The sequence below is a fragment of the Pandoraea soli genome (genome assembly GCF_902459595.1).
GTDB lineage: Bacteria > Pseudomonadota > Gammaproteobacteria > Burkholderiales > Burkholderiaceae > Pandoraea > Pandoraea cepalis.
The window spans coordinates 227,782-284,750 of sequence record NZ_CABPSG010000005.1; the positions used below are offsets into that span (position 1 = coordinate 227,782).

Consider the following 56,969-nt stretch of genomic DNA (forward strand, 5'->3'; position numbering starts at 1 on the left):
CCCCATTCCCCTGTGGAGATTGAAGGTGTCGTTGCCCCCATTGCTGGTCCTGATCCCGATGCACCCCGAGCAGTTGTCCGAACTGCAAACCCATTTCGATGTGGCTTACCACCCGAGCTATCACCCCGCGCCGCAAGGCTGGGGGCCCGACGGCGAGCGGGCGCGCTTCGTGCTGACCCACGGCGCGCGAGGTCTGAGCGCCGCCGAGCTGTCGCATCTGCCGAACGTGGCGTTGGTCAGCGCGCTGGGCGCCGGCTACGAGAATCTGGACGTCGCCGCCATGCGTTCGCGCAATATCGTGGCCGTGAACGGTGCCGGTGCGAATGCGCCGACGGTAGCGGATCAGGGCTTTGCCCTGCTGCTTGCTGCCGTGCGCCGCATTCCGGCGTACGACGCCGCCTGTCGCAAGGGCGTGTGGCGCGACGCGCTGCCGATGCAACCGGGCGTGTCGGGCAAGAAGCTGGGGATCGTGGGGCTGGGGGCGGTCGGCCGTCAGTTCGCCAAACGCGGTGAGGGCTTCGATATGCAGATCGGCTACCGGAACCGCAACCGTCGCGACGACGCGCCCGCGCACTATCAATACTTCGACAGCGTGCTGGCGCTGGCCGAATGGGCGGACTATCTCGTCGTAACCGCTCCGGGTGGCGCGCAGTCCCATCACCTCGTGAATGCCGAGGTGTTGCGCGCGCTGGGCGAGCACGGCTTCCTGGTCAATCTTGGACGTGGCAGCGTCGTCGACACGGCCGCCCTGGCGGACGCATTGCGCGACGGCACCATCGCGGGTGCCGGGCTGGATGTCTACGAGGGCGAGCCGTCGCCGCCTGCGGCACTGATCGACTTGGAGAATGTGGTGCTCAGTCCGCACGTCGCTGGCCGCTCGCCCGAAGCGGAAGCCGCCACGCTCGCCCTGTTTCTCGAAAATACGCGCCGCTTCCAGGCCGGGGAGCCGGTGTTGACGCCGCTGTGAGTGGCGAATGGCGTCAGTGATTGTCGAGCCCGTCGATACTTCGCACGGGCGACGGCGAGAGCGTGACGCCGTCGTTGACCGGCTCGAACTCGATGCTGCTGACAGCGCTGCCCGTGGTGAAGGCGGTCTCGCACGTGGGGCACCTCACTTCGGCCTCCGAGTGGAGATAGTCATAAAGCGCCTGGACGGTGGGCTCGCTCGCCGCGACGGGGAAGCGGGCTTTACAAGTGGGACAAACGACGAAACCGGTGTGGATCGACAGCATGACGGGCCTCCTGCGGACAAGTCGGCAACGTCACCGATTTTACAACCAGCCGGGTCATCGTGCGACGCGGGTCGCGGGGATTGGCGACGACATCGATCCCGAACTGAAGGAACGCGCCACTGCCGTACTCGACAAGTTGGGGTTGACCGTTTCCGATGTAGTTCGGATTTTACTCACGCGCATTGCCAACGAAGGTGCGCTACCTTTTGGTTTCGTCACGGATCCCGACGCTCACGATGCATGGTTCAAGCGAAAGGTGTTGGAAGCGCTGGAAGACACACGTCCAGCCATTCCCGACGAAGACGTCGAATCCCATTTCGCCGCACGCCGTGCCGCCGCACGCAAACGCAGTTCCCAAAAAGGTTAGCTTCGTGGCGCGCCCGCCTCCCCCTCCTGCAACCAGCGACGTTTGTCGCGCAGCGGCGCTTCGCCAAACACGCGCGCATATTCACGGCTGAACTGCGATGCGCTTTCATACCCCACCGTCTGCGCTGCCGCCGCCACGGTGACGTCCGCCGCAAAGATCAATCGCCGCGCCTCCTGCAAGCGCAACTGCTTCTGGTACTGCACCGGACTCATGGCCGTCACCAGCTTGAAGTGGTGATGCAGCGACGACACGCTCATGTGCACCTCCTGCGCCAACGCCTCCACGCGCAACGGTTGTGCGTAATGCTCGCGCAACCATCGCACGGCGCGCGCAATGCGATTCATCTGGCTGTCCTGCAACGCCATCTGCCGCAGCAACACCCCCTGACCGTTCATCAGCAATCGATAGACGATCTCTCGCTTGATCATCGGCGCCAGGATCGGAATGTCGCGCGGTGTGTCCAGCAAGCGCAACAATCGCAACACCGCGTCGAGCAACGCCGCGTCCAGCCGATTGACGTACATGCCACGCCCACTCGCTGAAGGCGCCGGCGGCGGCAAATGTTCGTCGCCGATGAGCGACGTCACATCCTCGGCCACCAGGTCGAGGCGCATGCCCAGATACGGCGATTGCTCGCTCGCCCCCGACACCTGCGCCACCACCGGCAAATGCACCGACGACACCAGGTAGTGCATCGGGTCATACGCGTAATCCTCGTCGCCGATCCGCAAGCGCTTCTCGCCCTGGGCGATGACGGCGAACGCCGGTTGCTGAAGCGCCGGCTTCGGGCCGCCCGGATGCAGGATCCGATGGACGAACAGGCCCTCCACCGCCGTCGGCGTCGTGCCCTCCAAGCCGTGCGCCGCACGCTCCAGCAGGTGCACCAGTTCGGTACGCGCGGCGCGCGACGGATCCCCCTCGAGCCCGCGCGGCAAGGCCTCGCGCGGCTCAGTCTTGACCAAATGCATGACCATGCCCTCACTCCAGAGGCGGCCGATCCCCACCTCACGGCCGCAATGCTGCACAGCATACCCTCGTCACATTCGCTTGCCCGATCCTCCGACCCGGGATTCACACGATCAGGCAGGAAATGTGCAGGAACAGGTACTGCTCGCTAGATGCGCCTCGACGCATAATTTCTCCCATCCCGTGCAAACCGTCGCCCCTCCCTGACGGTCCCCTGCGACGGGCAGCCATTTCAACGGAGCAATGCAATGCGACAAAGAAAACTCGGCAATACCGGCCTCTTCGTCTCGGAATTGTGCCTCGGCACGATGACCTTCGGCGGACAGGGCGAACTGTGGAGCAAGATCGGCCATTTGCAGCAACACGACGTCGACACACTCGTGGGTCGCGCGCTCGATGCCGGCATCAACTTCGTCGACACCGCCGATGTTTATTCGGAAGGTCAGTCGGAAATCCTCACCGGCCAAGCCCTGCGCAATCTCAAAGTGCCGCGCGATAACGTCGTGGTCGCGACCAAGGTTTTCGGCGCCACGGGCGCACAAGGGACCAATTCGCGCGGCCTGTCGCGCTATCACATCATGGACGGCATCAAGGCCAGTCTCAAACGCCTGCAACTCGATCACATCGACCTGTACCAGGTGCACGGCTTCGATCCGGCCACGCCTATCGAAGAGACCCTCGGCGCGCTCGACACACTGGTGCGTCAAGGGCACGTCCGCTATATCGGCGTCTCGAACTGGGCGGCCTGGCAGATCACCAAGGCGCTGGGCATTTCGGCGCGGCTGAACCTCGCGAGTTTCGCGTCGCTGCAGGCGTACTACACGGTCGCCGGACGCGATCTCGAACGTGAGATCGTGCCGATGCTGCGCAGCGAAAACGTCGGCCTGATGGTGTGGAGCCCGCTTGCCGGTGGCCTGCTCTCGGGCAAGTACACGCGCGACGGCCAGACCGAAGCGGGCAGCCGCCGCCAAACCTTCGACTTCCCGCCGGTCAACGTGGAGCGTGCCTACGACGTCATCGACGTCATGCGTGGCATCGCCGCCGAGAAGGGCGTGTCGGTCGCGCAGATCGCGCTCGCCTGGCTGCTTGCCCAGCCGGTCGTCTCGACGGTCATCATCGGCGCCAAGCGGGCCGATCAGCTCGACGACAACATTGCGGCAACGCGTGTCACGCTGAGCGCGCGCGAATTGTCGGCCATCGATGGGGCCAGCGCGCTGCCGAGCGAGTATCCCGGCTGGATGCTCTCGCGCCAAGGCGACCCGCGCCGCGCCCAGCTCGCCGAAGCCGGGCTGCTGTGAACGTCGGGAATCCGTCAATGCGCGCAGAAGCGCAGTGAGCGAGACACAGTGCACCGCGCGAGCGGTGCACTGTGCTCACGGCACGACGAAAAATTCTCGCGACCGGGTGGCGGCAAGGTGTGAACATGGATCGCGCCTTATTGGCGATTTTTGCGGTAGCTTATTACCGCGTGCGTTGGGCAATCCAGACCATCGTCCGCACATCCCTTTAACAGGAGTCCATCTTGTCAGCCGCTGCCCCCGCCTCGCTCACGCTCTATGTCGACGCTCGATTCACAAGCCCCTATGCACTGTCGGTCTTCGTCACGCTACGTGAGAAAGGTCTGTCGTTTGATCTGCAAACCGTGGATCTCGTGCAGGGCGCGCATTATGAGACCCGCTTTGCGAACCTATCGCTCACGCGTCGCGTACCCACGCTCGTGCACGGCGATTTCACGCTGTCCGAATCGTCGGCCATCACTGAATACATCGAGACGATTTTCCCCGAGGTGCCCGTGTATCCGTCAGATGCCCGCGAGCGGGCTCGCGCGCGTCAGGTGCAGGCGTGGCTGCGCAGCGATCTGGGCGCCTTGCGAGAAGCGCGTTCGACCGAAGTGATCTTCTACCGTCCAGTGGACGAACCCCTCTCCGACGCAGGTCGCGCGGCCGCGAGCAAGCTGATCGCCATTGCCCAGGACCTGCTGGCCGACGGCCGCATGTCGCTGTTCGACAAGGCGTGCATCGCAGACGTCGATCTCGCATTGATGATCAACCGTCTCGTGTACAACGACGACGTGGTGCCTGCGGCACTGGTCGAGTATGCCCGCCGCCAATTCGCGCGACCGGCCGTGCAGGAATGGCTGGCGATGACGCGCCCGCCGCGTCCGGGCGACAGCATCGACGGCAGGGCCGCGGCCTGAGGGGGCCGTCGCCCTGGACGAATAACCCAGTCGCTCCCTCCTGATAAACGAAAACGCCGTTTGACACGTTGCTGTCCTTCGTGGAGACGAACGGCGGCAACCGTCATTTCGCGGGAATATCGACAAATCTCGCACTTTCCTTCTAAAAATCGGCCAATTTCCGATTTTTATCGGCGCCATTGCCCTCTGAATGATGTTGTGACGGCGCGGGTGGTGAATTCAGTCGACAGGCAGGGGGCTAAAGGAGGAAAATAGGGCCACCTTGCCGTTTACGTTAACGGCACTGACGACTGAAGCCCCCTCTGCCGAGACATTCAAGAAACATGAGCGCCGATAATCAATTGCGTTTTGTCGTGGAGCCGCACGCCAACCCCACCCCTGCCGACCAGATCGCCGCCAAGCTGGCGAACCCGGTGTTTGGCCGCGTATTCACGGATCATATGGTCACGATCCGCTGGACCGAGGGCACGGGCTGGCACGACGCGAAGGTAGAGGCCCGCCGTCCGTTCGAGATCGATCCGGCATGCGCCGTGCTGCATTACGCGCAGGAAATCTTCGAAGGGATGAAGGCCTATCGCAGCGAAGACGGCAAGATCTCGCTGTTCCGCCCGCAAGCCAATGCCAAGCGTTTCCGTGAATCGGCCCAGCGCATGTCGATGGCCAAGTTGCCGGAAGCCGTGTTCCTCGAAGCCGTGGAAAAGCTGGTCGACATCGATCGCGCATGGATCCCGGGCACGGAAGGCAGCAGCCTCTATATCCGTCCGTTCATGTTCGCGTCGGAGAGCTTCCTCGGCGTGCGCGCCGCGCATGAGTACATCTTCTGCGTGATCGCCTGCCCGGTTGGCCCCTACTTCAAGCCCGGCAAGTCGGCCGTGACCGTGTGGGTATCCGACCAGTACACGCGCGCCGCCCCAGGCGGCACGGGCGCCGCCAAGTGCGGCGGCAACTACGCGGCGAGCCTGATCGCGCAGACCGAAGCCAGCGGCAAGGGCTGCGATCAGGTCGTGTTCCTCGACGCTGCGCAACATCGCTGGATCGAAGAGCTCGGCGGCATGAACGTCTTCTTCGTCATGGACGACGGCTCGCTCCAGACCCCGCCGCTCGCCGGCACGATTCTGCCGGGCATCACGCGCGCGTCGATCATCGAAATGGCCAAGCGCGACGGCCTGACGGTCAACGAAACGCCGTACGAGTTTGCCCAGTGGCAAGCCGACGCGGCCAGCGGCCGTGTGAAGGAAACGTTCGCGTGCGGCACGGCGGCGGTCGTCACGGCCATCGGCCAGGTGCGTCACGCCAAGGGCGAGTTCAACATCGGCGACGGCGGCGAAGGCCCGGTCACCAAGCGTATTCGCGATCAGCTCACGGGCATTCAACGCGGCAAGGTCGCCGATCCGTTCGGCTGGGTGCACCACGTCGCCTGATCGACGGACGTTGTCCACATAACAAGTTGTGAAGTTGCGCATCGCCCGAGACAGCGATGCGGGAAATCATCGGCGGCGCGCCACGACACCAGGAGAGTCGGGCGCGCCGTCTTGTTGTATTTGACTTGCAGATCATGGAACAGAATCCAGGCGCCATGGCGGGCAGCCCCCGCAGCGCCCTCGCGGCAGCCGACACAATCGGCGTTCCGCACTCCGTGCTCGAAGACATCTATGCGATGGTCATCGGCATGGCATTCGTGGTGGTCGGGCTGGTGCTGCTCAAGGCAGCCGGGTTGGTCACCGGCGGCGTGGCCGGCATTGCACTGCTCGCGTCCTACGTCTTTCCCCTCCCGGTGGGCACCATCTTCACGCTGGTGAACATTCCGTTTTTCCTGTTCGCGTACGTCACGATGGGCCCGCGCTTCGCGCTCAAGTCCACCGTCGCGAGCGTCGGCATCACCTTTGCCCTCGCGGCCATGCCGCAAACGTTCAACGTCGCCTTCGTCAATCCACTGTTCGCCGCGTTCGTCGGCGGCACGCTGTGTGGCATGGGGATTCTGGCGCTCGCGCGTCACGGGGCCGGCGTGGGCGGCACAGGCATCGTCACGCTGTGGCTGCAACGCGAGCGCGGCATCAACGCGGGCATTACCCAGTCGTGCATCGACACGACGATTCTGCTCGCCTCGCTCACCACGATCCCCGCGGGACGCGTTGCCTGGTCGGCACTGTCGGCGCTCGCCATGAGCGCCATGGTGGTCGCCTGGCACCGGCCGGGCCGTTACACCGGACGCTGAGCCGCGTCAGCCGGTCGCGTCCGGGCGATAGGCGCTGGCCTGTGTCAACAGCCACTCGCGGAACACGCTGAGTGGCTGCCCGTGCGTGAGTTCCGTCGGATAGACGAGGTAGTAGGCCGACTCGGCCACGCTCTTCACGTCGACCGGAATCGTCAGGCCAAAGTTGGCCAATTGTCCTTCGACGAAGAATTTCGGCACCAGCGCGATGCCGAGTCCAGCGGCCGCGCCCGCGATGAGCATTGTGTGAAGCTCGTAGCGCACCCCTTGCAGCGCCCGATGGTCCTCGATGCGTTGCTCCGCAAACCATTGGGTCCAGGCACTGGGGCGTGTCGTCGAGTGCAGCAGCGGATACTCGAGCAGATCGGCGGCCGTGCGAACCGGCCCTTTGAGCAACGACGGTCGGCACACCGGCACCACCTCCTCACCGAACAGATAATCCGACGACGTGCCCGGCCAGGTTGGTTGCCCGAAATGGATGGCCGCTTCGAAGTGCGTCTCGTCGAACGTGAACAGGTCGGTGTGCACCCCCATGTTCACCCGAACCTCGGGGTGGCGCTCGTCGAAATCCTTCATTCTCGGAATCAACCACTCGGACGCGAACGTCGGCAGCACCGCCAACTCCAAATATCCGCCGCCGCTGCCGTGCGCCATGATCGAGAGCGTGTCTCGATCAAGCTGCTCCAACGTGCGGCGCACTTGCATGCCGTACAGGCGTCCGGCGCGGGTGAGCACCACGCGCTGCTTGGCGCGAACGAACAGGCGCACCCCCAGTTGCGCCTCCAGCGTAGCGATCTGACGTGACACGGCACTCTCCGTCAGGAACAGCTCGCGCGCCGCGTGCGTAAAGCTTTCGTGCCGGGCCGCAGCCTCGAACGCCAGCAGCGCCGCCGTGCCGGGGGTCTTGAATTTGCGCATATTGATTCCAAAAACGCATCAAGTGGCAATTTTATCTCGCTTTACGAGCGAGGCATCCATTCCAATAATGCTGTCAATGCAAGATGGCATGGGGTAAGGCGTTCCCTGCCATGCCCTGACACCCTGCGATGCCGCCTAAGACGGCGTTCCCCCCTTGAGATAATCCGATGCGCAATGCCAATGTGCAGTCCCTGCTGGTTTCCCTGATCGGGCAAGCGCGTACCGACGCGCTCTTCGCGACACTCAATTCGCCGTCGATCCTGGCGGATGCCGAGCCGGGGTGCGTGACACGTGCCGAACTCGCGCAGGCCATGAACATGGCCCTGTTCGAAGGGCTGCTGGCGCGTTCGGCCAACGGCCGCACCTACACCGAAGAAGCGATTGCGGGCGGTGGCAGCGTCTACTTCGATCACGGCGCGCTGCGCACCGTGCGCTGGGCCGGTAACGGCGCCCTGCCGCCGGGCGAAGCGGCCTTCACGCGCATTTTGCGCCCGCTGGGCTTCCGTCTGAACGGTCGCTATCCGCTCGACCGTCTCGGCATGACGGGTCGAGCCTATGCGCACGAAGACGCCCCTGAAGAGATTTCGCAGTTCTTCGTGAGCGAGCTGCATCCTGAGCGTTTCTCCGAGACGTTCCAGCAAGCCGTGTCGCGTGTGGTCGGCACGTCGAAGGATCCGCTCACGCCTGCGGCCGCCGGTCAGCTTTGGGAACTGGAGCGCGACGGCACGCTGCCGCTCGAAAGCGCTCAAGCGCTGCTGCCGGTGATCGTTGGCGCGTTTGCCCGTCAGCACGACGTTCCGAGCGAAGCCGATTACGAACTGCTGTTGGCGGAATCCGCCGAAATGGCCTGGATCGCGACCGAAGGCAATGCGTTCAATCATGCGACCGACCGTGTCGACGACGTGTTCGCGCTGTCCGACGCCGAGAAGGCCAAGGGCCGCCCGATGAAGCCCGACGTCGAGCGTTCGCGCTCGGGTCGCGTGTTCCAGACGGCCTATCGTGCCGACGCCGTGCGTCGCGAGTTCCGCGGCAAGGATGGCGAAATCGTGACGCGCGAAGTGCCGGGGTCGTTCTACGAATTCATCACACGGCATCGCGAGTACGACACCGCGAAGCGTTGCTGGAAGATCGATCTGCGCTTCGACGCGGGCAATGCGCAAGGTATTTTCAAGATGACGGCCAACGCCAAGTAATCGAGGACGCGTGGCGTCCGGCGCACAATATGTCCGTGCGTCGGTGCTGCACCTCACTCTGCCGACACCGGTGAACACCACCGGCGGCCAACACTGAATTCCATAGGGGTATCCACGTGAACGCGACTTCCATCCTCAACGAACTGGGCATTGCCAAACTGGCCGAAGCGGGCGACATCGCCGTGCATTCACCCATCGACGGCGCATTGATCGGCCGCGTGGCCAGCGCCTCGGTCGCCGACGCCCAAGCCACCCTCGCCCGCGCGCAGACCGCGTTCACCGCATGGCGCAACGTGCCCGCACCGCGTCGCGGCGAACTGGTGCGTCTGCTCGGCGAAAAGCTGCGCGAGCGCAAGCAGGCGCTGGGCGCGCTCGTCACGCTCGAAGCCGGCAAGATCCTGCAAGAGGGCTTGGGCGAAGTGCAGGAAATGATCGACATCTGCGACTTCGCCGTCGGCCTGTCGCGTCAGTTGTATGGCCTGACCATCGCGTCGGAGCGCCCGGGCCACCGCATGGCCGAGACGTGGCACCCGATGGGCGTGTGCACCGTCATCTCCGCCTTCAACTTCCCGGTGGCCGTGTGGGCCTGGAACGCTGCGCTCGCGCTCGTGTGCGGTAACGCCGTGGTGTGGAAGCCCTCGGAGAAGACACCGCTGACCGCGCTGGCCGTGAATCGTTTGATGGAAGAGGTCATCGCCGAATTCGGCGACGCGCCGGAAGGCCTGACCGCGCTGATCGTCGGCGGTCGCGACGTGGGCGAGGCGCTGGTCGCCGATCCGCGCTCGGCCATCGTGAGCGCGACGGGCAGCACCGAAATGGGCCGCAAGGTCGGCGTGGAAGTCGCGCGCCGCTTTGGCCGCTCGATCCTGGAACTGGGCGGCAACAACGCGGGCATCGTGACCGGCAGCGCCGACATGGAACTCGCCCCGCGCGGCATCCTGTTCTCGGCGGTGGGTACGGCCGGTCAGCGTTGCACCACGCTGCGCCGCCTGTTCGTGCACGAGAGCGTGTACGACAAGACCGTCGAGCGTCTGAAGACGCTGTACGGCAAGGTCGCCATCGGCAACCCGCTGGAGCGCGGCACGCTCATGGGCCCGCTGATCGACGAAGGCGCCTTCAAGCGCATGCAAGACGCCCTGGCCAAGGCACGTGCGCAAGGCGGCACGGTCACCGGCGGCGAGCGTTACGCGGTCGCGGGCGCGGAGAACGCGTTCTATGTGAAGCCGGCCATCGTCGAGATGCCGTCGCAGACGGAAATCGTGCTCACCGAAACGTTCGCGCCGATTCTGTACGTGCTCAAGTACAGCGATTTCTCGCAAGCCATCGACGCCAACAATGCCGCCTCGCACGGCCTGTCGTCGTGCGTGTTCACAACCGATCTGCGCGAAGCCGAGCGCTTCACGTCGTCGGCCGGTAGCGACTGCGGCATTGCCAACGTCAACATCGGTCCGAGCGGCGCGGAAATCGGCGGCGCCTTCGGCGGTGAGAAAGAAACGGGCGGCGGACGCGAGTCGGGCTCGGACGCGTGGAAGGGCTATATGCGCCGTGCCACCAACACCGTCAACTACTCGTCCGCCCTGCCGCTCGCGCAAGGCATCGACTTCTCGATCGAGTGAAGTTGCGATAGGCCGCCCCCATGTACGCCTTCACTTCCGTGTTCGCCAACCCGGCCGGTTCGCCGATTCGCGAATTGTTCAAATACTTGTCCGAGCCGGGCATGATTTCGTTCGCGGGCGGCTATCCCGCAAGCGACCTGTTCGACGTCGACGGTCTCGCCGCAGCGCAGGCTCGCGCCTTCGCGCAGCCGACGCGCTGCCTGCAATACGGGCCGACCGACGGCCTGGCCGAACTCAAGACGCAGCTTGTCGCGCTGATGGCCTCGCGCGGCGCGCCCTGCGCGGCCGATGAGCTGCTGGTGACGACCGGCTCGCAACAAGGGCTGGACCTGCTGCTGCGCGTGATGATCGCGCCGGGCGATGTCGTGGTGACCGAACAGCCCGCGTATCCGGCGACGCTGCAAGCGTTGCGACTGCAGCAAGCGACGATCGTGACGGTGCCTGTCGACGCGCACGGTCTGGACGTCGCACACCTGAGCACGCTGCTGCACGAGGGCAAGATCGCCGCGCCGAAGCTGCTGTACACCGTGCCGACGTTCGCCAATCCGACCGGCGCAACGCTCTCGCGCGAGCGTCGTATCGCACTGCTGAAGCTGGCGGTCGAGTACCGGTTCATCATCGTCGAGGACGATCCGTATGGCGACTTGCGATTCGCGGGCGACGCGGTGCCGACGCTACTCGGCCTGACGGCGGAGGTGCCGGGATCGCGCGACTGGGTGGTGCACTTTTCGAGCCTGTCGAAGATCGTCGCCCCGGGGTTGCGCGTGGGCTGGACGGTCGCGCCGCCGGAGATTGCGCGCCGATGCGTCGTCGCGAAACAGACGGTCGATCTATGCAGCGTGCCGTGGACGCAAGCGGTCGCGGCGGAATATCTGGCAGACGGCGCATTGACACGCCATCTGCCGACGATCACGGAAGCCTATCGCCGCAAATGCGACGCGATGTGCGATGCGTTGCGCGCGACGCTGGGCGACGCCATCGCGTTCCACGCGCCGCAGGGCGGCATGTTTGTGTGGGCACGTCTCGCCGCAGTGAAGACGAGCGATCTGCTGCCGCACGCGATTGCCGAGAAGGTGTTGTTCGTGCCGGGAACGGCGTTCTTTGCCGAGCATGCCGACGAGGCATCGCTGCGCTTGTCGTTCGCGGCGCCCGGCGTGTCGGCGATCGAGGAAGGTGTGGCGCGACTGGCGCGTGCGATGCACGCGACCCGTGCCACGCTGTGATCAACGCGGCAGGCTGTCGCGCACGATCTGCGCGAAGTAGCGCGCGCCGAGCGGCAGAATCGCGTCGTTGAAGTCGTAACAAGCGTTGTGCAGCGGGATCGCGCCGGGCGCATCGCCGCTGCCGTTGCCGATGAACGCGAAGTTGCCCGGTACATGTTGCAGGAACACCCCGAAGTCCTCCGAAGCCATCATCGGCGCGACGTCCGCGTCGACGCGCGCTTCGCCCACCACCGCCTGTGCCGCGCGAACGGCGAGCGCCGTGTTGTCCGCCCAGTTCATCGTCGACGCGAACTCGTGCGTGTACTCGAATTCGCCATGCGCGCCATGCATCGCACAAACGCCCAGGCAGATCTCGCGCATGCGTGTCTCGAGCAGTTGCTGCACGTCCGGCGAATAGCTGCGCGTGTCGCCCTTGATGACGACGTTCGTCGGAATGGCGTTGCGAATGCCGTCCGTAACGAACTCCGTGCATGACACCACCGCCGACAGCCCCGGATCGACACTGCGCGACACCACGGTCTGAAGCGCCACGACAATCTGCGCGCCGATCACGAGCGGATCGATGCCCATGTGCGGGCGCGCCGCGTGCGTTCCCTTGCCGCGAATGCGGATGACGAAGTTGTCTTCGCTCGCCATGATGCCGCCGACGCGCGTGGCGAAGTGACCTGCCGCGATGCCCGGCATGTTGTGCACCCCGTAGATCGCATCGATCGGGAAGCGTTCGAGCAATCCATCCGCAATCATCGCCTTCGCGCCGCGGCCATGCTCCTCGGCAGGCTGGAAGATGAAGCGCACCGTGCCGTTGAAATCGCGCGACGCCGCCAGCAGCTTCGCCGCGCCGAGCACCATCGACATATGACCGTCGTGCCCGCAAGCGTGCATCTTGCCCGGCACTTGCGACGCGTAGTCGCGCCCCGGCGCCTGCTCGGCGATCTGTAGCGCGTCCATGTCGGCCCGAATGCCGATCGCGCCGCGCCCGTCGCCCACCCGCAGGTTCGCGACAATCCCCGTGCCGCCGATGCCGCGGTGCACCTCAAGCCCGAGGCTCTCCAGAATGGCCGCGACCGTCTGCGACGTGCCGACTTCCTCGAAACCGGTTTCCGGTTGACGGTGGAACGCGTGTCGCCACCCCGTCAGCGCCTTGGCGAAATAGAGGTCCTGCGTCATGACTGACTCCTATGAAGGCTGTTCATCCGCGATGGCATCCGCGTGCCAGCCACGCGTGCTGGCGCTGCGTCACCGACGCCGCCGGCTCGCCCACGAGGTTCGCATACACGCCCGGCGCTGTCGCCCCTTCCGTGTTGATCAGCAGGACCCGTGAGTCCGTGTTCAAACCGATGGCCGATGCCAGCACAGGCGTTGCGGCCGCCTGCATCAAGCCCGCCAGCCCCGCTACCCCCGACTCTCCCGCGACGAAGGGCACGTCGTTGTCGCTGCCGCGCGCCAGACGCCGCATGGCTTCGACGGCCTCGGCATCGGTGACCGTCATGAACGCGTCGACCGACGGTTGCAGGAATCGCCACGCGAGCGGCGACGTCTCGCCGCAGGCCAGCCCGGCCATCACGGAATCGACCGAGCCCGACGCCGAGGCCGCCTTGCCCGCAATGGCGCTCTGGTAAAGACAATCGGCCTGCACCGGCTCCACGACAATGAACGTCGGTCGCCACACGCCCCAGCGCTCCCAAAGATAGCTCACGATACCCGCCGCCAATCCACCCACACCCCCTTGCAGGAAGACGTGCGTGACCGGACAGGCGGCGTGCGTGCGAGCGTCTGCGTTGCGGAGCGCTTCATCGACTTCGGCGGCCACCGTCCCGTAACCCTGCATGACGTCGCGCGGAATGGCCTCGTAACCCTCGTACGACGTGTCCGAAACCACATGCCAGCCGTGACGCGAGGCAAGCGTCGCCGCCGCGTCCACCGACGCATCGTAATTGCCCTCGACGCGCACGATCTCGGCACCGTACGCGGCAATCGCTTGTTCGCGCTCCTCGCTCACCTGCGCGTGCAGCACGATGACGCAGCGGCAGCCAATGCTCTGCGCCGCGGCGGCGAGCGCGCGACCGTGGTTGCCGTCCGTCGCGCTGATGACCGTGACCGTGGCGAGCGCGTCGCGATGCTCACCTCGCAGAAGTGTCCGCGCAGTGAAGCCGAATGTTTCGAACTCGCGCAACAGAAGGCGGACGAGCGCGATCGGCGCGCCCAGCGCCTTGAAACTGCCCAACGCCGAGCGCAGCGCTTCGTCTTTCACGAGCACGCTGCGAACGCCCAGCGATGCGGCCAGATCGGGCAGCGCGCGCAGCGGTGTGCTCCCTCGCGTCAGCCCTTCCCAATGGGCCAGCCACTCGCGGCTCTCTTGCGCGCGAGCAATGTTCATGATGTCCTTGAGGTCGGCCGGGTACGGCGCGCGGGCGGCGTGGGGATTGACGTACAGCATTGGGGGGCTCCAGTATTGCGGTATTGCGGTATTGCGGTATTTCGGGATGTCGGGATGTCGGGATGTCCGAACGGTTCTATCGACGTACGCCGAGGCGCCTTGCAACCACATCGAGCAACACTTTCGCGCCGTTCACCAGCTGCTCGTCGTCGGTGTGCTCGCGCGGGTTGTGGCTGATGCCGCCCCGGCTCGGCACGAAGATCATCGCCGCCGGGGCGATGCGCGCGATCATCTGTGCGTCGTGGCCCGCGCCCGACGTCATGCGCTTGGACGACAGCCCCAGCCCGCTGGCGCTCGCCTCAATGACGTCGGCCAACTCGGCATCGAAGACGACCGGCGAGAAGCGCGCCAGGCGCTCGGCCGAAATGCGCACGGCTTCGTCTTGTGCGAGCTTCGTCAGGAATGCCGAAAAGTGCGCTTCGCTCGCTGCCAGACGTTGTTCGTCCGGGTCGCGCATATCGACCGTGAATACCGCCTTGCGGGGAATCACGTTGATGACGCCCGGCTCGACCCGCAGCGTACCAACGGTCGCGAGCGTCGTGCCGGCGTCGACGGCGATGCGCCGCAGCTCGGCGACTGCGGCGGCCGCGACATAGCCGGCATCGTGGCGCAGACGCGTCGGCGTGGTGCCCGCGTGATTGGCGTTGCCCTGCACGGTGATCTGCTGCCACGAAATGCCCTGTAGATTCTCGACGACGCCGATCTGCAGCCCTTCCGCTTCGAGAATCGGACCTTGTTCGATGTGCAGTTCGAGATACTCGTGGGGCACGAGGGTGCCCGGCATCATCTCGCCCGCGTATCCGATACGCACGAGTTCATCGCCCAGACGCGCGCCATCGGTACCAACGGCATCGAGCGCCTCGGCCAGCGGCAAACCACCCGCGTGAACCAGCGAGCCCATCATGTCCGGATGAAAACGCGCGCCTTCCTCGTTGGTGAATGCCGCGACCGTGATCGGCCGCGACGGCACCACGCCCGCTTCGCGAAATGCCCTCACGATGGCCAGGCCACCGAGCACGCCATAACATCCGTCGAGCGCGCCTGCGTTGACGACGGTGTCGATGTGCGACCCCATCATGAGCGGGCGTAGCACCTCACCCGCCTCTCCCGCCGCGTCCTTCGTGGCCGACGCCAGCGTGCCGAAGATATTGCCGATGCGATCGATCCGCACGTCGAGATCGAGTTCGCGCATCCACGCGACGACCTGATCTCGCCCGGCTTTCTCGGCGTCGGTGAGCGCGACGCGAGTGCGGCCGCCCGCAACGGGATCGGCACCGATCTCGCCCAGCTCATGCAACTGTTGCAACAGCACGGCGCCGTTCAGGCGAAGGACGGTGGAGACATTCGTTTCGGGCATAGAGGCATCCGGTCGTTTCGGCGGAGATGTCGATGGGACAGCCGCTCGCGCAAGCGCTTTCAGCGACGGGTTTTGCGCGTCACCGCTGGCGGAGTATCATCGATCTGCCTGAATAATATTCCGGGGCGCGTGTACGATTAACCCGTTTTTAGCCGACAAATCGAATTTTTATTGCGCCACATGACCCTGGACAGTTACGACGTCGCCCTGCTCGCCGCGATCCAGCAAGACGCGACGACGCCTCAGCATGCGCTTGGCGCGCAAATCAATCTGTCATCGGCCGCGGTGAATCGGCGGCTCAGAAAGCTGGCCGACGAGGGCGTGACACGCAAGACCGTCTCGCTGGTGGATCCGGCCAGCGTGGGCTACGCGCTGACGATCATTACCGAGGTCGAAGTCGAGAACGAGCGGCTCGACCTGCTCGATGCGATGAGGCGCAGCTTTCTCGCCTGCCCGCAAGTGCAGCAATGCTATTACGTGGCGGGCGAATGCGACTTCGTGGTGATCATGGTCGTGCAGAACATGGCGCAGTACACCGAACTCACCCGCGCCCTGTTCTTCGAGAGCAACAATGTCAAACGCTTCAAAACGCTCGTGTCGATGAGCAACGTCAAGGTCGGGTTGGAAGTGCCGCTGGACGCGCTCGGCAGTTGAACGCAACGACACCCGGTCATTCTCCCGGGCACCACGCCCTGACGAACGACCGGGGAAACATCACAGGGCATCAGGACATCAGGGCATCAGCACTTTGTCCACCACGTGAATCACCCCATTCGATTGCATGACGTTGCTGATGGCGATGTTAGCCACGCCGCCCTTGTCATCCGTCACCATCAGGTGTCCGCCCATCTGCGTCACGGTCAGTGAATCGCCTTCGACCGTTTTCAACATCGCCTTGCCGCCGGCGTCTTTGACGGCCTTCATCAGATCCTGCGCGGAGAGTCGGCCCGGCACCACGTGATACGTGAGCACCTTGTCGAGGGTTGCCTTGTTCTCGGGCTTGAGCAGCGTATCGACAGTCCCCGCCGGCAGTGCCGCGAACGCTTCGTTGGTCGGCGCGAAGACCGTGAAGGGCCCGGGGCCGGAGAGTGTGTCGACCAATCCGCCGGCCTTCACCGCGGCGACGAGTGTCGTATGGTCTTTTGAGTTCACCGCGTTTTCGATGATGTTCTTCGAGGGGTACATCGCCGCCCCGCCGACCATGACCGTCTTCTCACCGCTGTCCATCGGCGCAGCGCAAGCGCTGAGCGCCGATCCGAAAACACAGCAGGTTGCCACAAGCACCGGCAGAAATCCGGTCGAGTAACGAGTCTTCATTTTCTCACCCCATTGATGGCGCTTCGCAAATCGGAAGCCCTCTTACTTACGAACAAGCCGGGTGAGCGGATGCACGCTCTGGAAATGAATTCACGAAGGTGGCAATGTCGTCCAGCACCGGCGCATATCCTCGCAGCGGTGCGCTAAGCGTTCCCAGAAGCATCGCGTGACCTAGGTCGTAGTGCCGCACTTGCACCGCATCGTTCATCCCGTGCAAGCGCTGGGCAAACCGCGTCGTATTGCCCGGATCGACGACCGTGTCCGCGTCGCCCACGGCCAACCACATGGGCGGTTCCCTGCCCGTCACGAAATGAATCGGCTGGCTGGCGAGTCGCACCGGCTCGGGAAATATCCGGCGAAGCACATCGCTCTTGAGCGGCAGGAAATCGTAGGGGCCGGCCAGACCGATGACGCCCGCGATATCGCACTCGCGCATGCCATTGGCGTGCAGGTAGCGGGCATCGGTCGCGAGTAGCGCCACCATTTGCGCGCCCGCCGAATGGCCCATGAGAAACAGGCGTTCGGGGTCGCCGCCAAACGCTCGCGCACGCTCGCTCGCCCAGCGCACCGCGATGGCGGCGTCGTCCACGAATGCCGGGAATGTCACCTCGGGATAGGTTCGATAGTCGGGTACGACCACCAGGAAGCCGCGGGAGGCGAGCGCCTCGCCCACAAAGCGGTAATCTTCACGTTGGCCGTTCTGCCAACTCCCGCCGTAGAAGAACACGACCACCGGCATGCCGTTCGCGCCCGCGTCGGGGTGTGTTGGCACATAGACATCGAGTCGCTGTCGCTCCGACGTGCCATAAGCGACGTTCGTGACGTCACGATACGTGGTCCGCGGCGTGAGCGCGTTCACTAGCGTGACGGGACTGCACGCACACAGTGCGACGCTGGTGAGCACCACGGCCAGCAGGCCGCCGAGCGAGACATTCGTCATGTTCCCTTCCTGTCGAATAGAGGCCGGGGAAGGCCAATGCCCCCCGGGCTTGCCTTCGTCAGTACGGGAATGGCGATCGCCCGGATGCACGTCCGAGCGGAAATCGGCGGATTTTTTTGTTTCCGCTGCATCCGAGGGATCGCGGCGTCCGTATACCCGTGACACGCGTCTTGAACCCGCTACGGAGCTTGCATCATGCCTGCCGCCGCCATTGCATTCGTCGGACTGAATCTCGCGCTGTATGCCGCGTGGCTTTCTCGATGGCACAGCCAAGAAGGCGTCAAACGAACGCGCCACGTTGCGCTTGGCGTGTTCGCCGGTGCGAGCGTGCTGCTGGCGGGTTGTACGGGCGCGCCGCCCAACCCCAACCCTCGCGCGGACGCCCCACTTCACACGGTGCCGGTCGACCTGCCGCGATACATGGGCAAGTGGTATGTGATCGCCAACATCCCCTATTTCGCCGAACGCGACTTCGTGGGCAGCCGCGCCGAGTGGAAGTTGCGCGACGACGGTAAGATCGACGATCACTTCTATGGCCGCAAGGATGGGTTCGACCAACCCGAGCGTCATTACCAGTTCCTCGATAGTGTGGTCCCGGGCAGCGGCGGCGGGGAGTGGCGTGTTCGCCTGTTCTGGCCCATCTATGTCTCGCAGCTCACCGTGTACGTCGATCCGGCGTATCGGGTCACATTGCTCGCTTATCCCGACAAGTCATTAGGCTGGATCTTTTCCCGCGAGCCGACGATGGACGACGCGACCTACCGTGCACTGCTGTCGCGCTTCGACGCCATGGGCTATGACACCACGCGCTTCCGGCGCGTCCCCCAGGTGCCCGAGCAACTCGGTCAGCCGGGCTTCGCCACCCCGGGGACAAGCGAATGAAAGCGAGTCGTCTGGCGAGCGTGATCGTGTGTCTGGCCGGCGCGCTGACACCAGCGGCGGCGTGGTCAGGATGCCGCGATGCATTGACAACGGCCCATCGCATTGGCGCGGGCGAATTCTGCGTGTTGGGCTTCTGTCTCTATAAGGCTGAGCTTTGGTCGCCGCACACGCCCGTCTCGGCCGACACGCCATTCGCGCTTGTCCTCAAGTACGAACGAAGCGTCAGCGGGGAGCGCATGGTCTCGACCGGCATCGCCGAGATGCAGCGACTGGCCCCGCGTCCGATCGCGAACGACACGCTCAATGCGTGGCGCGAGGACATGCAGCGGGCATTCGGCGACGTGTCACGCGGCGACGAGCTCTGTGGCGTCTATCTGCCTGGGCGCGGCGCACGGTTCTATACGAACGGGGCATTGACGGCCGACGTTCCCGACATGGCGTTCGCGCGGGCATTCTTCGGCATCTGGCTCGACCCGAACACGCGGGCGCCTTCGCTTCGCCGACATCTGTTGGGCGAAAGCCCATGACCGGCCGTGGTGTCGCTACGGAGTAACCCACCGCGCTCGGGACGTTGCCTGGGCCTGGTCTACGTTGTACTCGGCCAGGTGGGGTGGTTCACGTGCGTGCTCAGCGCCGCCAAGGGAGACGGATGGATAGGCGTCGCGCTCGTGGCCGCCATGGCAGTGGGTCATCTGTGCCTGGACCGGCGACCGCTGCGCGAAGCGGCATTCCTCATCGTCGTCACGGTGCTGGGCTTCGGATGGGAGTCCTGCGTTTATCGCACCGGCTGGATCGCCTACCCGAATGGCGTGCTTGTCCCCGGATTCGCGCCGTATTGGATGGCCGGGCTATGGGCCCTCTTCGCGTTGCAGATCAATCCCGTCTTCGCGTCGCTTCGCCGTCGCCGGCTTCTGTGCGCCATGCTGGGCGCGGTGGGCGGTCCACTGTCGTTTCGCGCGGGCGCGGCTTTGGGGGCCGTCCAGTTCATCGATATCTGGCGGGCGCTCGCCCTGATTGGCGCGGGATGGGCGGTCATGCTGCCCGGACTGATCGCGCTGGGGGTGGCGATCGGTTCGGGGCCGATCGCCTCCGGTAAGGCTACCGACGCCATGCAACATGGCGATCGGTAGTCATCCGGTAGTCATACTCCTCAACGTTGCCCGGCCGGCACGCTGGCCGCGCCATTGACTCCATTGCTGTGCGCTTCCGGTGCCGGCACCAGCCCGACCGATGCGATCTCCTGGCGTCCCAGCGAGATGATCGCGGCGGCGAGCGCCAGTGCCACGGCGAAGATACCGAACGTGTAGCTCGGCGACGGGTTGACCGTTGCGACGATGCCAATGATCATCGGCCCCATGATGCCGCCCACGCGGTTCAGCCCCACGGCCACGCCCATCCCCGTGCCACGCACTTCCGTGCGATAGCACATCACCTGATAGTTGTTGAGCACGGCCTGCGCACCGAAGATGAAGAAGCCCAGCGCCGCGACGAACGGCGGTGCCCACAGATTGCCCAGCGCAATGCCGACCGAGATCATCGAGATCGACGCCAACGTGTAGCCAATGATCATCGCCTTGATGCGGCTGCGCAGCCTGTCCGCCAGCCAACCCATGCCGATTCCGCCAAACACCGACGCCAGCATCACCAGCGTGCCGTAGGCGAACGCCGATGACACACCGCCGCCGCTCGCGACGACCAGCGTCGGCAGCCAGCCCGTCAGACCGTGGATGCAGAACAGACTGAGGAAGCCAACGATCCAGTGAACAATCGTGTTGCGGCGATACATCGGCGAGAGCAGCGCCGCGATCGAGCCGATCGTCTCGGGCTTGTGCATCGGCGCAAACGTCGCCGTGCGATACACCGCCTCGCGCTCCGGACGCAGCTTGGCGAGCAGTACGCGCACTTCCGACTCCCGTCCGCACAGCATCAGGTATTGAATCGATTCAGGCAACCACAGTGTCGCGGCAATCACCACCAACAGCGATGCGGCACCGATGTAGTACAGCGACTCCCAACCGAAGTGCGCCGTCATCGAGAGCCCCGCGATGCCCGCGAAGATCCCGCCTGCGGAGAAGCCCAGCTGGAACACCCACGTCGCGAACGTGTTCGCGTTCTTCGCGGGTGCCCACTCGTTGATGCAGGTCAGCGCCAGCGGCGTCACCATGCCCAGCGCCGTGCCCATGATGAGGCGGAAGATCGCAAACCCCAGCGGCCCGTGCACGACGGTGGCGAGAAGGCCGCTCGAGATGGTCAGCATCCACAGTGCCAGCAGCATGACGCGGCGGCGTCCGAATCGGTCTGACAGCAGGCCTTGCAGCACCGAGCCGATCGACAGGCCGATGATGCCGCTCGAGAGCATGAAGCCGATCATGCCGGGCGACGGGTGCCACGTCTTGCGCACCAGTGGAATGACGTAAGCGGCATTGAATAGGTCGTAGCCATCGAAGAACATGATGGCGGTGAGCAGCACGGCGAACTTGAAATGAAACCCGCCGAATTTCGCCTGCGCGATTTCTTCGCGCGCGGTAATGGTTGTCGTCACGATTGTCTCCAGACCGTGTCAGTCGCGGCCGCGCCGGTCTGGTGCCGGCGTGTTCCGCATATTTAAATGGCGGCTTGCCACACCCGCGCCAGCGGGCATGGCGCCGACCGTCAACTCAGCGCGCCGATCAGAGCGTCGAGTTGCGTTGCAAGCGCACTCGCGTGTCCCGCGACACCCCAAACGTAGTGGTCCGGTCGCACGATTGCCGCGTGGCAATCGTGCTTCTCGAACCATCTCGCGAGGACACCTTCCTTCTCCTGCACTGCCACACTGCCGGCCGGCAACGATGCTGCCGAGCCAAGCACCACCACCCTTGCGCCGATATCGCGTGCGGCGGCGACCCAACCGCTTTCCAGCAACGCAACGTCGTCGATCACCACGCGCCAGCCGCCACCGACCACGTCGTCGAGCAACGCGCAGGCGTTCGCGTCCGTCGCAACGAGCGGTTGCGGGAACAGCGTGCCGTTCACGGCATTGCCGTCAGCGGCGAGCAATCGCGTCTGCAACGGCGGCACGATTTCCTGGCGCGTGACGGTCTTCACCACACCACCACACTCGGCCAGCAGTCGTGCGTCGCGCGCAGCGGCGGCAACCTCGTCACGCTCGCAGATCACGCGACCGATCTCCTTGATGCGCGTGGTCAGCGTCGTCACGTGCTGCTTGCGTTCCACCTGATACGTGTCGAGCAGCGCGTCCGATGCCTTGCCGCGCAACACCCACTCGAGCTTCCAGACCAGATTGACGATGTCGCGCACGCCCTGACACATTCCCTGACCGATGAACGGCGGTTGCTGATGCGCGGCATCACCCGCGATGAACACGCGGCCACGGCGCCATTCGCTCGCCACCAGCGCGTGGAAGCGATAGCTCGCCGCGCGCCACAAGGTGCCGTCTTCCGGCGTGAGCCAGCGCGAGAGCAGTTGCCACACGCTGTCGTCCTCGCGCATTTGCGCGGGATCTTCGCCGGGCGAGAGCATGATTTCCCAGCGACGATGCCGTCCGGGACCCACGATGTACGTGCACGGGCGCTTCGGCTCGCAATATTGGATCGCCACCTTCGGCAGCTTGGCCAGACCGCTGTCGTTGACCATCACATCGACCACGACCCATGGTTCGTCGAACACAAGGTCTTCGAGCGCGATACCCAGCGTGGTGCGCACGAAGCTCGAGGCCCCGTCGGCGGCAATCAGATACTTGGCCGTGACGGTGCGCGTCTGGCCGGCGTCGTCGCGCAGGCGTGCGGTGACCGCCTCGCCCGTGTCTTCGAAGCCGATCAGCTCGGTGCCCAACGCGAGGCTCACGCAGTCGTAGCTCGCGGCCTGATCGCGCAGCGCTTGCTCGACCGGCGGCTGCGTGAAGGTCATCGTCGGCGTATAGCCCATCGGATAGGGCTTCTCGACCGTGGCGATGCGCTTGATCAACTGCCCTTGCGTGCCGTAGTACTCCGACGGCGGAAACACATCGACGAACGGGGCGATGCGCTCGGCTAGCCCGAGATCCTGGAAGATGCGCATGATCTCGTGATCGAGCGCGATCGCACGCGGCTTGTCGTAGACCTCGCGCGCCTTGTCGACGCACAGTGTGCGCACCCCGAGCTTGCCGAGCAGGTTGGCGGCGACGGCCCCCGATGGGCCGAAGCCGGAGATGAGAACGTCGTAGGACTCGTTCATGACACTCATTTCGCCTCGACTTCGTCCTGCACGAGGTTGGACAGCACGCCCACGCGCTCGATGTCCACTTCGACGCGATCGCCGGCCTTCATCCACACGGGCGGCGTGCGGGCGAAGCCGACACCGGCCGGCGTGCCCATGGCGATCACGTCGCCCGGTTCCAGCGTCATGCATTCAGACAGCAGTTCGATGGTTTCGGCTACGCCCCAGATCATGTCGGAGGTGTTGGTCTTCTGCATCACCTGGCCATTCAGGCGCAGTTCCATCTTCAGCTCGGTGGCGCCGACCGGCAGGTCTTCCGGCGTGACGATCCACGGGCCGAACGCGCCGGTGCCGTCGAAGTTCTTGCCGATGGTCCATTGCGACGTGCGCTTCTGAAAGTCGCGCACCGAGGCGTCGTTGAAGCAGGCGTAGCCGAAGACGTGCGCGAGCGCGTCGCCGCGCTTGATATGTCGACCGCCTTTGCCGATCACCACCGCCAGTTCGGCTTCATAGTCGAACTTCTCCGACACGTACGGACGAATCACGGGATCGTCGTGGGCGATCAGCGAGGTCGCGCCGCGGAAGAAGATCAGCGGGTACACCGGCTTCAGGTTGCCGCCTTCCTTGGCATGGTCGTAAAAGTTGTGTCCGAGGCAGACGATCTTGCCCGGACGCGGCAACGCCGGGGCGAGCTTGACGTCCGACAGGCGCACGCGCTGCGCGGCGCGATTGGCGACCGCGCGCCTGGCGGCGCCGAGCACGTCGATATCCTGTTCGAGCGCGACGCGCAGATCGGACGGCACGCCGGGTTCGGCCGCTGCCAGGTCGATGACGTCATCGCCGTCGACCACCCCCAGGCGCGTGCCTGCTTTATGCTTGTATGTGACGAATTTCACCGAAAGACTCCGTGGACTTGATTGAAGATTGACGCGACGGCTTCAGCCGTGGCGAAAGCGAATGGTTTTCTGAGCTTCCTTGAGGCGCGGCGATGGCGACTTGCCGACACCCCACTGATCGATGCGTCCGGGCGGCCACTTCCAGTCGTCCGGCCCGCCGGTGCGATAGGTGTCGTCGACCTGTTGCACTTCTGCGGTGTATTCGATGACGAAGTCGAACGGACCCAGGAAATACGCGAACACGTTGTTGCCCGGCCCATGACGGCCCACGCCCCACTCGATCGGATAACCGGCATCGTTCATGCGGCCGCCGCCGCGCATCACCGAATCGAGGTCCGGCATCACGAACGCGATATGGTTCAGGCTGGTCTCGGTGGCATCGGCCAGCGCGATGCTGTGGTGATCGCTGCCACACCGCAGAAAGGCCATGATGCGGGTGCGATCCGAGAGCTTGAAGCCGAGCGCGTTTTCGAAGAAGGTCTGCGCGACGGCCACGTTCTCGCTGTTCATCACGACATGCGTAATCTTGATCGGCGCGTCGGCGCGCTCTGCCGTGTCGGTCCAGCGCATGTCACCGAAAATGAACCGCAGCACGCGTCCTTGCGGATCCTGTGTGATCAACTGTGTTCCGCCACCGGGTTCGGTCACCGGCGCCGGGCCGTCGATCACGGTGCCGCCGTTCGCTGGAATCGTCTTCGCCAGCATCGACAGCGCGTCGAGCGAAGGCACGTTGAAATCGACGCTGCGCACGTCGGCGCGGTCGCTGCGATGCAGCGCGAGAATGTGATGCGCCGAGCCCGTGCCGCGCAGATAGACCACGTCATCGGTGCGTGCCACCACACTCAGATGCCAGGTGTCGGTATAGAAGGTTTCCGCGAGCGCGAGATCCGGCACGCCGATGGCAATGCCGCGCAGTGCGCTGACGAGGGACGACGTCATGAGTGACTCCTTGCAAACATGCCGAGAAAGCGTTCGGCATTAAGATGAATCAGGGATTCGCGCAGCGTCGCATCGGCGAACGCGCGCTCGATGCTGGCGACCGGCGTAGTCTCGCGAAACGCGAACGGATAGTCGGTGCCGAGCATCAGTTGTGTGTGGCCGAAGGTCCTGACCAGGTGCGCGAGTGTGTCGTCGTCGAACACCAGAGCGTCGTAGTACAGGCGTCGCGCTTGTGCGCTCGGCGATTCGAGCAGCGTGTCGTCGAGCGGCTTGAACACCTTGTGCGCACGTTCGAGACGCGGCAACAGCGACGTGAGCGTGCCGCCGCCGTGACTGAACGCGATGCGCAGCTTCGGGCGGCGCACGATCAAATTTGTCGTGAGTACCGACGCGGCGGCCAAGCCGACGTCGGTGGGGTAACCGAGGGCCTGTAACAGTGGCTTCGGCCCGACCAGTCGCGCCTCGCCAGCGGGACGCAGCGCATGCACGAAGATCGCCGCGCCGAGCGCTTCGGCCGCTTCGAAAAAGGGATCGAAGCATGCTGCGCCGATCGGCACACCGTTGATATTGCTGCCGAGTTCCACGCCCACGAAGGCGCCCGAGGCCATCATTCGGGTCAGTTCGGCAATGGCGAGATCCGTGTCCTGCAACGGCACCGCCCCGAGACCGACGAAGCGCGTCGGCGCGTACGCGACCATCTTCGCGATCTCATCGTTGACGTAGCGATTCAGATGCGCGGCCTCCTGCGCCGGCAGCCAGTAGCCGAGCAACTCTGGCATGGGCGAGAGCGCTTGCACGCCGACCCGCTGCTCGGCCATGTCGTCGAGCCGCTTGCCGGCATCCCAGCAACGGTCCGAGACCGTGCGGTAGAGCCCGCCGTCGATCATCACATGGCGATGACAGTCATGCGCCGGCGCCATCGACGGCCAGCCGGCCGGCGTGATGCCCAGCGACTTCGGAAACTCGGCGGGAATCACATGGCAGTGCACGTCGATACCGGGCAGCGCAGCACAGCCGCAGCCGTGGCCGTGTACGACAGGCTCACTCATGACGCAGCCCCGCGGCCATCACGCCGGCGATGCAGATCGCTTCGTCCTCGTCGCCTGTGCCGCCCGATGCACCCACGGCGCCGATGACGCGGCCGTCGGCATCGCGAATCGGAACGGCGCCGGTCTGGGGAATGAACTTGCCGCCGTGCGTAACCGCGAGTGCATTGAAGAAGGCGGGATTGTCCTTGGCACGGGCGAGCAGCGCGCGGCTGCTGGCGCCCATGCTCACACAGGCCCACGCCTTGCCGGTTGCGATGTCCACTCGCGACATCGACGCGCCGTCTTCGCGCTGCACGGCCTTGATGTGGCCAGCATCGTCGAGCACGACGACCGCCATCGCCTTGTACTGATGTTGGTGGCTCGCAGCGAGTGCCGCCGCGATGATTTCGTTGGCCTGCGCCAACGTCAGGGGGGATGCCATACGACTGATCTCCGAACGCGTCCAGGCGTTGCGATCTCGATCAAGCGATCGCACCGGACCTTTGTTGCGAGCAATTATATATACAAAAACACTTATTTATTATTTTTGTACACAAATTATCGTAAACACCTAGGTTTCCGACGTTGGCATTGGGCTGACCCGTTTCAGATATACTTATATGTAACTTCCCGCCCCCATCTGATCGAGGTAACGTTTTGTCCCGCATATCCGCGCTGTCCTCTGCCAGCCAGACCGCTAGCCAGGCCGGGTCGAACGTCACGCTGGCGACCAATCTGTACGACCGGATGCGGGCCGATCTTCTGGCCGGCAAGCTCGAGCCAGGTCGCAAATTGCAGATCGAATTCCTCTGCGATCAATACCAGGCGGGCCAGACGCCGGTGCGCGAAGCGCTCAACCGGTTGACCTCCGATGGCCTGGTGGAGCGGCGGGATCAGCGGGGATTTGCCGTCACCGGCATCAGCGCCGCCGACCTTCGCGAGATCACCAAGACGCGCGTCTGGCTCGAAGAAGTCGCCCTGCGCGAGGCGTTTGCGGCCGACCAGCCGGAGTGGGAAGAGGCGCTGGTGCTGGCCTATCACCGCCTCTCCAAGGTGCCGCGTTCGCTCAGCGAAAACGAATACCTCGAAAATCCCGAGTGGGAGCGGCTGCATCGGGCGTTCCATCGCACGCTCATCAGCGGCTGCCAGTCACGCTGGCTGCTCAACTTCTGCGAGCAGCTCTCGGATCAGTTGTACCGCTATCGCCAGTTGTCGGTGAAGCGTATCTACCCGAACCGCCACGAGCGCGAAGAGCACAAAGCGATGCTCGACGCCGTCATCGAACGCGATGCGCCGCGTGCGATCCAGCTCATGCGCAAGCACTACGAGACCACGGCCGACATCATCCTCGCCGACGCCAATCTCTTCCCGGCGGAATAAGCCGTCTCGCTCGGCCGGCCCGATCGCTCGGGCTGGCAACACTGCCCCCTCCCTCTCCCCTTCACGTTCCTCCGCGCTGATGCCTGCCGGGCCTGCGCGGGCATGGTCGTGGGCGTCGAGAGATTGCGCTCCACAGCCCCCTCGCCTCGACCTGTCGTCGTGCCACATGTTGCAGACACACATCACGAATGCTCCCGGTTTACCCGAATTTCGACATTAAAATTTGATTTGCCAAAAAATATATACAAAAATTGCCATCAGCCATTTTTGTGCAAATGAATGGTCTATGACGACAAAGGAATGGAGACATGGCAATGATTCGACGTTTTGGCGCCGCCGCGGCGCTTTCGCTGTGCGCGAGCGTGGGCGCGCATGCGCAATCCGTGACGCTGTACGGCATCATCGACACGGGCGTGCAATATGCGCACACGGGGGGCACCAGCGTGTCGCGGGTGGAATCGAGTTCGGTGGCGCCGTCGCGATGGGGGATGATTGGCACCGAAGACCTGGGGGGCGGCCTGGCTGCCGTGTTCAAGCTTGAAGACGGTTTCAACGTGAACAACGGCACGATTGCCGGCAATGGCGCGCTGTTCAATCGCGAGGCGTGGGTCGGATTGCGCAGTAATCAGTGGGGGCAGGTGCAGGTCGGCAACAACTACACGCCGCTGTTCACGACCTACGTGACGTACTCGCAGGGCGACCTCAACACACTCGGCTGGGGCAATGCGACGAACAACTTCGTCTTCGTGCCGGTGGCCCGCACCGCCAATTCGATTCGCTACGTGTCACCGGCGTTCGCGGGCCTGACCGTGCGGGCGTTGTATGCGCGCGGCGCCAATGGCGCGACGGGACAGCCGCGAACGCTGGGCGATACGGCGTCGGTGGGATTCAACTTCAAGGCGGGGCAATTCTCGGCCGATGCGGATTACCTGCAACAGCGCTTCGCCACGACGTCGGCCGTCACGACGGCGTCGCCGACGGGTACCGGCCGCTACTACCTGTTTGGCGCGTCGTACGACTTCGGCTTCGTCAAGCCGGCGTTCCTGTATCAGATGCACCGCAATTCCGATAGCGTGACGACTGCGAGCAACGCGACTTACGCGAATCCGGAAAACGACTTCTATGAAGTGAACGCGCTGGTGCCGAACCTGGCGCGAGGCACGCTGTTGCTGAGCTTCGGTCAATACCGCCTGCGCGGCAATTCGTCGGGCAATGCGCTGTCGTATGGCGTGCGCTACGACTACTTCCTGTCGAAGCGCACCGGGTTGTATGCGGGTGCCAGCTATGTCAAGAACAACGCCAACGCGGCCTTCACGATCAGCAATGCGGGCGGCGCAGGCATCCCTGTGACCGCCGGCAACAATATCGTGAGCTTCATCGCCGGTATCGTGCATCGCTTCTGATGCCCGCAACCACGTGATTCGCGAGCTGACGTGGTACCGGAAGATGATCGGTACCGCGTCAGATCTGCTCGAGACTGCGCAGATGACGATGCGAAGCTTGCGCGGGGCGGGGGGTGCCGACGTGTAAATTGCGCTGGCACCGGCCGATGACGCTGCGGCGCGTAGGGCACGGACCTAGTACGGCAACCCCTCGTCAATGGGTAGCGAAGGATCCCTTGACCATTCATTCCACGAGCCGAGGTAAAGGCGCACGTCCCTGATGCCGGCCTCCTCCAGTGCTACAAATGTGTTGGAGGCGCGCGCCCCTTTGAAGCAAAACACAACAACAGGCGTATCGCGACGAATCCCCACGGTCGCGCACTCGGCAAGAATCTCTGCGGGCGATTTGAACATCTGCCCTGCGGGGGTCGGTTTCATCATTCGATACCACTCTAGCCACACCGAGCCGGGAATCTTGGGGAAACGCGACGGGCGTCGGCGAAGGGACTTCCGTTGTGCTTGGCAGCCCGGCGGCACGCCATGCGCTGTAGCCGCCGTGAAGTACCTTGATTTTGTCGCGGGGATAGCCAAGATAAATGTTTCGCGCAAGACGGCAAGACCTTCTGGCGTTGAGGTGGCCAGATAGGTAAATATCTCATGGATATTCACCGCGCCTGGCAGATGTGCCTCGGCAAAACTTGCCGCTTCCCGTGTGTCGATGAGGACTACTGGTCCGGACTGAATCAACTGTGTCAATTCATCTGGTGAAATAAGGACTCTCGCGTGCATGGCAATCCCCTATCGTGCTTCGCCTGAGCGCAGCCCGGAAAAAGACCACGTCCCGATGCGGTGCAAAGTGGCAAGCTCGGCGCCCACTTGTTGAAATAGATCTAGGCGAAGACGGACGAACCACTTTGATGCTCATCAAAGGAAAACCCGAGAGGGAATCCCATACGGGGCGGTCGTACCATCAGCCCCGGCACTGAAGATGAAAACCACGCCTGTGGCACTTGCTTTGGCTATCCGATTTAGCCGATTCCGCAGAGTCATTACTGCGGCGCGAAAGTGCGCACCACACACAAAAACAAATGGCCCGCACCGAGGGAGGTTGCGGGCCAGCGACTTACACTTTCCAGACGTGCTCAGGTGCGGGGATTAGAACGGAATATCGTCATCCATGTCGTCAAAACCACCACCCGACGGCTTGGCCGGTGCTTGCTGACGGGCACCGCCGCCACCACCACCGCCGCCGCCGCCGCCGCCGCGCGAATAGCCGCCACCGCCGCCTTCGTCGCCACCACCACCGCGCGAGTAGCCGCCACCACCACCGCCGCCACCACCACCTTCACCACCGCTGCGGCCGCCCAGCATCTGCATCTGGTCCGCCACGATTTCCGTGCTGTAACGCTCGGTGCCGTCCTGCGCCTGGTACTTGCGCGTGCGGATACGACCTTCGATATACACCGCCGAGCCCTTCTTCAGGTACTCGTTGACGATCTCGGCGAGACGGCCGAAGAACGACACCCGATGCCATTCCGTCAGCTCCTTGAACTCGCCAGACTGCTTGTCCTTGTAACGGTCGGTCGTCGCCAGACGAATGTTCGCGACCGCATCGCCGCTCGGCATGTAGCGGACTTCGGGGTCGGCGCCAAGGTTGCCGACCAGGATCACTTTGTTGACTGATGCCATAAATCTTTCTCCGGTATTGCTGATATCCGATCAGGATTGACGAGGCGCTGGCGTCCTCATCGGTGCGGCGATTATAAGCCACACGACAGCCCCGACTGAGCAAGTGATGAAGATTGCGTTCTGACCGTAGTGGGTCATCAGAAAACCCCCTATTGCCCCGCCGCAGAACAACCCCAGCGCCTGCGTCGTGTTGTATACGCCCACCGCCGCACCCTTGCGCTGCCCCGGCGCCAGCTTCGACACCAGCGACGGCTGCGACGCCTCCAGCACGTTGAAGCCCAGGAAGTACACGAACAGCACGCACGCAATCACGCCCACCGTCGGCGGCAATCCGCCCAGCGCCGCCTGTGCCACCGCCACCAGCGCAATCGCCGAGAGCAGCACTACCTTCATCTTGCCGCGCTTCTCGGCCGCAATGATCGCCGGCACCATGGCCACGAACGACAACCCCATCACCGGCAGGTACACCTCCCAGTGCTGCGCCACCGGCAACCCCGCCGCCACCAACATGCGCGGCATTGCGACGAACAGCGCCGTCTGCGTCGCATGCAGCACGAATACGCCGAAATTCAGACGCAACAACTCCGGGTTGTGCAGCACCTCCGAGAACGGCGCCGGGCCCACCTTGGGATGCGCGGGCGGTGTCGGCACAACCCACACCACCACGAAGATCGCCAGTACCGCCAGAATGCCGATGGCCGAGAACAGGCCACTCATGCCCAGCCAGTGATACAGGAATGGCGCACACACGATGGCCACCGCGAACGACAGGCCAATGCTGCCGCCGATCATCGCCATCGCCTTCGTGCGGTTGGCTTCGCTCGTCAGATCGGCCACGCAAGCCATGACCGCCGAGGAGATCGCCCCCGCGCCCTGGATCGCCCGGCCGACGATGATCCACGCCAGATCATGCGCCATCGCCGCCACGAGCGAGCCGATCGCGAACACGATCAGGCCAAACACGATGACCGGCTTGCGCCCCAGCCGGTCGGAAGCCCAGCCGTACGGGATATAGAGCAGGGACTGCGTCAGACCGTAGATGCCGATGGCCAGTCCGACGAGAAAAGTATTGTTGCCGCCCGGAATCGTCTGCGCGAACACCGAGAACACCGGCATGATCAGAAACAGACCGAGCATGCGCAGTGCAAAAATCCCCGCGAGCGAAGCACTCGCGCGCACTTCCAGCGGGGTCATGCGGCCCCCTCGGCCGCGCGTTGTGGCAGGGGAAGCGGAAGTCACGGAATCGGTAGACATTACGTCCTGAGAGATGGAAATAGCGCGCGCAACATCGTGCAGCCTCGGAATCGTCTGATGATCGCTACCCGGGCGCGCGGCGCGCCAACCGCCCGGAGGTGCGTTGATGGCCGCCTGGACGATAGTCCGGCCCAGCCCCTGGAAAGCGGGCGATTCGCCCCCACCTATGGCCCATGCCGGTGTATCGCCCGAGACTGCCCGTCAGCCGGTTCAGCCCTAGCAATCAAACTTAGGTATATTAGCAGGTTTAGCCGCCCTGATTTTCCCCCAGCGGCCCGCCCGACCGCTCCCGCCGCCTGCTGCGTCGACGCCCGGCCAATGCCGCGCCGATATCGCGCGACGTCCCGGGAAACTCGGACTTCTTGGGGGCCGGAAACCGCCCCGCGACAATTCGCCGCGCGGATTCCTCGGCGACGACCCGGAACCGTGAATGGAAACCATCCGTATTCGTGGGGCTCGTACCCACAACCTCAAGAACGTCAATCTCGACTTGCCGCGTCACCAGCTCGTGGTGATCACCGGCCTGTCAGGCTCCGGTAAATCGTCGCTCGCCTTCGACACGCTCTACGCGGAAGGCCAGCGGCGCTATGTCGAGAGCCTGTCGGCCTACGCCCGCCAGTTCCTGCAACTGATGGAAAAGCCCGACGTCGACCTGATCGAAGGCCTCTCGCCCGCGATCTCCATCGAACAGAAGGCCACGTCGCATAACCCGCGCTCGACGGTGGGCACGGTCACGGAAATCCACGACTATCTGCGTCTGCTCTACGCGCGCGTGGGAACGCCCTATTGCCCCGACCACGGCCTGCCGCTCCAATCGCAAAGCGTCTCGCAAATGGTCGATGCCGTGCTCGCGCTGCCGGAAGATACCAAGCTCATGATCCTCGCGCCGATCGTGGTCGACCGCAAGGGCGAGCACGTCGACCTGTTCGAGACGATGCAGGCCCAGGGCTTCGTGCGCTTTCGCATCCGCTCCGGGGGCGGCGCGGCCAACGAAGGCACGGCGCGCGTCTACGACATCGAATCCCTGCCCAAGCTCAAAAAGACGGAAAAGCACTCCATCGACGTGGTCATCGACCGCGTGAAGGTACGCGCCGATCTGAAGCAACGACTGGCGGAATCGTTCGAGACGGCACTGCGGCTGGCCGACGGCCGGGCCGTGGCGCTGGAAATCGAGACCGACAAGGAACACGTCTTCAGCTCGAAGTTCGCATGCCCGGTGTGCTCGTATTCGCTTCAGGAACTCGAGCCACGGCTGTTCTCCTTCAACAATCCGATGGGGGCATGCCCGAGCTGCGACGGCCTCGGCCACATGACGTTCTTCGATCCGAAGCGCGTCGTCGGCTTCCCGGCGCTCTCGCTCGCTTCGGGTGCGATCAAGGGCTGGGATCGCCGCAACCAGTTCTATTTCCAGATGCTGCAGAGCCTCGCAGCCTTCTACGACTTCGATGTCGACACGCCCTTCGAGGAACTGCCGGAAGACACCCAGAAGATCGTGCTCTTCGGCTCCGGCGAGCAGACCATTCCCTTCACCTATGTGAACGAGAAGGGCCGCACTTCGGTGCGTGAGCACGCCTTCGAAGGCATCATCCCGAATCTGGAACGACGCTATCGCGAAACCGATTCCGTCGCCGTGCGCGAAGAGCTGGCCAAGTACCAGAACAACCAGGCCTGCCCCGATTGCGAAGGCAGCCGCCTGCGTCGCGAAGCCCGTTTCGTCAAGGTCGGCGAAGGCCAGCAGGCGCGCGCGATTTACGAGATCGGTAACCTGCCGCTGCGCGAAACGCTGGGCCACTTCCACGAACTGGTCCTGCACGGTGCGAAGCGCGAGATCGCCGACAAGATCGTCAAGGAAATCGTGGCCCGCCTCACGTTCCTGAACAACGTGGGCCTCGATTATCTTTCGCTCGAACGCAGCGCCGATACGCTCTCGGGCGGCGAAGCGCAGCGCATCCGCCTGGCGTCGCAAATCGGCTCGGGCCTCACCGGCGTGATGTACGTGCTCGACGAGCCGTCCATCGGCTTGCATCAGCGCGATAACGACCGCCTGATCGGCACGCTCAAGCATCTGCGCGATCTCGGCAACTCGGTCATCGTGGTCGAACACGACGAGGACATGATTCTCGCGAGCGATTACGTCGTCGACATGGGGCTGGGCGCCGGGATCCACGGCGGCAGGGTGATCGCACAAGGCCGCCCCGAGCAGATCGAGAACGCGCCGGAGTCGCTCACGGGGCAGTACCTGTCTGGCGCGCGCCGTATCGAAGTGCCTGCACAGCGCCGCGCGCCGAGCGACGATCGACTGCGAATTCTGGACGCATCGGGCAACAACCTCAAAAACGTCTCGCTGGATCTGCCGGTCGGGTTGCTGACCTGCGTGACCGGCGTGTCCGGTTCGGGCAAGTCGACGCTGATCAACGACACCCTGTATCACGCCGTCGCGCGGCATCTCTACGGGTCGTCGGCCGAGCCGGCGCCGTATGACCAGATCGAAGGGCTGGAGCACTTCGACAAGGTCATCAACGTCGACCAATCGCCGATCGGACGCACGCCGCGCTCGAACCCGGCCACCTACACGGGGCTGTTCACGCCGATCCGCGAACTCTTCGCGGGCGTGCCCGCGGCCAAGGAGCGTGGCTACGACCCGGGCCGTTTCTCGTTCAACGTCAAGGGCGGACGCTGCGAAGCCTGTCAGGGCGATGGCGTCATCAAGGTCGAGATGCACTTCCTGCCCGATGTGTATGTGCCTTGCGATGTCTGCCACGGCAAACGCTACAACCGCGAAACGCTCGAAATGCAGTACAAGGGCCGCAATATCTCGGAGGTGCTCGACATGACGGTCGAGCAGGCGCACGAGTTCTTCAAGCCGGTGCCGGTGGTCGCGCGCAAGCTCAGGACGTTGCTGGACGTGGGCCTGGGCTACATTCGCCTTGGCCAGTCGGCCACCACGCTCTCGGGCGGTGAGGCGCAGCGCGTGAAGCTCTCGCTCGAACTCTCGAAGCGAGACACGGGCCGAACGCTTTATATCCTTGACGAACCGACGACCGGGCTGCACTTTCACGATATCGAGCTGCTGCTCACGGTGATCCACCGGCTGCGCGATCAAGGCAATACCGTGGTCATCATCGAGCACAATCTCGACGTGATCAAAACGGCGGATTGGGTGATCGATCTCGGGCCGGAAGGCGGCGCGGGCGGTGGGCAGATCATTGCGCAAGGCACGCCCGAGCAAGTGGCGGAGAACAAGGCCAGCTTCACCGGCAAGTACCTCGCCCCATTGCTCACACGCGCAAAGTAAGCGCATCGCCCGTTCGGGCTGTCTTACGTCACGGCACGGGCGAGCGACTTGCGAGGGTCGCCCGTGCCGTCGCGGCAGAGTCTAATTACAAGGACGTCATTGCATGGAACCGCGCTCTGGCTGGCATCCGGATCGGGATGCCTGGATCGAACTGGCGAGCTATGCGGCCGCCGCCCTCGCGCTTTGGCTGATTCTCAGCATCCACCTGCTCTCGGTGGTGCTCGCAGGGACGATCGTCTATCAGCTCGTGCATGTGCTCGGGCCACGCCTGCAACTGCGCATCTCCAGCGAGCGCGCCCGGCTGGTCGCCGTCGCCCTCCTGTCGGCGGTGATCGTCGCGCTGATGACCGCGTTCATCTTCGGCATCATCACGTTCTTCCGCAGCGACGCCGGACATCTGGCGCACCTCAACGGCCGGATGATGGAAGTGGTCGAGCAGGCGCGTGCGCAGTTGCCCGCCTGGATCACGGCACGCCTGCCGGCCGACAGCGACGACATTCACCAGTCGATCACCGGCTATCTGAAGGACCACACGCAGGAGATGTCGCTCGTCGGCAAGGAAGCGCTCAACGCGATGGTGCACATCATCGTGGGGCTCGTGCTCGGCGCACTCGTGGCCCTCTCGTCGATCCGGCCCGTGCACAGCATGCGCCCGCTCTCGGCCGCGCTCTCACGGCGCGTCACGCTGTTTGGCGATGCGTTTCGCCGCATCGTGTTCGCCCAGGTCAAAATCTCGGCGATCAACACGCTCTTCACCGCGATCTTCCTGATCGGTGTGCTGCCACTGTTCGACGTTCACTTGCCACTGCGCAAGACGATGATCGTGGTGACGTTCGCCGTCGGCCTGCTGCCGGTCGTCGGCAATCTGATCTCGAACACGTTCATCGTGGTGCTGGGCCTGTCGATCTCGTTGTACGTGGCCATCGCCGCCCTGACCTTCCTGATCGTGATTCACAAACTCGAGTACTTCCTGAACGCCCGCATCGTCGGCACGCAAATCCAGTCGCGCTCCTGGGAGCTTCTGCTCGCCATGCTCGTCATGGAAGCCGCGTTCGGGCTGCCCGGACTGGTCGCCGCGCCGATCTATTACGGCTATCTCAAGAGCGAACTGGCGGAAAAGCAACTCGTCTGAATTCGCCCGGCGCCCTGGCGCCCGTTGCCGCCGTTGGATAATCGACGGGCACCGGGCGTTTTTTCGGATGCCGTTTGACATTTCGTCATTGAGTGACATAATGTCAAACCATGAAATCCGCCAAGTCGTCCGCGCCCCGCAAGCTCGACGAGAACGCGTTGCTGCTCCGTGAAGGCCGCAAGATAGTCGAGGCACTCGGTCAGACCTTCGCGCCGCTCGTCGAAGTGGTCTTGCACGACCTGACCGATCCGGACCACGCCATCGTGGCGATCGCCAACAATTTGTCCGGCCGCGACCCCGGCGATGCCGTCACGGAGATGGGCCTCGCGCGCATTGCCGACCCGGCATTTCCCGAGGTCATCGCGAACTACGCGAATCGGTTTCCCGATGGGCGTCCGGCCAAGAGCACGTCCATCGGGCTGAAGAATGGTCGCGGCGAGTATGTCGCCGCCATCTGCCTGAACATGGACATCTCGATGCTCGCGGCGGCGGCGGCCAGCGTGCAGCAACTGGTGAGCGTGCCCAATCATGCACCGACGCCCATGCGCGAAACGCTCGCGACGCGCCGTCTCGACGACATCGTTTCACTGATCACCGACTTCGCAGCGCAGCGTAACACCACGCCGCAAGGCCTGACGCTCGCGCAGCGCCGCGAAGCCATCCGCCTCGTCGAGGCTCGCGGTCTGCTCGACCTGCGTCACGCGCACGCCGAAGTAGCGCGCGTGCTGGGCGTCGCCCGCTCGACCGTCTACACCTATCTCTGCGACACGAAAGGCTCATCATGACAACTTCTTCGCTGGCGATTACCTATGGCGACATCGTTGCCGCTCACGACCGAATTCGCGAGGCCGCGCATCGTACGCCCGTGCTGACGTCGCGTACCGCCGACGCCATGACCGGCGCCCGCTTGTTCTTCAAGGCGGAGAATTTCCAGCGTATGGGCGCGTTCAAGTTCCGCGGGGCCTACAACGCGATCTCGCAGTTCACGGCCGAGCAGAAGCGCGGCGGCGTGCTGGCCTTCTCGTCGGGCAATCACGCGCAGGCGATTGCGCTCTCCGCGCGCGAGCTTGGCGTGCCGGCCGTCATCCTGATGCCCCAGGACGCCCCGCAGATGAAGATCGACGCAACGCGCGGCTACGGGGCGGAAGTGATGCTGTTCGACCGTTACCAGGAGGATCGCGAAGCGCTTGCCAAGCGTCTCGCGCAGGAGCGCGGCATGACGCTGATCCCGCCGTACGATCATCCGCACGTGATGGCCGGCCAGGGCACGGCGACCAAGGAATTGATCGAGGACGCAGGCGAGCTGGACACCCTCGTCGTGTGCCTCGGCGGTGGCGGGTTGCTCTCGGGCAGCGCCGTTGCGGCGCGCGCATTGAACCCGGACATCGAGATCTACGGGGTGGAACCGGCGGCCGGCAACGACGGCCAGCAAAGTTTTCGCAAGGGCAAGATCGTGCACATCGAAACGCCGCGCACGATTGCCGACGGCGCGCAAACCCAGCATCTCGGCGAATACACGTTTCCGGTGATTCGCTCGCTCGTCGACGACATCGTGACCGTGACCGACGAGGAACTCGTACAAACGATGCAGTTCTTCGCAAGCCGCATGAAGATCGTGGTCGAGCCGACCGGTTGCCTCGCCGCGGCGGCGGTGCTGCAAGGCAAGCTGGATATCCGCGGCAAGCGCGTAGGCGTCATCCTGTCGGGCGGTAACGTCGATATGGCGCGCTTCGCCAAACTCACGTTGGGGGAAACGGTATGAGCACCCAGGCCGAGGGCATCGACGCCGTGAACGTGGCAGCGTTGCAGCCGCCGCGCGGTCACTATTCGCATGGTGTCTGCGCGGGCGGGTTCGTTTTCGTGTCGGGGCAGTTGCCGATCACGCCGGAAGGCGAGCGCCTCGCCGGCGCGCCGTTCGCCGTACAGGCGAAGCAGGCGTTGGATAACGTCGCGACGATTCTTGCCGCGTGCGGCACGCGCATCGACCGCTTGGTGCAGGTGCGCGTGTACATCACGAACGTCGACGACTGGGGGCCTTTCAATGAGGTCTACGCCGCCTGGGCAGGCGAGGCGAAGCCCGCCCGCGCGGTCGTGCCGGTGCCCGCACTCAGTCATGGCGTGGCGGTGGAGATCGAGGCGACGGCGTTGGCCGGCTGATTCGGCGGCATCCGCGCGGTGACGACATCGAGGTGGACGCGCGGCGGCGCCGCTGCCGAATGGCAGGAACGCGCGTCGTCGGGCTCGGCATTGCGCCCCTTGCGCACCTTGCCCACCGGAGGTGGCGCGTCCGTTTTCCAAAGCTTCGCATCAGTTTGCGAAATATCCCAGGATTTTTGCGCGTACAGATTCGTCCGACGGATACACTTTGGGCCACGAACGCCGACGACCACCACGCCATGACAACTCCCGATTTTTCGCCTCCGCCGCAGGCTGCCACCCCCGACGCAACGCCCCTCCAACCACAGCAACGCATCGACGACGAGCCGATGCGGCTCATTACCAGCTTCAACGACGTTTTCGTCGTCGTCGCGTCTGGGCTGCTCATGTTCGGCACGGCGTGGCTGACACACACGCTTCCGCCGTGGCTCACGGCGCTGGTCTGCGCGGCGCTCTATTGGGGACTGTCGGAAGTCTTCGTTCGGCGCCGTCGCATGGCACTTCCCGCGCTCTTCTATTGCTTCGGATTTATCGCCGCGTTCGCCAGCGTGGGCCTCATCGGCATACAAGCCGCCGCGCCTGGATTTGGCTCGGGCGAACCCATCCCGCCCGAGGCGGAAGGACTCGCGCTGGGCGCCCATGTCCTGTTATCGCTGTTCGCAAGCTATGCGGGCATCGGCATCGGCACGGCGTTGTACTGGCGACGCTTTCGGGTGCCGGTCACCCTCGCCATGGGCATCGGCGGGGTGGTTTGCCTGACCTGGCTCTTCGTCGTGATTCTCGGCGAGAACCTCATCGACGCCATGCGCGCCGTGACCATCGTCGGCGGTCTCGCGATCTTCGTCTGGGCATTGCGATGGGACGCCCGCGACCCCGCGCGCACGACCTTCCGCTCGGACGTCGCGTTCTGGCTGCATTTGCTCGCGGCCTGCATGGTCACGCATCCAATCTTCTGGGCGCTCATGCCGGATCACGCCGTCGGCGCTATCGCATTCTTCGTCCTGCTCACGGGGATTTCGCTCGCGATCGATCGTCGCGCCCTGATGATGTCGTCGCTGTTGTATGTGATTACGGCAATGCTCAACCTTCTCGTGACCTCGGAGAACACGCATGCGTTGGCAGTTGTCGCCGTCGTGGTCGGCGGCGCCCTGTTGCTCCTGTCCGCCTTCTGGCACCCGTCACGCGCTGCCGTCCTGAAGCTGCTGCCCGCAGACTGGCGGGCACGCCTGCCTCACTGAAGCGTTACCCGCGCCAGCAATTTCATATAGTGATCGAGCGATGGCGTCGGCATGCCGGCGACCTTCGCGCGGTCGTCCCAGCGACGTAGCCGCAGCGCCGCCTCGGCATGCTCGCGGGCCAGGAACGTCTTCGCCTCGTCTTCGCTGAACACCCCGCCCTGCAACGCCAGACTGCGCACCGAATCGACCGAGAGTTTGCTGAAGTAATCGGGATCGATCGCGCACAGGCAGCGCTTGGCATCCACGTGCAGACGAATGGGATCGAGCACCGCGTTGCTGAACAGCGGGCGCAGGAAAGGCAGGGCGAAGTACTGATGCAGATCGTCGATGCCGCGCTCGGAGGGCGTTTCGCCCTGAAGGTTGAGCAGATGACCGAGATCGTGCAGGAAGCTGGCGGCGACAAGCGCCTCGTCGGCGCCTTCGCTCTCGGCCAATGCGGCGCTTTGCAGCGCATGCTCCAATTGCGTGACCGGCTCGCCGCTGTAGGCAAGCGAACCGAAGTTATCGAACAGGGTGCGGATGTCCGGCAGGCTCAGGGCCATCGTTTGAACTCTCTTTGTCGTCGCGAACACTGGTGGCGGCAGTCGTCGCGACATCGACCAGTACCGCCAGCGTCGACGCCTTCGATTCCTTGGGCGTCTTCAAATCCCTTGTATCCTTCGCGTCCTTGCCGTCCTTCGGCTTGTCCCGCATGCGGCTCTTGCGCAGCGCACCGGCATCGTCGAGCACCGGATACGCCGTCGAGCAGAACAGCGAGTTCAAACGCTTCATGTCGCTGATGATGTCCAGGTGCAGCGAACTCGTCTCGATGCTCTGCACCGACTGGCCCGCCAGACGGTTCAAGTGCGTGTACGAATAGGCGCGCTCCAGATCGCGGAAGCTCTCCTTCTCGGCCATGAGCCGCTGCGCACTCCGAAGATCCGTGTTCAGGAACACCGAGAGTCCCAGTTGCAGGTTCGTCACCAGCCGCGCGTGCATGTCGCAGATTTCCTGCAACCCCGCTTCCGAGAACGACAGCTTGTGCGAGATCTTCTTCTCCTCGACCTCCGTCACCATGCGCTCGATGATGTCGCCCGCGTGCTCCAGATTGATCGTCAGTGAAATGATGTCCGTCCAGCGGCGACTGTCCTGCTCGCTCAGGTTCTCGCGCGACACGCGCGTCAGGTACATCTTCACCGCGGTATAGAGATGGTCGACGTCGTCGTCGAGACGGCGCGTTTCGCGCGCTCGCGCCACATCGTTGCTGCGAATGACTTCGAGCAACCCATTGAGCATCTGCTCGACGATGTCGCCCATGCGCAGCGTCTCGCGCGTCGCGTTGGACAGCGCCACCGACGGCATCTCCAGCGCGCTCTCATCCAGGTGACGGGCCCGCATCACGCCGTCCGCCTCCGGCCTTTCCGAGAGCAGTCGCACGCACAGACGCGCCATCGGCTCGGTGAAGGCGAGAAACACCACGCATCGCACCAGGTTGTAAAGCACATGGAAATTGACGACGGCTTGCGCGGGCGCATCCGAGAGCCAGCTCACCAGCGCCGGCGCATAGTCGACGAACGGCAGCACGATCAGGCAGCCGATCAGCTTGAACACAAGGCTGCCGAAGACCACGCGACGGCCCGCCGCGTTCTGCCCGGCCGACGTGAGCATCGCGAGCATGCCACTGCCCAGATTCGCGCCAATCACGAGGCACAAGGCCACCTTGAGCGAGATCACGCCCGACGACGCCAGCGTCGCCGTCAACAACACCGCCGCCAGACTCGAATACGACACCATCGCGAAGAGCGCACCGATCAGCGTGTCGAGCATCACGTCGCCGGTCAGCGACCCGAACAGCACCTTGACGCCCGCCGCTTCGGTCATCGGCGTGGTCGCGTTCACGATCAATTGCAACGCCAGCACGATCAATCCGAGCCCGATGGCCACACGGCCGATCTGGCCGGCGCGCGTCTGCTTGCGCGACAAAAAGAAGACCACGCCGAAGAAGATCAGCAACGGCGAAAGCCAATGCAGATCGAACGTCAGGATTCGCGCCATCAGCGCCGTACCGACATCCGCCCCCAACATGATTGACAGCGCGGGCGCGAGCGCGATCAGGCCCTGTGCACCGAACGACGAGACGATCAGCGCCGTCGCGTTGCTGCTCTGCACGAGCCCCGTGACTAGCAAGCCTGCCGCAAACGCGAGGAATCGATTTGAAATGCTGTGCGACAGAATGCGCCGCAGATCGGCGCCGTAGACGCGCAAGACCCCGGTACGCACGATGTGCGTACCCCAGATCAGCATCGCAACGCCGGAGAGAAGGTTGAGCAGTGTCAGCATGCCAGTGTTCCGTGATCATTGTGTCGACGGGACCGGCAGCGCCCTGCGCCGCCAACATGACGCGCACACTGGTTTGCCAAACCGGCATCCCGCGTCAGTCCAACACTGGCGTCGGGATGCGTATGAAGTTCACGCGTCATGCGTATCCCCAATCGAAACACCGTACACCAAAATGACCAGCGCAACAATCGTGTCATCAATTTGTCACAATTTTTACCCTGATTCCGCCAAGCCTTGTTGCGCAAGGGGAACAGCCTGAGCCGAAGCGCCGCGAAACGCGGCTTTTCGCCCCATTTGACCGTGCCGGCGGGCGCCTCTTGCGCGGTCGATCACCTGCCTCAGACACCCCACGGCAACGTGAACGTTTTGGTGTTGGTGAAGCTCTTCATCGCCTCCTGCACGCCTTCCTTGTAGCCGAGCCCGGAATCCTTGATGCCGCCAAACGGCGTCAACTCGATGCGATAGCCCGGCACTTCCCAGATATTGACCGTCCCCACCTGCAGTTCGTTGGTGAAGCGCGTCACATAATCGAGGCGGTTCGTGCACACGCCGGACGACAGACCGAATGCCGTGCCGTTGGAGATGGCGATGGCTTCGTCGATGCTGCCGAACGTCAGGATCGGCGACACCGGCCCGAAAGTTTCTTCGCGCACGACGGTCATTTTCGGATCGACACGATCGATGACGGTCGGCGAGTACAGTGCACCGTCGCGCCGGTTGCCCACGAGCAAGCGTGCGCCCTGCGACACCGCTTCGTTCACGCGGGTTTCGAACAGGCGGGCGGCCGCTTCGTCGATGACCGTGCCCATGTCGTTGGCGCCGTCGGCCGGGTCGCCGTATTTCCACGCGCGGGTCTTTTCCACCACGAGATCGGTGAACTGCGCCGCGATGTCGCGATGGACGAGCATCCGCTTGACGGCCGTGCAGCGCTGGCCTGAATTCTTGTACGAACCCTGCACCGCCAGATCGGACGCACGATCGAGATCGGCGTCCTCCATCACGATCAACGGATCGTTGCCGCCGAGTTCGAGCACGATGCGACGATAGCCCGCCTTCGACGCGATGTACTTGCCGATCGACACGCCCCCGGTGAACGTGATCATGTCGATGTTCTCGTTCGTGAGCAGCTCGTCGGCAATCTCCATCGGGTCGCCGGTCACGACTTGCAGCATCTCCGGCGGCAGACCCGCTTCATAAAGCGTGTCTGCCAGGTAGTAGGCCGAGAGCGGCACCTTTTCCGATGGCTTGAGCACCATGCGGTTGTTGGTCGCAATCGACGGCGCCACCTTGTGCGCCACCTGGTTCATGGGGTGGTTGAACGGCGTGATGGCCGAGATGGCCCCGAGCAGCGGCTCGCGCTGCGTCACGACACGACGCTTCTTGCCATGCGGCGTGAGATCGCACGAGAACGCCTGTCCGTCGTCCTTGAGCGCTTCGCCGGCGGCGAACCCGAGCACATCGGCCACGCGACCGATTTCATAGATGGCGTCTTTCTTGCACAGCCCCGATTCCATCGTGATGATCGCCGCAGCCTCGGTCGTGCGCTCGCGCAGCAACGCCGCGGCCTTATCGAGAATGTTGGCGCGCTCGAAGCGCGTAAGCGTCGAGCGATACTGCTTCGCAATCGAGAACGCGCGGCGCACGTCGTCGAGCGAGGCTTTCGGCACCGTGCCCACCAGATCGCCCGAGTAGGGATTGAAGATTTCGATGATCCGATCGCGGGTCACTTTCTCGCCACCGATGCGAAGCGCTTCGGCGCGGAACTCGGGATGCAGCTTGTGCGGCGCGTTCATGGGGTTCTCCACAGCGTATCCAACGGGTCGGGGCCCGGCGACGCAACCGTTCTGGGTTGCACGCCGCGGGCTCACAGGGCAAAGGCGTTGCGGTACCGCGTCAGACGTGATTGAGTGCCACGTCGAGAATGTCGAAGTTGCGCAGCCGCGCCTTGCCCGGAATACCGACGGTCTTGCGGTTGAAAAGCAACGGCACCGTCTGCTCCGAGATCCCGCCGTGCGAGCGCAGCGGCACCGTGAGCCCGGTCAGATCGTGACGGCTGACACTCGTGCCCAACACGACCGACTGATCGCTTACAACGACCAGGTCGCCCACGCGGTCGGGCGGCAGTTCGAAGCGAGCGCATGCCTCGGCGTTGCTCAGCACGACCTCGATACCGGGCATCGCGGCGATGCGCCGACGCATGGCGTCGCGATCCACATCCTGCGGCAGATAAATCGTGGCAAACGAGCCGAGCGCGCCGTGATGCACCACGTAGGGATCGGTAATCGGCAGAATCACCCGCGCGCCGCCGGCTTCCACGCCCTTGCCGAGCCAGTCGTCGAGCAGATCCTGCAAATAGATGACATTGGGCCGGCCAGTCGCCGGATCGTGCTTGGCGTTCATGCCGTGGTCGGCCGTCAGTCCGATGACGGCGCCCAGCGCGTCCATGCGACGCAGATAGCTGTCCATCATCGCGTAGAAATCGTTTGCGCCCTGCGTGCCCGGCGCCCATTTGTGCTGAACGTAGTCGGTCGTCGAGAGATACATCAGATCGATGTGACGCGTCTCCAGCAAGCGTACCCCGGCGGCGAACACGAACTCGGAAAGTGCAGCGCTGTAGACGTCCGGTACCGGCATGCCGACGAGTCCAAGCACGTCGTCGATGCCGTTCTCGGCGAGCGTGACGTGGTCCGCCTTTTCCGACGAGAAGCAGATGCCCGTCATGCGATGGCCGAGCAGCTTGCGCAGCTTGTCCTTCGCGGTCACGACCGCCACGCTCGCCCCCGCATCGGCGGCGGCGGCGAGCACCGTGCCCGCGCGCAGGTAGGCAGGGTCGTTCATCATGACTTCCGCGCCGCGACCGCCATCGGCCGACGGGTCGAAGAAGTAATTGCCGCAGATGCCATGCACGGCGGGGGGTACGCCGGTCACAATCGACAGGTTGTTCGGGTTGGTGAACGACGGCACGACGCAATCGCCCTGGAACACCGCGCCGTCGGCCAGCAGATGCTTCAGGTACGGGGCGACGCCGGCAGCCGCGGCGGCTTCGAGATACTCGAACTGGCAGCCATCGACGCAGACGATGACGGTCGGCTGTTGCGGCAACCGGTATTGGCGGCCGTTCACTTCGATTTGTACGGGCGGGTTCACGTCGGGTCTCCTCAAGCGCAATTCGTTAGATGGCCACCGGTGTCGCCCTCGCGGCGGCACGCACCCGGCGGCCGGGTATGCAACAAGACATCGCTCACTGGCCTTCAGCCGGCCTTCGCGTGCACGGCGGCACCGGGCGCCCGCCCAAGGGCCTCGCGGATGCGCGCGCGGCCTCGCGACAAATGCTCGCGCGTGACTTGCGCCGCACGCTCGGGGTCGCGCGAAGCAATCGCGCTCACAATGTCGCGATGCTCGCGCTCCGATTTCGGCGGCGCAGACGTATCGCCCGTCAACGCTTCGTGACGGAACAGGCTCAGCTCTCTGACCAGGCGCCGGTAGGTTTCGATCAACTTGCGATTGCCGACCATCTCGACGAGCGCGTCGTGAAACGCCAGGTTCAGCCGGTAATACGCTTCGCTGTCGCCCGCCTCCACCGCAATGTGCATAGCCTCGACGGACTCGCGCAGATGGGTGAGCTGCGCCGAGGTGATCGCCTCGGCCAGCGTGCGCGCCACGAATTCGTCGAGCACGCCGCGCAGCGTGTAGATCTCTTCGGCCTCCGCCAGCGAGATGACGCGCACAAACACGCCGCGATTCTTCTCGGTGCGAAGCAAGCCCGCTTCTTCCAGCGCACGAAACGCCTCGCGAACCGGACCCCGCGACACGCCCAGACGTCCGGCCACTTCAATCTCGTTGAGCTTGGTGCCGGGCGTGAGGGTGCCCGCCATGATCTGGCGCTCGATTTCGTGCTGAACGAGCGTGGTCAGTGACTGGCTCTGCAACAGCTCGATCGCCGAGGGCGACGTGGGATTTGGGTTCATACCGGTCTTCCTTCTCTCTGAACGCTGGCGTCACCCTGCGACGCGATCCCGCAACGGCACAAATCGCCTCCGCGCCTATCTATGGCAATTTGTGGCATTACGCGACTATTTGTGTTATTTGCTATTCAAGCACAACGATTTGTAGATTGTCAACAAACTGCATCCATTATTTACCGGAAGCCTCACAAAACAGTCGACCAACGTTGCGGATGGCGACGACAAAACCCCATCTTAATCAATGATTTCCATACTATTTGAGGTATTTGACGAACAGATGACAACGCATCGAGGATTTCAAGAAAACGACATAATTTGCCAATAAAATGCAACACATCGCCTCACCTAGGCGTTTCACGCACGCAGTTTGTTTATCCGCTTGATAGGAGGCGGTCATGATTCTCGGTCAGGAACCGATTCTGCTCACCCCCGGCCCGCTCACCACGTCGCCGGCGACGCGACAGGCCATGCTGCGCGACTGGGGCTCGTGGGACGCGCAGTTCAACCACATCACCGCGTCGCTGTGCCACGATCTCGTGGACATCGTGCAGGGCGGCGACACGCATGTCTGCGTGCCGCTCCAAGGCTCGGGCACGTTCTCGGTCGAAGCGGCCATCGGCACGCTCACGCCCCGCAACGCACGCATCCTCGTGCCGGACAACGGCGCGTACTGCCAGCGCCTGCTCAAGATCTGTCGCTATCTCGGGCGCGACGCCGTCGCCCTGCCCATCCCCGACGATCAGGCGGCCAGTGCCACCGCCATCGACGAAGTGCTCACGCGCGATCCGTCGATCACGCATGTTGCACAGGTGCACCTGGAAACTGGCGCGGGGGTCCTCAATCCACTTGCGGATATCGCACGCGTCTGTCAGAAGCACGGGAAAGGGCTGATCGTCGATGCCATGAGTTCTTTCGGCGCGCTGGACATCGACGTGCGATCAATGCCGTTCGACGCGCTGGTCGCCGCGAGCGGCAAATGCCTCGAAGGGGTGCCGGGCATGGGCTTCGTGATCGCGAAGCGGTCAGTGCTCGAAGCGAGCGGCGGCAACAGCCATTCGCTGGCGATGGACCTGCACGACCAGTACGCGTATATGCAAAAGACCACGCAATGGCGCTTTACCCCGCCGACGCATGTGGTCGCTGCCCTGCGCGCGGCCGTCGATCAGTTTCTCGCCGAGGGCGGGCAACCGGTTCGCGGCGAACGCTACCGCAAGAACTGCCGAACACTGGTCGAGGGGATGGCGTCACTGGGCTTCCGGCCGTTCCTCGCGCCGGCGATCCAGGCGCCCGTGATCGTGACGTTCCATGCGCCCGCCGACAGCCAGTACGATTTCAAGACCTTCTATGCGGCGGTGCGCGAGCGCGGCTACATGCTCTATCCCGGCAAGCTCACGCAGATCGACACGTTCCGCGTGGGCTGCATTGGCGCGATCGACGACAACGAAATGCGCAACGTCGTCGCGGCGATCGGGCAGTCGCTGGCGTCGCTCGGTATTCGGCAAGTCGCACCGCTCACGCGCGCAGCGTGATGGCGTAGCCGTGAACGGCTGGCGCCGGTGGCGAGTGGCGTTCTCGACAGCCTTGGCGTTCGGCGGCGCGACGTGGCGTCGCCGAACGCGGACGGGACTCGCCTGCCTCGAACGCCTCGGGTAAGCTTTCGAGTGTCGCGCGTTTGCGCGCCCACGCCCCGAGGTCGTCTCCCATGCCGTCGTCGAAAACGCCTGACGCCGCTCCGCCGGTCAAAACCAGCACCGCTCGCAAGCGCGGCGCGAAACTTCCCGAGCTTCGCTTCAAGCGGGTATACGACGCTCCCGATGCCGCCGACGGCCAACGCGTGCTCGCCGATCGCCTCTGGCCGCGCGGTCTCGCCAAGGCCAAGGCGAAAATCGATTTCTGGGCCAAGGATGCCACCCCGAGCACGTCGCTGCGTCAGTGGTTTCACCAGCATCCCGAGCAGTTCGACGAATTCCGCCAACGCTATCTGGATGAACTCGCCGCGCTCGACGCCGAGCGAAACGCCACGCTCGCGGACCTGCGCACGCGATTGACCGACGGTCCCATCACGTTGCTCACCGCAGCCCATCGACTGGAAGAGGAGGACGCGCGCACGCACCTCGACGTGCTGCGCGACTTCCTGACATCGCGATAGGCTCGAACGCCTGCGAGGGCATCGACGCTGGTGTCGTTGCCGGCATCGTTGCAACCGCCAGCATGCGACGATCGGCCGCGCGTTTCGATGGATGCAACAACGTATCGTGGTACAACACCGCATTCCACCCTCCAAAACGATGTTGCCCGGCGCGGGCTCCGTGAAAACCCGCATGGCGCCTGGCGCTGCACACGACCGGCACGGGCCGCGGAGAAGTTTGCTATAACGCTCACTGCGCCGCCATCGAGCCTGCCATGACCGGCGCACCGCCGTGTTATCGATTGCCCCCGCTGACGCACCGCCGCTCGTGTGTCGAGTCGTTCTTCGTTTGCTTACCCGGTTGCCGCGACGGCAACGTCATGCCTCATGCTTGTTCCACTGATCGTTGCCTGCGCGCTGTTCATGGAGAACATGGATTCGACCGTGTTGTCCACCTCGTTGCCGTTGATTGCGCAAGATCTCGGCGAGAGCCCGATCACGCTCAAGCTCGCGCTCACGACCTACCTCATCAGCCTCGCGGTCTTCATTCCGATCAGCGGATGGATTGCCGATCGTTTCGGTACGCGCAATGTCTTTCGCACGGCCATCGGCGTGTTCGTGCTTGGCTCGATCTGCTGCGGCATCTCGAGCACGCTGCCGGAATTGGTGATCGCGCGTTTCATCCAGGGCATGGGCGGTGCGATGATGGTGCCGGTGGGACGCCTCGCGCTGCTCAAGTCCGTGGAAAAGCGCGACATGGTGCGCGCACTCAATTACCTCACGATCCCCGCGCTGGTCGGCCCGGTGCTAGGCCCGCCGCTTGGCGGCTTCATCACGACGTACTGGCATTGGCGCTGGATTTTCTACATCAACATCCCCATCGGCGTGCTCGGCTTCGTGCTCGCAACGAAGTACATTCCCGATCTGTATGAGGACGACGTGCCGCCGCTCGACATCCGGGGCTTCGTGCTGTCGGGCCTCGGCCTCTCGATCCTGATGCTGGGGTTGTCCACCATCGGCCGCCATCTGATCCCCGTGTCGCTCGCACTGGGACTCGTCGCCATCGGCGCGGCGTTGCTCGTGGCCTACCTGCGTCATGCGAAGGGGCTCGCGCATCCGCTGCTGCGGCTCGACCTCTTTCGCATCCCCACGTTCCGCGCCGGTGTCGCGGGCGGCACGCTGTTTCGCATTGGCGTCGGCGCCACGCCGTTCCTGCTGCCGCTGATGCTGCAACTGGGTTTCGGGATGACGCCGATGGAATCGGGCGCGCTCACGTTCATCTCGGCCGCGGGCGCGATGTTCATGAAGACGCTCTCGCTGCGCATTCTGCAACGCTGGGGTTTTCGCCGCGTGCTGATGACGAACGCGCTGGTCGCGTCGGCGACGATTGGCGGCTACGGGTTGTTCACCGCACAGACGTCGCATCTGGTGATTCTCGGCACGCTGCTGTTTGGCGGATGCTTCCGCTCGTTGCAGTTCACGAGCCTGAACGCCATTTCGTACGCGGACGTGCCCGCGCAGCGCATGAGTCAGGCGACCAGCCTGGCCAGCGTCGCGCAACAGGTGTCGCTCACGCTGGGCATCACCATCGGCGCCGCCGTGTTGCAGACGTCGTCGTGGCTGCACGGGCGCGATCATGTGATCGACGTCGACTTCCCGTGGGCGTTCCTGGTGGTTGGGCTGATTGCCGTGAGTTCGACGATTTCGATTGCGCGGCTTGCGCGCGATGCCGGCAGTGAGCTGGCGCGGCGCACCTAGCGCGGCGCCAGAGCGCGTCGTTTAGCGGAAGATCACCGTCTTGTGACCGTTGAGCAGGATGCGATGCTCGGCGTGATAACGCACGGCGCGCGCCAGCGCCACACACTCCACGTCGCGCCCGATGGCGGTCAGTTGCTCCGGGTCCATCGTGTGATCCACGCGCTCGACTTCCTGCTCGATGATCGGACCTTCGTCGAGATCGGACGTCACGTAGTGCGCCGTCGCCCCGATCAGCTTCACGCCCCGGTCGAACGCCTGATAGTAGGGCTTTGCGCCCTTGAAGCTCGGCAGGAACGAGTGGTGAATGTTGATCGCGCGGCCCGCGAGCTTCTCGCACATATCGCTGGACAGCACCTGCATGTAACGCGCGAGCACCACCAGATCGATGTCGTTGTCCCGCACCAGTTCATACACCTTCGCTTCCTGCGCCGCCTTCGATGCCGGCGTTGCATTCATGAGCGGCAGGTAATGGAACGGAATGTTGTAGCTCGCGGCCAGTTGGTAGAAATCCTTGTGGTTCGAGACGATGGCCGGGATCTCGATGTTGAGCTGGCCCGTCTTGTAGCGGAACAACAGATCGTTCAGGCAGTGACCGATCTTCGAGACCATGAGCATCACGCGCGGCTTGATCGCGGCGTCGACCAACTCCCACTGCATCTCGTACTGCACGGCGAGCGGGGCAAAGTCGCGCTGCAACGCGGCCAGATCGCTCTGGCCCGGCAGTTGCTGGAAATGCACGCGCATGAAGAAGCCGCCGGTGAAGCGATCGTTGAACTGGGCCGAGTCGAGAATGTTGCCGCCGCGCTCGACCAGGAAACCGGCCACCGCGTGGACGATGCCGGGACGGTCCGGGCAGGACAACTTCAGAATGTAGCTATTTTCGATCGGTGCCATGAGTGCTCCTGGGCAAAGGCTTGCAATGTCGTTGCAGTGTTGAAATCGGTGTCGATGGTCTCGATCATTCGTCCGCCGGCTTGAACAACGCCTCGATTCCGGCGCAGTCCTTCGTGCGAATGGCGCCCTCGCGCAGCAGGAAATCGAGACTGGCGAGGCTCGCGTCGACGGTCATCTTGCCGTCTGCGATCACCTCGCGCACGTCGCCGGCCGAGCACAGCCAGTGTGCGCTCGCCTCGCCGTCCTGGTTCTCGGGCACGAAGCCGCGCGGCAGCGCAAGATCGTAGACGAAAATCTGCTCGGACTGCACGCCCTCCGGAATTTCCGCGAGGATATGCAGCGTGCGGCCAGGCCGCGCGTCGTTCGCCAGATGGGCCGGAATGCCGGCCTCTTCCCAGCACTCCTTGACGAGCGTGTCGCCCACGCCGATCCCATTGCCGATGCCCCCGGCGGCCGTATTGTCGAGACAACCGGGATCGGTTGCCTTGAGCACACTGCGCCGCGCAATCCAGAGCTTCGGTGCTTCGCCCACGAACCGGGCCGGCACGTAACCGTTCACATGCACGGCGAACGTGCGCGTGCCGAAAAAGCGCGAGGCCGCGCGCTCGATCCACGCGAGCGGCGCATCGTAGAGCCGTTGCCGGATGGCGTAACGCTCGTTGCGCCAACCCGTGATGAGTCCCTCGGCCGCGAGCGCCTCGATGACCGGCGCCAGCGCCGCCGTGCGCGCTTCGCACGTATCGTGGCGCGGATGAATCCGCACCGCGAGTGAACTGATCTCGAACACGTCGGGCCAACGGCACAGCGACTCGGCGTCGCGACGGCGAATCCACCCATAACGCTGCGAACCGATCACGAGCGGCAGATGCGCCGTGTCGTCGAAGCGGCGCGCCGCCGCAATACAAGCAAAGGACATACGTCAGAGACCGGACGCGCCCCCGTCGGAGACGCGCGAAATCGAGGCAAAAGCGGCATTTTACAGAAGCGGCGGCGAGTCCGCCTGTCTCCGATGCCGCGGCAGCCCATGTCGTTGTCGTGGCCCGTCGCGACAGGCTCGCTCGTTCAAGCTTTCACACGCTCGCCCTTCGGGTCGTACAGCGCGCGCAGTTGCACTCGGGCATCGAACCGCTCGCCCGCCAGATCGATCTGGTAGCGGCCCGTCTCCATGTACTCGGCGGACACCGCCCCATCGGGATTCGTCAGATACGCAAGCCCGACGGGCGCACCAATCGTGTGACCGTACGCGGCCGACGACAGGAATCCGACCGGTTGGCCATTGCGCAGCAGCGCCTCGCCGCCCCAAAGCATCTTGTCGCTCGCCCCGTCGAGCACCACGCTGACAAGCCTGCGGCGTACCCCCGTCGATTTGGCCAGTTCGACCGCCGTACGTCCGACAAACGGGAGTCCGCTGGCCAGCTTGCATGCGAACGTCAGCCCCGCTTGCACCGGGTTCGTGTCCGGGGTCAGTTCTCGCCCCCAGGCACGATAGCCTTTCTCGATGCGCAGCGAGTCGACCGCGTAGTAGCCCGCGTCCCTCAATCCGTAGGCTGCACCCGACGCGTGCAGCGTTTCATAAACGTCCACCGCGAATTCGACGGGCACGTACAGCTCCCAGCCGAGTTCGCCGACGTAGGTCAGGCGCGTGGCGCGCACCGTGGCGTAGCCGAGATCGATTTCCCGGCTCGTGCCGAACGCAAACGCCTCGTTGGAAAAATCGGCTCGCGACACCTGCTGCAAGAGCGCGCGCGAGTTCGGTCCCATGAGCGCCAGTACCGCGTACTGCCCGGTGACGTCGACGACCGTACAGCGCGGATCGTCGGGCCGTTGGGCAATGCGCCGTTCGAGATAGTCCATGTCACGGGTCGTCTGCGCCGAACCGGTGACCATCAGGTATTGATCGGGCGCGAGACGCGTGAGCGTGAAGTCCGACTCGTAGCCACCGCGCTCGTCGAGCATTCCCGTGTAGACGGTGCGCCCAGGCGGCACGGCCACGTCATTGGTACACAACGCCTGCAACACGCGCTCGGCATCGCGGCCCTTGATGAGCAGCTTCGAGAAAGAACTCATGTCAAACAGCGCGACGGCCTCGCGGCACGCGCGATGCTCGGCGGCACTCCACGCGTGCCAGTTCTGCTGACCGAAGCCGTAATCGATCGTCGCCTGCTCGGGCGACGGCGCGAAGAAGTTCGGCCGCTCCCAGCCCATCTTGCTGCCGAAGCAGGCGCCTTTGGCGAGCAGCGTCGCGTACAGTGGCGAGCGACGGAACGGCCGTGCCGTGTCCAGTTCGCGATTCGGCCACGGCATGGCGTAGTGCAGGCCGAGCGTCTCCTTCACGCGATCGTGCAGCCAGGTATCGTTGCCGTTGAATCGTGCAAAGCGGCGGATATCGACGGGCCAGAGGTCCATCGTCGGCTCGCCCGCCACGATCCACTCGGCCAGCGCCATGCCGGCCCCGCCTGCCGACGCAATGCCCATCGAATTGAAGCCCGCGCCAACGTAGAAATTGCGCAGCTCGGGCGCTTCGCCGAGCATGAAGTTGTTGTCCGGCGTGAACGACTCAGGGCCGTTGTAGAACTGCCGGATCTGCGCTGTCTCGAGCGCGGGCACACGCATCAATGCGTTCTCCATGAGGATCTCGAACTGGTCCCAGTCGTCGGGCAGCAGTTGAAATTCGAAATTCTCGGGAATGCCGTTCATGCCCCACGGCTTGGCGTTCGGCTCGAAGCCGCCCATCACCAGACCGCCGACTTCCTCCTTGAAGTAGATGTAGCCGTCCGGGTCGCGCATGACCGGCAGATCGGGATGCACGCCCGCGATCCGTTCCGTCACGATGTAGTAGTGCTCGGCCGAATGCAGCGGCACGCTCACATCGCACAGACGACCCACGGCCTTGGCCCACTGCCCCGCGCAGTTCACGACGATCTCCGCGTCGATGCGCCCGCTTTCGCCGTCTTTATTGCTCCAGGACACCCCGGTCGCCGTGCGAATCCCGCCAGGCGACGCCGTGTGAATCGCCGTGATGCGCGTGTTCTCCACGATGCGCACGCCACGGCTGCGCGCGCCGCGCGCGAGCGCCTGCGTGAGATCGGTCGGGTTGGCCTTGCCGTCGCCCGGCAGCCACACCCCGCCCACGAGATCGTCGGTGCGCATCACCGGCCAGAGTTCGCCGGCCTCGCGCGGCGAGATCACGTCGCACTGCACGCCATAGGCACGCGCCGCCGCCGCCGTGCGCTTGAGTTGCGTCATGCGCGCCTGGGTGCGTGCCACCGACAACGACCCGCATGCCTTCCAGCCCGTGGCGAGCCCCGTCTCCGCTTCCAGTTCGCTGTAGAGCTTCGTCGAATAGCGGATGAGCTTCGTCATGCTCTCCTGCGAGCGCAACTGGCCGACCAGCCCCGCCGCGTGCCACGTCGTGCCGCACGACAACTGTCCCTGCTCCAGCAGGACAACATCCGTCCAACCGAGTTTGGCGAGGTGATAGGCGACCGAACAGCCGACGATGCCGCCACCGACGATGACGACGCGAGCTTGAGTGGGCAAGGCTGAGGGCATGGGGAGGCTCCAGTTTGGCCGCGCGCCGGGACGAGCGTCACGGCCCGGGCGATCGGCATTGGCCGCTGTGCGGGACTCGGCGCCGTCGCGAGGCGGCTGCCGTCGGGAAAAAGCAAAGGGCACCCAAGTGCCCTTTGCGGATTGACGCGATGGACGCGGCGGGACGATCAGATCACGTGCTTGCGCACACGGGCCGAAAACACGTCGATGCACGTGACAACCACAATCATGATGAGCATCACGGCACAGGTCTGCGCGTACTCGAAGCTGCGGATCACTTCGTAGAGCACCACGCCGATGCCACCCGCGCCGACCATGCCGACCACCGACGCCGAACGCACATTCGACTCGAAGCGGTACAGCGTGTACGAGATCCACAGCGGCATGACCTGCGGCAGCACGCCGTACAGGATTTCATCGATCGCGCGCGCCCCGGTGGCCCGCACGCCTTCGACCGGACGCGGATCGATTGCTTCGACCGCTTCGGCGAACAGTTTCGAGAGCGTGCCCGTCGTATGCACCCACAGCGCCAGCACCCCGGCGAACGGGCCAAGCCCTACCGCCACGATGAAGAGCATCGCAAAGACCATCTCATTGATCGCGCGGCAGGCGTCCATCACGCGGCGCACCGGTTGATACACCCACGCCGGCACCATGTTCGACGCCGAAAGCAACCCCATCGGTACGGAGCACACCACGGCGAGCACCGTGCCCCAAACGGCGATGTGGATGGTCACGAGCATCTCGTGGACATACACGCGCCAGTCGTGGAAATCGGGCGGGAAGAAATCGTGCGCGAATTGGCTCATGTTGCCGGAATCGCGAATCAGATCGAGCGGACGCATGTCGGCGCCGCCCCACGACCACACCAGGATCAGGAAGAATGCGCCCCAGCCGATCAACGTCAGCCACGAACGCTTGGGCGGCTCGCCCGGCAGGCGGCCATTTGCGGAGAGAGATACGCTGGTGTTCATGTCGTGTACCACAAGGCAAGCCGGTGCAGCATCGACCGGAAAATCATCGGACCACAGAGGTCATCAGAGGTCACGGCGGGCCAGATGACCTGGCCCGCCGTCACCGATCACAGAACAACGCCCGCGCGCCGCCCTGTGACATTGTGTCGTTCCACGCCCAGGCAATCGGGCGCTTACTTCGTTTTGCTCATTTCCTGATCGAGCGCGGCGAGCTTGCTGTCGATGTCGGTCAATTGCGATTGCTTCTTGGCGGCATCGAGGTTGGCATCCGACTGGATCTGTTGCTTTTGCTTGAACAACTCGAGCTGGCGGATCGGCAGCAGTTGCGCATTGCTCGACGCACGAAAGCCGCCGTAGTTGTAGATGTTCTTCAGCACTTCCTTCTCATGCGCGTCCTTGCCGTACGCCAGGAAGAAGTCGCGAATCTTCTTCTTCGTCGCTTCCGGCAGGTCCTTGCGCCACACCAGCGGATCCGACGGGATCAGCGGCGACTTCCAGATCACCTGCACCTGCTTGGCCTTCTCCGGCTGCGTTGCCTCGAGCTTGTCGATCTCTTCGGTGTTGTTGGTGGCCACGTCGACCTGGTTGTTGAGCACGGCCATCAGGTTGGCGCCGTGATTCGAGCTGCGCGCGGTTTTGAAGTACGTGCGCGGATCGATGTTGTGCTTCGCGAACACGTAGTAGCCCGGCACCAGCGTGCCCGACGTCGAGGTCGGATCGCCCAGGCCGAAGTTGATCTTCTTGCCGTTCTTGATCACGTCGTCGAGCGTCTTGTACGGGCTCGCCTTGTTCGCGATCAGCAGCGAGTAGTAGCCTTCGGTGCCGTCGGCGTACATGATCTTCGCGAAGACTTCGCCTTGCGAGCGGTCCACGGCTTCCATCGCGGCCTTGTTGCCCAGCCAGGCGAGCTGCACCTTGTTGAAGCGCATGCCTTCGATCACGCCGGCGTAGTCGGTGGCGAAGAACGGCGTCACCTTGATGCCGGTTTGCTTCTCCATGTCGTCGATCAGCGGCTGCCAACGCTGGCGCAGTGCCGCGCTCGAGTCGGTCGAGATGATGCCGAAATTGATTTCCTGCGCGTGCACTGCCGCCACCGAGGCGAGCATGGCCGCGCCGGCCAACAGGGTTTTCCAAAGTTTCATGAGAGCAAGCTCCTGGTCAGGTCAGACTGAGGGACATCGAGGTGAGGAATGGGGCTTGCGCATTGGCCGGCGCGGGGCCGGTTGCGCGCGGAGAAGCGTCGGCAGCGTCGCTGTCGTCGGCGTGGTCAGCGTGGTCGTTAAGCAGTTCGCTTGCCTGCACGCCATACAGGCGGCGCAGCAGGTCGGGCGTGAGCGCCGCGGACGGGCCGTCGTACACCACGCGCCCCTGATGCAGGGCGACGGTTCGCACGCAGTAGCGCATGGCGACATCCACCTGATGCAGCGAGACGACGACCGTCAGTTTGTGATCGCGGTTCATGCGGGCCAGCATGTCCATCACCTTGCGGGCCGACTCCGGATCGAGCGACGCAATCGGTTCGTCCGCAAGAATGATCTTCGCGCCCTGCACCAGCGTGCGCGCCAGCGCCGCGCGCTGTTGCTGACCGCCCGAGAGCGTGCTGGCGCGCTGGAACGCCAGATCGGCGATGCCGACCTCGGCGAGCGCCGCCATCGCCGCCTGACGCTCTGCCGGCGTGAAGCGGAACAGCAGGCTGCGCCACAGGGGCACGCGCGCGAGCAGGCCCGTCAGCACGTTGGTGATCACCGGCATGCGACCCACCAGGTTGAACTGCTGGAAGACGAACCCGATGTCACGACGAATCTGGCGCACTTCGCGCACGATGCGGCCGTCGCGCTGAATCGGACGACCGAGTATGTCGATACCGCCCGGTTGCAGATCGGCCGCCACGAAACCCGCCATGTGACGCATCAGCGTCGACTTGCCCGAGCCCGATGC

51 protein-coding genes and 1 pseudogene (1 of these 52 running past the window's edge) are annotated in these 56,969 nt (G+C 64.2%); 24 read left to right on the plus strand and 28 right to left on the minus strand.

Annotated features, from left to right (window positions below):
- Window positions 1-25: 25 nt before the first annotated feature.
- Window positions 26-967, plus strand: coding sequence for a 2-hydroxyacid dehydrogenase (locus PSO31014_RS11370; RefSeq protein WP_150551717.1), 942 nt, complete (start codon window positions 26-28; stop codon window positions 965-967).
- A 13-nt stretch (window positions 968-980) separates the two neighbouring features.
- Here PSO31014_RS11370 and PSO31014_RS11375 read toward each other — a convergent pair whose 3' ends face one another.
- Window positions 981-1,232, minus strand: a complete 252-nt coding sequence (locus PSO31014_RS11375; RefSeq protein WP_150551718.1) for a hypothetical protein — start codon at window positions 1,230-1,232, stop codon at window positions 981-983.
- Here PSO31014_RS11375 and PSO31014_RS11380 point away from each other — a divergent pair.
- Entirely contained in the window at window positions 1,231-1,599 is a 369-nt protein-coding gene (locus tag PSO31014_RS11380) for a type II toxin-antitoxin system RelB/DinJ family antitoxin (RefSeq protein WP_150551719.1), read from the plus strand. The genes PSO31014_RS11375 and PSO31014_RS11380 overlap by 2 nt on opposite strands.
- Here the strand turns inward: PSO31014_RS11380 and PSO31014_RS11385 are convergent.
- Complete coding sequence (locus PSO31014_RS11385) at window positions 1,596-2,567, minus strand: AraC family transcriptional regulator (RefSeq protein ID WP_246176606.1); 972 nt, start codon at window positions 2,565-2,567, stop codon at window positions 1,596-1,598. The two genes, PSO31014_RS11380 and PSO31014_RS11385, sit on opposite strands and share 4 nt — an antisense overlap.
- A gap of 246 nt (window positions 2,568-2,813) precedes the next feature.
- Here PSO31014_RS11385 and PSO31014_RS11390 point away from each other — a divergent pair, with 246 nt between their 5' ends.
- From PSO31014_RS11390 to PSO31014_RS11405, 4 genes are all read left to right on the plus strand, one after another.
- Window positions 2,814-3,863 carry an aldo/keto reductase gene (locus PSO31014_RS11390; protein ID WP_150551720.1) on the plus strand — a complete coding sequence of 350 codons (1,050 nt, stop codon included), beginning with the start codon at window positions 2,814-2,816 and terminating at the stop codon, window positions 3,861-3,863.
- A 224-nt stretch (window positions 3,864-4,087) separates the two neighbouring features.
- Window positions 4,088-4,762, plus strand: coding sequence for a glutathione transferase (gene yfcF, locus PSO31014_RS11395; protein WP_150551721.1), 675 nt, complete (start codon window positions 4,088-4,090; stop codon window positions 4,760-4,762).
- Window positions 4,763-5,085: 323 nt separating this feature from the next.
- Entirely contained in the window at window positions 5,086-6,183 is a 1,098-nt protein-coding gene (locus PSO31014_RS11400) for a branched-chain amino acid aminotransferase (protein ID WP_150551722.1), read from the plus strand.
- A 134-nt stretch (window positions 6,184-6,317) separates the two neighbouring features.
- Window positions 6,318-6,977, plus strand: coding sequence for a YitT family protein (locus PSO31014_RS11405; RefSeq protein ID WP_246176592.1), 660 nt, complete (start codon window positions 6,318-6,320; stop codon window positions 6,975-6,977).
- Between the two features lie 6 nt (window positions 6,978-6,983).
- Here the strand turns inward: PSO31014_RS11405 and PSO31014_RS11410 are convergent, their stop codons facing one another.
- Window positions 6,984-7,892: a LysR family transcriptional regulator gene (locus PSO31014_RS11410; RefSeq protein ID WP_150551723.1), complete on the minus strand. Its 909-nt coding sequence runs from the start codon at window positions 7,890-7,892 to the stop codon at window positions 6,984-6,986.
- 167 nt (window positions 7,893-8,059) lie between these two features.
- Between PSO31014_RS11410 and PSO31014_RS11415 the strand changes: the two genes are divergently transcribed.
- The 3 genes from PSO31014_RS11415 (at window position 8,060) to PSO31014_RS11425 (ending at window position 11,924) form a co-directional block, all read left to right on the plus strand.
- Window positions 8,060-9,085, plus strand: coding sequence for a DUF1338 domain-containing protein (locus tag PSO31014_RS11415; protein ID WP_150551724.1), 1,026 nt, complete (start codon window positions 8,060-8,062; stop codon window positions 9,083-9,085).
- Between the two features lie 116 nt (window positions 9,086-9,201).
- Window positions 9,202-10,701, plus strand: coding sequence for an L-piperidine-6-carboxylate dehydrogenase (amaB, locus tag PSO31014_RS11420; protein ID WP_150551725.1), 1,500 nt, complete (start codon window positions 9,202-9,204; stop codon window positions 10,699-10,701).
- A 20-nt stretch (window positions 10,702-10,721) separates the two neighbouring features.
- On the plus strand, window positions 10,722-11,924 hold the full coding sequence (locus tag PSO31014_RS11425) for an aminotransferase-like domain-containing protein (RefSeq protein WP_150551726.1): 1,203 nt from the start codon (window positions 10,722-10,724) through the stop codon (window positions 11,922-11,924).
- On the opposite strand, the gene PSO31014_RS11430 is transcribed toward PSO31014_RS11425, so the two are convergent.
- From PSO31014_RS11430 to PSO31014_RS11440, 3 genes are all read right to left on the minus strand, one after another.
- Window positions 11,925-13,091 (minus strand): M20 aminoacylase family protein, encoded by a 1,167-nt coding sequence (locus tag PSO31014_RS11430; RefSeq protein ID WP_150551727.1) that lies wholly within the window; start codon window positions 13,089-13,091, stop codon window positions 11,925-11,927. It lies immediately after the preceding gene.
- Window positions 13,092-13,113: 22 nt separating this feature from the next.
- Window positions 13,114-14,361, minus strand: a complete 1,248-nt coding sequence (locus PSO31014_RS11435; protein WP_150551728.1) for a diaminopropionate ammonia-lyase — start codon at window positions 14,359-14,361, stop codon at window positions 13,114-13,116.
- 76 nt (window positions 14,362-14,437) lie between these two features.
- Window positions 14,438-15,718: a Zn-dependent hydrolase gene (locus PSO31014_RS11440; RefSeq protein ID WP_150551729.1), complete on the minus strand. Its 1,281-nt coding sequence runs from the start codon at window positions 15,716-15,718 to the stop codon at window positions 14,438-14,440.
- 180 nt (window positions 15,719-15,898) lie between these two features.
- On the opposite strand from PSO31014_RS11440, the gene PSO31014_RS11445 reads away from it, so the two are divergent.
- On the plus strand, window positions 15,899-16,372 hold the full coding sequence (locus tag PSO31014_RS11445) for an Lrp/AsnC family transcriptional regulator (protein WP_150551730.1): 474 nt from the start codon (window positions 15,899-15,901) through the stop codon (window positions 16,370-16,372).
- A 78-nt stretch (window positions 16,373-16,450) separates the two neighbouring features.
- Here the strand turns inward: PSO31014_RS11445 and PSO31014_RS11450 are convergent, their stop codons facing one another.
- Complete coding sequence (locus PSO31014_RS11450) at window positions 16,451-17,035, minus strand: fasciclin domain-containing protein (protein WP_150551731.1); 585 nt, start codon at window positions 17,033-17,035, stop codon at window positions 16,451-16,453.
- A gap of 46 nt (window positions 17,036-17,081) precedes the next feature.
- On the minus strand, window positions 17,082-17,975 hold the full coding sequence (locus PSO31014_RS11455; protein WP_150551732.1) for an alpha/beta hydrolase: 894 nt from the start codon (window positions 17,973-17,975) through the stop codon (window positions 17,082-17,084).
- 195 nt (window positions 17,976-18,170) lie between these two features.
- On the opposite strand from PSO31014_RS11455, the gene PSO31014_RS11460 reads away from it, so the two are divergent.
- The 3 genes from PSO31014_RS11460 to PSO31014_RS11470 are packed head-to-tail and all read left to right on the plus strand — an operon-like array spanning window position 18,171 to window position 19,987.
- The gene (locus PSO31014_RS11460; RefSeq protein ID WP_246176593.1) at window positions 18,171-18,857 is read left to right on the plus strand and encodes a lipocalin family protein; all 687 of its coding nucleotides are present in this window, start codon (window positions 18,171-18,173) and stop codon (window positions 18,855-18,857) included.
- Window positions 18,854-19,384 carry a chalcone isomerase family protein gene (locus PSO31014_RS11465; RefSeq protein WP_150551733.1) on the plus strand — a complete coding sequence of 177 codons (531 nt, stop codon included), beginning with the start codon at window positions 18,854-18,856 and terminating at the stop codon, window positions 19,382-19,384. Before PSO31014_RS11460 ends, PSO31014_RS11465 begins: the two co-directional genes overlap by 4 nt.
- 9 nt (window positions 19,385-19,393) lie before the next feature.
- On the plus strand, window positions 19,394-19,987 hold the full coding sequence (locus PSO31014_RS11470) for a DUF2878 domain-containing protein (RefSeq protein WP_246176594.1): 594 nt from the start codon (window positions 19,394-19,396) through the stop codon (window positions 19,985-19,987).
- A 20-nt stretch (window positions 19,988-20,007) separates the two neighbouring features.
- Here PSO31014_RS11470 and PSO31014_RS11475 read toward each other — a convergent pair whose 3' ends face one another.
- From PSO31014_RS11475 to PSO31014_RS11500, 6 genes are all read right to left on the minus strand, one after another.
- On the minus strand, window positions 20,008-21,399 hold the full coding sequence (locus PSO31014_RS11475; protein ID WP_150551735.1) for an MFS transporter: 1,392 nt from the start codon (window positions 21,397-21,399) through the stop codon (window positions 20,008-20,010).
- Window positions 21,400-21,509: 110 nt separating this feature from the next.
- A complete protein-coding gene (gene mhpA / locus PSO31014_RS11480) occupies window positions 21,510-23,078 on the minus strand; it encodes a bifunctional 3-(3-hydroxy-phenyl)propionate/3-hydroxycinnamic acid hydroxylase MhpA (RefSeq protein WP_150551736.1) in 1,569 nt (522 codons plus the stop codon).
- Window positions 23,075-23,947: a fumarylacetoacetate hydrolase family protein gene (locus PSO31014_RS11485; RefSeq protein ID WP_150551737.1), complete on the minus strand. Its 873-nt coding sequence runs from the start codon at window positions 23,945-23,947 to the stop codon at window positions 23,075-23,077. The genes mhpA and PSO31014_RS11485 overlap by 4 nt, the downstream gene beginning before the upstream one ends.
- 42 nt (window positions 23,948-23,989) lie before the next feature.
- Window positions 23,990-24,886: a VOC family protein gene (locus tag PSO31014_RS11490; protein WP_150551738.1), complete on the minus strand. Its 897-nt coding sequence runs from the start codon at window positions 24,884-24,886 to the stop codon at window positions 23,990-23,992.
- Complete coding sequence (locus PSO31014_RS11495; RefSeq protein ID WP_150551739.1) at window positions 24,883-25,935, minus strand: amidohydrolase family protein; 1,053 nt, start codon at window positions 25,933-25,935, stop codon at window positions 24,883-24,885. Before PSO31014_RS11495 ends, PSO31014_RS11490 begins: the two co-directional genes overlap by 4 nt.
- Window positions 25,928-26,356 carry a GlcG/HbpS family heme-binding protein gene (locus PSO31014_RS11500; protein WP_017232607.1) on the minus strand — a complete coding sequence of 143 codons (429 nt, stop codon included), beginning with the start codon at window positions 26,354-26,356 and terminating at the stop codon, window positions 25,928-25,930. Before PSO31014_RS11500 ends, PSO31014_RS11495 begins: the two co-directional genes overlap by 8 nt.
- A 215-nt stretch (window positions 26,357-26,571) precedes the next feature.
- Here PSO31014_RS11500 and PSO31014_RS11505 point away from each other — a divergent pair, with 215 nt between their 5' ends.
- Together PSO31014_RS11505 and PSO31014_RS11510 are read left to right on the plus strand one after the other, a co-directional pair.
- Window positions 26,572-27,294, plus strand: coding sequence for a GntR family transcriptional regulator (locus PSO31014_RS11505; RefSeq protein ID WP_246176595.1), 723 nt, complete (start codon window positions 26,572-26,574; stop codon window positions 27,292-27,294).
- Window positions 27,295-27,608: 314 nt separating this feature from the next.
- Window positions 27,609-28,697 (plus strand): porin, encoded by a 1,089-nt coding sequence (locus PSO31014_RS11510; protein WP_150551850.1) that lies wholly within the window; start codon window positions 27,609-27,611, stop codon window positions 28,695-28,697.
- A 174-nt stretch (window positions 28,698-28,871) separates the two neighbouring features.
- Here PSO31014_RS11510 and PSO31014_RS11515 read toward each other — a convergent pair.
- The 3 genes and pseudogenes from PSO31014_RS11515 to PSO31014_RS11525 form a co-directional block, all read right to left on the minus strand.
- Window positions 28,872-29,465: pseudogene (locus tag PSO31014_RS11515) on the minus strand (sulfurtransferase).
- Between the two features lie 366 nt (window positions 29,466-29,831).
- Entirely contained in the window at window positions 29,832-30,365 is a 534-nt protein-coding gene (locus tag PSO31014_RS11520; protein WP_150551740.1) for a single-stranded DNA-binding protein, read from the minus strand.
- 30 nt (window positions 30,366-30,395) lie between these two features.
- The gene (locus PSO31014_RS11525; RefSeq protein WP_425494871.1) at window positions 30,396-31,619 is read right to left on the minus strand and encodes an MFS transporter; all 1,224 of its coding nucleotides are present in this window, start codon (window positions 31,617-31,619) and stop codon (window positions 30,396-30,398) included.
- 430 nt (window positions 31,620-32,049) lie between these two features.
- On the opposite strand from PSO31014_RS11525, the gene uvrA reads away from it, so the two are divergent.
- The 6 genes from uvrA to PSO31014_RS11555 all read left to right on the plus strand — a co-directional run bounded on the left by uvrA (window position 32,050) and on the right by PSO31014_RS11555 (window position 39,441).
- Window positions 32,050-34,914: an excinuclease ABC subunit UvrA gene (gene uvrA / locus PSO31014_RS11530; RefSeq protein ID WP_150551742.1), complete on the plus strand. Its 2,865-nt coding sequence runs from the start codon at window positions 32,050-32,052 to the stop codon at window positions 34,912-34,914.
- 103 nt (window positions 34,915-35,017) lie between these two features.
- On the plus strand, window positions 35,018-36,046 hold the full coding sequence (locus PSO31014_RS11535) for an AI-2E family transporter (RefSeq protein WP_150551743.1): 1,029 nt from the start codon (window positions 35,018-35,020) through the stop codon (window positions 36,044-36,046).
- 110 nt (window positions 36,047-36,156) lie between these two features.
- The gene (locus PSO31014_RS11540; protein WP_150551744.1) at window positions 36,157-36,831 is read left to right on the plus strand and encodes a helix-turn-helix transcriptional regulator; all 675 of its coding nucleotides are present in this window, start codon (window positions 36,157-36,159) and stop codon (window positions 36,829-36,831) included.
- Entirely contained in the window at window positions 36,828-37,808 is a 981-nt protein-coding gene (locus tag PSO31014_RS11545; protein ID WP_150551745.1) for a threo-3-hydroxy-L-aspartate ammonia-lyase, read from the plus strand. The genes PSO31014_RS11540 and PSO31014_RS11545 overlap by 4 nt, the downstream gene beginning before the upstream one ends.
- On the plus strand, window positions 37,805-38,203 hold the full coding sequence (locus PSO31014_RS11550; protein ID WP_150551746.1) for a RidA family protein: 399 nt from the start codon (window positions 37,805-37,807) through the stop codon (window positions 38,201-38,203). The genes PSO31014_RS11545 and PSO31014_RS11550 overlap by 4 nt, the downstream gene beginning before the upstream one ends.
- Window positions 38,204-38,442: 239 nt before the next feature.
- Entirely contained in the window at window positions 38,443-39,441 is a 999-nt protein-coding gene (locus PSO31014_RS11555) for a hypothetical protein (protein WP_150551747.1), read from the plus strand.
- Here the strand turns inward: PSO31014_RS11555 and PSO31014_RS11560 are convergent.
- From PSO31014_RS11560 to PSO31014_RS11580, 5 genes are all read right to left on the minus strand, one after another.
- Window positions 39,435-39,983 (minus strand): phosphonate degradation HD-domain oxygenase, encoded by a 549-nt coding sequence (locus tag PSO31014_RS11560; protein WP_150551748.1) that lies wholly within the window; start codon window positions 39,981-39,983, stop codon window positions 39,435-39,437. The two genes, PSO31014_RS11555 and PSO31014_RS11560, sit on opposite strands and share 7 nt — an antisense overlap.
- Window positions 39,943-41,760, minus strand: coding sequence for a Na/Pi cotransporter family protein (locus PSO31014_RS11565; protein ID WP_150551749.1), 1,818 nt, complete (start codon window positions 41,758-41,760; stop codon window positions 39,943-39,945). Before PSO31014_RS11565 ends, PSO31014_RS11560 begins: the two co-directional genes overlap by 41 nt.
- A 338-nt stretch (window positions 41,761-42,098) precedes the next feature.
- The gene (phnY, locus tag PSO31014_RS11570) at window positions 42,099-43,553 is read right to left on the minus strand and encodes a phosphonoacetaldehyde dehydrogenase (RefSeq protein WP_150551750.1); all 1,455 of its coding nucleotides are present in this window, start codon (window positions 43,551-43,553) and stop codon (window positions 42,099-42,101) included.
- A 100-nt stretch (window positions 43,554-43,653) separates the two neighbouring features.
- Entirely contained in the window at window positions 43,654-44,907 is a 1,254-nt protein-coding gene (phnA, locus tag PSO31014_RS11575; RefSeq protein ID WP_150551751.1) for a phosphonoacetate hydrolase, read from the minus strand.
- Window positions 44,908-45,011: 104 nt separating this feature from the next.
- Window positions 45,012-45,728 (minus strand): phosphonate utilization associated transcriptional regulator, encoded by a 717-nt coding sequence (locus tag PSO31014_RS11580; RefSeq protein WP_150551752.1) that lies wholly within the window; start codon window positions 45,726-45,728, stop codon window positions 45,012-45,014.
- Between the two features lie 392 nt (window positions 45,729-46,120).
- On the opposite strand from PSO31014_RS11580, the gene PSO31014_RS11585 reads away from it, so the two are divergent.
- From PSO31014_RS11585 to PSO31014_RS11595, 3 genes are all read left to right on the plus strand, one after another.
- Window positions 46,121-47,254 carry a 2-aminoethylphosphonate--pyruvate transaminase gene (locus PSO31014_RS11585; protein ID WP_150551753.1) on the plus strand — a complete coding sequence of 378 codons (1,134 nt, stop codon included), beginning with the start codon at window positions 46,121-46,123 and terminating at the stop codon, window positions 47,252-47,254.
- 173 nt (window positions 47,255-47,427) lie between these two features.
- Complete coding sequence (locus PSO31014_RS11590) at window positions 47,428-47,874, plus strand: DUF488 domain-containing protein (RefSeq protein WP_150551754.1); 447 nt, start codon at window positions 47,428-47,430, stop codon at window positions 47,872-47,874.
- A 366-nt stretch (window positions 47,875-48,240) separates the two neighbouring features.
- On the plus strand, window positions 48,241-49,611 hold the full coding sequence (locus tag PSO31014_RS11595) for an MFS transporter (RefSeq protein ID WP_150551755.1): 1,371 nt from the start codon (window positions 48,241-48,243) through the stop codon (window positions 49,609-49,611).
- Window positions 49,612-49,632: 21 nt separating this feature from the next.
- On the opposite strand, the gene purU is transcribed toward PSO31014_RS11595, so the two are convergent.
- The 6 genes from purU to phnC all read right to left on the minus strand — a co-directional run.
- A complete protein-coding gene (gene purU / locus PSO31014_RS11600) occupies window positions 49,633-50,505 on the minus strand; it encodes a formyltetrahydrofolate deformylase (protein WP_150551756.1) in 873 nt (290 codons plus the stop codon).
- A 64-nt stretch (window positions 50,506-50,569) separates the two neighbouring features.
- A complete protein-coding gene (locus tag PSO31014_RS11605) occupies window positions 50,570-51,421 on the minus strand; it encodes an NUDIX hydrolase (RefSeq protein ID WP_150551757.1) in 852 nt (283 codons plus the stop codon).
- A gap of 146 nt (window positions 51,422-51,567) precedes the next feature.
- On the minus strand, window positions 51,568-54,057 hold the full coding sequence (locus tag PSO31014_RS11610) for a GcvT family protein (RefSeq protein WP_150551758.1): 2,490 nt from the start codon (window positions 54,055-54,057) through the stop codon (window positions 51,568-51,570).
- Window positions 54,058-54,224: 167 nt separating this feature from the next.
- Window positions 54,225-55,031 carry a phosphonate ABC transporter, permease protein PhnE gene (gene phnE, locus PSO31014_RS11615; protein ID WP_150551759.1) on the minus strand — a complete coding sequence of 269 codons (807 nt, stop codon included), beginning with the start codon at window positions 55,029-55,031 and terminating at the stop codon, window positions 54,225-54,227.
- Window positions 55,032-55,204: 173 nt separating this feature from the next.
- Complete coding sequence (phnD, locus tag PSO31014_RS11620) at window positions 55,205-56,173, minus strand: phosphonate ABC transporter substrate-binding protein (protein ID WP_130024782.1); 969 nt, start codon at window positions 56,171-56,173, stop codon at window positions 55,205-55,207.
- Window positions 56,174-56,189: 16 nt separating this feature from the next.
- A protein-coding gene (phnC, locus tag PSO31014_RS11625) for a phosphonate ABC transporter ATP-binding protein (protein ID WP_150551760.1) crosses the window boundary here: on the minus strand, window positions 56,190-56,969 show its 3' portion. 114 nt of this gene lie beyond the right edge of the window; the window shows 780 of its 894 coding nt (coding positions 115-894); the start codon falls outside the window, past its right edge; its stop codon occupies window positions 56,190-56,192.

Excerpts from the sequence above, each read along its gene's own strand:
- PSO31014_RS11430 (WP_150551727.1), bottom strand. The coding sequence starts at position 13,091 with ATGACGCAGGACCTCTATTTCGCCAAGGCGCTGACGGGGTGGCGACAC.
- PSO31014_RS11405 (WP_246176592.1), top strand. The coding sequence starts at position 6,318 with ATGGAACAGAATCCAGGCGCCATGGCGGGCAGCCCCCGCAGCGCCCTC.
- mhpA (WP_150551736.1), bottom strand. The coding sequence starts at position 23,078 with ATGAGTGTCATGAACGAGTCCTACGACGTTCTCATCTCCGGCTTCGGC.
- PSO31014_RS11540 (WP_150551744.1), top strand. The coding sequence starts at position 36,157 with ATGAAATCCGCCAAGTCGTCCGCGCCCCGCAAGCTCGACGAGAACGCG.
- PSO31014_RS11580 (WP_150551752.1), bottom strand. The coding sequence starts at position 45,728 with ATGAACCCAAATCCCACGTCGCCCTCGGCGATCGAGCTGTTGCAGAGC.
- PSO31014_RS11415 (WP_150551724.1), top strand. The coding sequence starts at position 8,060 with ATGCGCAATGCCAATGTGCAGTCCCTGCTGGTTTCCCTGATCGGGCAA.
- PSO31014_RS11445 (WP_150551730.1), top strand. The coding sequence starts at position 15,899 with ATGACCCTGGACAGTTACGACGTCGCCCTGCTCGCCGCGATCCAGCAA.
- PSO31014_RS11510 (WP_150551850.1), top strand. The coding sequence starts at position 27,609 with ATGATTCGACGTTTTGGCGCCGCCGCGGCGCTTTCGCTGTGCGCGAGC.
- uvrA (WP_150551742.1), top strand. The coding sequence starts at position 32,050 with ATGGAAACCATCCGTATTCGTGGGGCTCGTACCCACAACCTCAAGAAC.
- PSO31014_RS11545 (WP_150551745.1), top strand. The coding sequence starts at position 36,828 with ATGACAACTTCTTCGCTGGCGATTACCTATGGCGACATCGTTGCCGCT.
- PSO31014_RS11390 (WP_150551720.1), top strand. The coding sequence starts at position 2,814 with ATGCGACAAAGAAAACTCGGCAATACCGGCCTCTTCGTCTCGGAATTG.
- PSO31014_RS11495 (WP_150551739.1), bottom strand. The coding sequence starts at position 25,935 with ATGAGTGAGCCTGTCGTACACGGCCACGGCTGCGGCTGTGCTGCGCTG.
- phnE (WP_150551759.1), bottom strand. The coding sequence starts at position 55,031 with ATGAACACCAGCGTATCTCTCTCCGCAAATGGCCGCCTGCCGGGCGAG.
- PSO31014_RS11610 (WP_150551758.1), bottom strand. The coding sequence starts at position 54,057 with ATGCCCTCAGCCTTGCCCACTCAAGCTCGCGTCGTCATCGTCGGTGGC.
- PSO31014_RS11400 (WP_150551722.1), top strand. The coding sequence starts at position 5,086 with ATGAGCGCCGATAATCAATTGCGTTTTGTCGTGGAGCCGCACGCCAAC.
- PSO31014_RS11555 (WP_150551747.1), top strand. The coding sequence starts at position 38,443 with ATGACAACTCCCGATTTTTCGCCTCCGCCGCAGGCTGCCACCCCCGAC.
- PSO31014_RS11590 (WP_150551754.1), top strand. The coding sequence starts at position 47,428 with ATGCCGTCGTCGAAAACGCCTGACGCCGCTCCGCCGGTCAAAACCAGC.
- PSO31014_RS11525 (WP_425494871.1), bottom strand. The coding sequence starts at position 31,619 with ATGTCTACCGATTCCGTGACTTCCGCTTCCCCTGCCACAACGCGCGGC.
- PSO31014_RS11460 (WP_246176593.1), top strand. The coding sequence starts at position 18,171 with ATGCCTGCCGCCGCCATTGCATTCGTCGGACTGAATCTCGCGCTGTAT.
- PSO31014_RS11550 (WP_150551746.1), top strand. The coding sequence starts at position 37,805 with ATGAGCACCCAGGCCGAGGGCATCGACGCCGTGAACGTGGCAGCGTTG.
- PSO31014_RS11410 (WP_150551723.1), bottom strand. The coding sequence starts at position 7,892 with ATGCGCAAATTCAAGACCCCCGGCACGGCGGCGCTGCTGGCGTTCGAG.
- phnD (WP_130024782.1), bottom strand. The coding sequence starts at position 56,173 with ATGAAACTTTGGAAAACCCTGTTGGCCGGCGCGGCCATGCTCGCCTCG.
- PSO31014_RS11440 (WP_150551729.1), bottom strand. The coding sequence starts at position 15,718 with ATGCCCGAAACGAATGTCTCCACCGTCCTTCGCCTGAACGGCGCCGTG.
- PSO31014_RS11465 (WP_150551733.1), top strand. The coding sequence starts at position 18,854 with ATGAAAGCGAGTCGTCTGGCGAGCGTGATCGTGTGTCTGGCCGGCGCG.
- PSO31014_RS11425 (WP_150551726.1), top strand. The coding sequence starts at position 10,722 with ATGTACGCCTTCACTTCCGTGTTCGCCAACCCGGCCGGTTCGCCGATT.
- PSO31014_RS11595 (WP_150551755.1), top strand. The coding sequence starts at position 48,241 with ATGCTTGTTCCACTGATCGTTGCCTGCGCGCTGTTCATGGAGAACATG.
- PSO31014_RS11490 (WP_150551738.1), bottom strand. The coding sequence starts at position 24,886 with ATGACGTCGTCCCTCGTCAGCGCACTGCGCGGCATTGCCATCGGCGTG.
- phnY (WP_150551750.1), bottom strand. The coding sequence starts at position 43,553 with ATGAACGCGCCGCACAAGCTGCATCCCGAGTTCCGCGCCGAAGCGCTT.
- PSO31014_RS11605 (WP_150551757.1), bottom strand. The coding sequence starts at position 51,421 with ATGTCCTTTGCTTGTATTGCGGCGGCGCGCCGCTTCGACGACACGGCG.
- PSO31014_RS11535 (WP_150551743.1), top strand. The coding sequence starts at position 35,018 with ATGGAACCGCGCTCTGGCTGGCATCCGGATCGGGATGCCTGGATCGAA.
- PSO31014_RS11435 (WP_150551728.1), bottom strand. The coding sequence starts at position 14,361 with ATGCTGTACGTCAATCCCCACGCCGCCCGCGCGCCGTACCCGGCCGAC.
- PSO31014_RS11500 (WP_017232607.1), bottom strand. The coding sequence starts at position 26,356 with ATGGCATCCCCCCTGACGTTGGCGCAGGCCAACGAAATCATCGCGGCG.
- PSO31014_RS11375 (WP_150551718.1), bottom strand. The coding sequence starts at position 1,232 with ATGCTGTCGATCCACACCGGTTTCGTCGTTTGTCCCACTTGTAAAGCC.
- PSO31014_RS11455 (WP_150551732.1), bottom strand. The coding sequence starts at position 17,975 with ATGACGAATGTCTCGCTCGGCGGCCTGCTGGCCGTGGTGCTCACCAGC.
- purU (WP_150551756.1), bottom strand. The coding sequence starts at position 50,505 with ATGGCACCGATCGAAAATAGCTACATTCTGAAGTTGTCCTGCCCGGAC.
- PSO31014_RS11560 (WP_150551748.1), bottom strand. The coding sequence starts at position 39,983 with ATGGCCCTGAGCCTGCCGGACATCCGCACCCTGTTCGATAACTTCGGT.
- PSO31014_RS11520 (WP_150551740.1), bottom strand. The coding sequence starts at position 30,365 with ATGGCATCAGTCAACAAAGTGATCCTGGTCGGCAACCTTGGCGCCGAC.
- PSO31014_RS11565 (WP_150551749.1), bottom strand. The coding sequence starts at position 41,760 with ATGCTGACACTGCTCAACCTTCTCTCCGGCGTTGCGATGCTGATCTGG.
- PSO31014_RS11380 (WP_150551719.1), top strand. The coding sequence starts at position 1,231 with ATGACGGGCCTCCTGCGGACAAGTCGGCAACGTCACCGATTTTACAAC.
- PSO31014_RS11450 (WP_150551731.1), bottom strand. The coding sequence starts at position 17,035 with ATGAAGACTCGTTACTCGACCGGATTTCTGCCGGTGCTTGTGGCAACC.
- PSO31014_RS11385 (WP_246176606.1), bottom strand. The coding sequence starts at position 2,567 with ATGCATTTGGTCAAGACTGAGCCGCGCGAGGCCTTGCCGCGCGGGCTC.
- PSO31014_RS11585 (WP_150551753.1), top strand. The coding sequence starts at position 46,121 with ATGATTCTCGGTCAGGAACCGATTCTGCTCACCCCCGGCCCGCTCACC.